This is a genomic window from Streptomyces sp. cf386, assembly GCF_900103585.1.
Classification (GTDB): Bacteria; Actinomycetota; Actinomycetes; order Streptomycetales; family Streptomycetaceae; genus Streptomyces.
This window is the reverse complement of the sequence record NZ_FNHV01000007.1, coordinates 279091-336761: the sequence shown is the minus strand read 5'-3', so window position 1 is coordinate 336761 and position 57671 is coordinate 279091. Positions and strand designations below refer to the sequence as shown.

Sequence of the window (57671 nt, the reverse complement as noted above, 5' to 3'; positions counted from 1 at the left end):
GAAGCCGTCCAAGTCGCCGTCCCACGAGGGCAGTTCACCGACGGCCGCTCCGAAGCCCCCGGCCACCACCTGGCGATCCGTCCGTTCGGTCAACTACCCGGACCGTTACTGGCATGTGAGCGACGGCTACGTGAAGCTGGACCCGGTCCGCGGCTCGGAGTCCCGCGAGGACTCGACCTTCAAGCAGGTCAAGGGCCTGGCGAACAGCTCCTGTTCCTCCTTCGCCACGCACGACGGCACGTACCTGCGCCACCGCAACTTCGTCCTGCGCGCCGAACGCAACGACGGCTCGGCCCTCTTCGCCCAAGACGCCACCTTCTGTTCCCGCGGCTCCTCGTTCCACTCCGGCGCCGCCATGCTGGAGTCGGTGAACTACCCGGGCTACTTCCTGCGCCACCGCAACTTCGTGATCCGCCTCGAACGCTTCGAGTACGGCTCCCAGTACCAGGCCGACTCGGCGTTCCGGCTGGTCGGCGGACTGGCCTGAGCACACGAAAGCGGCGGCCCCTGCCGGGTGCCGCCGCTTTTCGTGTGCTCAGGTGATCTCAGACGTTGAACCCGAGCGCCCGAAGCTGCTCGCGGCCGTCGTCCGTGATCTTGTCCGGGCCCCACGGCGGCATCCAGACCCAGTTGATGCGCAGCTCGCTGACGAGGCCGTCCGTGGCGGACTTGGCCTGGTCCTCGATGACGTCCGTCAGGGGGCAGGCCGCCGAGGTCAGGGTCATGTCGAGCGTCGCGATGTTCGCGTCGTCGATGTGGATCCCGTAGATCAGACCGAGGTTGACGACGTCGATACCCAGCTCGGGGTCGACGACGTCGTACAGCGCCTCACGGACCTCTTCCTCCGAGGCCGGCTTCATCTCAACGGTCTCGCTCATGCCGTCTTCCTTTCGGCGTCGGCTCCGCCCAGGGCCTGGGCCGTCGCGTCCTTCCACGCCATCCAGCTGAGGAGGGCGCACTTGACCCGGGCCGGGTACTTGGAGACGCCGGCGAACGCGACCGCGTCCTCCAGCACCTCCTCCATCGCGTCGTCGGGCTCGATCTTCCCCTTGGACTGCATCAGCTCCAGGAAGGTCTCCTGGATCTTCTGCGCGTCGGAGAGGTCCTTGCCGACGAGGAGGTCGTTCAGTACGGACGCGCTCGCCTGGCTGATGGAACAGCCCTGGCCCTCGTACGAGACGTCCTCGATCGTCGTGCCGTCGTACTTCACACGGAGGGTGATCTCGTCGCCGCACGTCGGGTTCACGTGGTGCACCTCGGCGTCGCCATCCCGCAAGCCCCGCCCGTGCGGGTGCTTGTAGTGGTCCAGGATGACTTCCTGGTACATCGAATCCAGCTTCATGCGATCGCTCGTCCCGTCAGCCGAAGAAGTTCCGGACGTGCTCCAGGCCGTCCACCAGAGCATCGATCTCGGCCGGCGTGGAGTACAGATAGAACGACGCTCGCGTGGTCGCAGGAATTCCGTACCGCAGGCACACGGGGCGGGCGCAGTGGTGGCCCACCCGGACCGCGATGCCCTGCTCGTCGAGGACCTGGCCCACATCGTGCGGGTGGATGTCGCCGAGCGTGAAGGAGATCGCGGCGCCGCGGTCCTCGGCCGTGGTCGGGCCGATGATCCGCAGGTCGGGGACCTCCGCCAGGCGCTTCACCGCGTACTCGGTGAGCGCGTGCTCATGGGCGAGGATCTTGTCCATGCCGATCGAGTTGAGGTAGTCGATCGCCGCGCCCAGACCGATCGCCTGGGAGATCGGGGGCGTGCCCGCCTCGAACTTGTGCGGGGCGGGAGCGTACGTCGACGAGTGCATCGACACCGTCTCGATCATCTCGCCGCCGCCGAGGAACGGAGGCAGGTCCTCCAGCAGCTCCTGGCGGCCCCAGAGGACGCCGATGCCGGTCGGGCCGCACATCTTGTGGCCGGTGAAGGCCACGAAGTCGGCCTGGAGGGACTGCACGTCCATCGGCATGTGCGGCGCGGCCTGCGAGGCGTCGATGCAGACCAGCGCGCCGACTTCCTGCGCGCGGCGCACTATCGCCTCGACCGGGTTGATCGTGCCCAGGATGTTCGACACCAGCACGAAGGAGACGATCTTCGTCTTCTCGGTGATGATCTCGTCGATGTTGGACAGGTCGAGGCGGCCGTCGTCGGTGAGACCGAACCACTTCAGCTTCGCGCCCGTGCGCTGCGCGAGCAGCTGCCACGGCACGATGTTGGAGTGGTGCTCCATCTCCGTGATGACGATCTCGGTCTCGTGGTCCACCCGGTAGGGCTCGTCGGCCCAGCCGAGCATGTTCGCCACGAGGTTGAGCGACTCGGAGGCGTTCTTCGTGAAGATCACCTCGTCACGCGAAGGCGCGTTGATGAACTCCGCGACCTTGTCGCGCGCGCCCTCGTACAGCGCCGTGGCCTCCTCGGCGAGGACGTGCACGCCACGGTGGACGTTGGCGTTGTGCTGCTCGTAGTACTCGGAGAGCACGTCGAGCACCTGGCGCGGCGTCTGCGAGGTCGCCGCGTTGTCCAGGTACACGAGCTTCTTGCCGTCGTGGACGACGCGGTCCAGGATCGGGAAGTCCTTGCGGAGCGCCTCGGTGTCGAGGAGGCCCGGCAGCTGTGTCACGCGGATGCGCCACCCTTCGTGTATGCCTCGTAGCCCTCGTTCTCCAGCTTGTCGGCGAGCTCGGCGCCGCCGGACTCGACGATGCGGCCGGCGGAGAAGACGTGGACGTAGTCGGGCTTGATGTAGCGCAGGATGCGCGTGTAGTGGGTGATCAGCAGCGTGCCGACCTCGCCGGTCTCGCGGACCCGGTTCACGCCCTCGGAGACGACGCGCAGGGCGTCGACGTCCAGGCCGGAGTCGGTCTCGTCGAGGATGGCGACCTTCGGCTTGAGCAGCTCCAGCTGAAGGATCTCGTGGCGCTTCTTCTCACCGCCGGAGAAGCCCTCGTTGACGTTGCGCTCGGCGAAGGACGGGTCCATGTTGAGGCGCTCCATGGCCTCCTTGACCTCCTTCACCCAGGTGCGCAGCTTGGGGGCCTCGCCGCGGATCGCGGTGGCGGAGGTGCGCAGGAAGTTGGAGACCGAGACGCCGGGGACCTCGACCGGGTACTGCATCGCCAGGAACAGGCCGGCGCGGGCGCGCTCGTCGACGGACATCTCCAGGACGTCCTCGCCGTCGAGGGTGACGGTGCCGCCGGTGATCGTGTACTTCGGGTGACCCGCGAGGGAGTAGGCGAGGGTCGACTTGCCCGAGCCGTTGGGGCCCATGATGGCGTGCGTCTCGCCCTGCTTCACGGTGAGGTCGACGCCCTTGAGGATCTCCTTCGTGGCGTTGTCGGCCTCGACGGTGACGTGCAGGTCTCGGATTTCAAGCGTTGCCATGGGTGCCTCAGGACTCCTGGGTGAGGGAGACGAGAACGTCGTCCCCTTCGATCTTTACGGGGTAAACGGGGACGGGGCGCGTCGCGGGTAGGCCGGACGGCTTGCCGGTGCGGAGGTCGAACGCGGAGCCGTGCAGCCAGCACTCGATCTGGCAGTCCTCCACCTCGCCCTCGGAGAGCGAGACGTTCGCGTGCGAGCAGATGTCGTGGATGGCGAACACCTCCCCCTCGGTCTGCACGACCGAGACCGGCGTGCCGTCGAGTTCCACCCGCTTCGGGGTGTCCTCCTCCAGCTCGCTCAGCCCACAGGCGCGTACGAAAGCCATCAGACCGTGGCCTCCAGCTCCTCGTCGATCTTCACGAGGAGGCGCTCTTCGATGTCGTCGACGCCGATCTGCTGGACCAGCTCGGCGAAGAAGCCGCGCACGACCAGGCGACGGGCCTCGTCGGCCGGGATGCCGCGGGCCATCAGGTAGAAGAGCTGCTCGTCGTCGAAGCGGCCGGTCGCCGAGGCGTGGCCGGCGCCGACGATCTCGCCGGTCTCGATCTCCAGGTTCGGCACGGAGTCGACACGGGCGCCGTCGGTCAGAACCAGGTTGCGGTTCATCTCGTAGGTGTCCGTGCCCTCGGCCTTGGCCTCGATGAGGACGTCGCCGATCCACACCGCGTGGGCGTTGTCGCCCTGGAGCGCGCCCTTGTAGGCCACGTTGGACTTGCAGTGCGGGGTGTTGTGGTCGACCAGGAGGCGGTGCTCCTGGTGCTGGCCCGCGTCGGTGAAGTAGAGGCCGAACAGCTCGGCCTCGCCACCGGTGCCGGCGTAGGCGACGCGCGGGTGGAGGCGTACGAGGTCGCCGCCGAACGTGACCACGAACGACTTGAAGGTGGCGTCCCGGCCGATCAGCGCGTTGTGCTGGCCCACGTGCACGGCCTTGTCGTCCCAGTCCTGGACGGAGACGACGGTGAGCTTGGCGCCGTCGCCCAGGATGTAGTCGACGTTGGCGGCGAGCACCGCGTCACCGGTGTGGTCGATGACGACGACGGCCTCGGCGAAGGCTCCGAGCTCCACGACCTGGTGGCCGTAGGCGACCCCGCCCTCGCCGTGCACGGCGATCCGGATCGGCTCGGTGAGGACCGTCTCCTTGGGGACGGTGACGACACCGGCCTTCTCGAACGCCGAGTAGGCCTGGGCGGCGACGCGGTCCACGGGCGTGCCCGCCTTGCCGAGGCGCGCGTCGTCGCGGCCGACGGTCTCGACGGTGACGCCCTCGGGGGCCTCGACGGTGACCTGGAGGCCGTCGCCGGTCGCCACGGCGGTGCCGTCGTGCAGCCCGCGCAGGCGCTCCAGCGGGGTGAACCGCCACTCCTCCTCGCGGCCGTGCGGCACCGGGAAGTCCGCCACGTCGAAGGACGGGGGCGCGCTCATGCGCGTGGCGACGGTCGACTCGGCGGCCACCGCGATCTGGCCCGCGGTGGTGGAGCCCACGGGGATGTTCTGAGCCTCAGCCATGGCTGTCGGTCTGCTCTCTTTCCTACGTCAGATTTCGCTAGCTGCTTACCGAAGGACCGGTCTTAACCGACCGCGCCTTCCATCTGCAGCTCGATCAGCCGGTTGAGCTCAAGGGCGTACTCCATGGGCAGCTCCTTGGCGATCGGCTCGACGAAGCCGCGCACGATCATCGCCATCGCCTCGAACTCGCTCAGACCACGGCTCATCAGGTAGAAGAGCTGGTCCTCGGAGACCTTGGAGACGGTCGCCTCGTGGCCCATGGACACGTCGTCCTCGCGGACGTCCACGTAGGGGTACGTGTCGGAGCGGGAGATGGTGTCGACGAGCAGCGCGTCGCACAGCACGTTGGACTTCGAGCCGTGGGCGCCCTCGCCGATCTCGACCAGACCGCGGTACGAGGTACGGCCGCCACCACGCGCCACGGACTTCGACACGATGTTGGAGGAGGTGTTCGGCGCCATGTGGACCATCTTGGAGCCGGCGTCCTGGTGCTGCCCCTCGCCCGCGAAGGCGATGGACAGGGTCTCGCCCTTGGCGTGCTCGCCCATCAGGTAGACGGCCGGGTACTTCATCGTCACCTTGGAGCCGATGTTGCCGTCGATCCACTCCATGGTCGCGCCCTCGTAGGCGACGGCGCGCTTGGTGACCAGGTTGTAGACGTTGTTCGACCAGTTCTGGATGGTCGTGTAGCGGCAGCGGGCGTTCTTCTTGACGATGATCTCGACGACCGCGGAGTGCAGCGAGTCCGACTTGTAGATCGGGGCCGTACAACCCTCGACGTAGTGCACGTAGGCACCCTCGTCGACGATGATCAGGGTCCGCTCGAACTGGCCCATGTTCTCCGTGTTGATGCGGAAGTAGGCCTGGAGCGGGATCTCGACGTGCACGCCCTTCGGCACGTAGATGAAGGAGCCGCCCGACCACACGGCGGTGTTCAGCGACGCGAACTTGTTGTCACCGACCGGGATGACGGTGCCGAAGTACTCCTTGAAGAGCTCCGGGTGCTCCTTCAGAGCCGTGTCGGTGTCCAGGAAGATGACGCCCTGCTCCTCCAGGTCCTCGCGGATCTGGTGGTAGACGACCTCGGACTCGTACTGGGCGGCGACACCGGCGACGAGGCGCTGCTTCTCCGCCTCCGGGATGCCCAGCTTGTCGTAGGTGTTCTTGATGTCCTCGGGCAGGTCCTCCCAGGACTCCGCCTGCTTCTCCGTGGAACGCACGAAGTACTTGATGTTGTCGAAGTCGATGCCCGAGAGGTCCGAGCCCCAGTTCGGCATGGGCTTCTTGTCGAACAGCCGCAGACCCTTGAGGCGGAGCTTGGTCATCCAGTCCGGCTCGCTCTTCTTCGCGGAGATGTCACGGACGACGTCCTCGCTCAGACCGCGCTTGGCAGAGGCGCCGGCCTCGTCGGAGTCCGCCCAGCCGTATTCGTACTTGCCCAGACCCTCGAGCTCAGGGTGGGCAGTCTCCTCGATGGGGAGAGTCATGCGGGGTTCCTCCCGGCCGTGCTTGCAGGTGCGTTATGGGTGGTGTGGGAAATCTTCGGGATGAACGTCGTGCAGACGCCGTCGCCGTGCGCGATCGTCGCCAGTCGCTGGACGTGCGTTCCGAGCAGCTCGGCGAAGATCTCCGTCTCCGCCTCGCACAGCTGCGGGAACTGCTCCGCGACATGGGCGACCGGGCAGTGGTGCTGGCAGAGCTGCTCGCCTTTTTGGGGGAGGGGTGCGCTGCGCGCCGTTGCAGCGTACCCGTCTGCGCTCAGGGCCTTGGCCAGGGCTTCGGTGCGCTCATCCGGGCTGACGGCCTCGATCGCCTTGCGGTAGGCGCTCGCCTGGGCGGCGATCCGGGCTCGGGCGAAGGCGGCGACCGCCTCGCTCCCGCCCCCGCGCTCGGCGATCCACTTCAGGGCGTCCACGGCGAGCATGTCGTACGACTGATCGAAGGCGTCGCGGCCGCAGTCGGTGAGCGCGAAGACCTTGGCGGGACGGCCACGCGTGCGCGTGCCGTACACGCGCTGCTCGCGAGCCTCCACGACATCGTCCGCGGCCAGCGCGTCCAGATGCCTGCGTACGGCGGCCTGGGTCAGTCCCAGCCGGCCGGCCAGCTCGGCGACGGTCGACGGCCCGTGGTCCAGGATGGACCGCGCGACCCGGTTGCGCGTCGAGCGCTCTCCGGTCGCGAGCTCCTCCTGAGGGGTTCCCATGCGGGTCTCCCTGGCCTCGCCGACGTTTTTCACAACGCCATTGTTGCGTAATTCCTCAAGGCCAGGCAAGCCACGTCCGGGCCCCTCGACGGTGCCCTGCGTCACTTAGGTATACCTAATCTGACCTGCGGAAACGATCTTTGATCGATCAATTCGGTGGCATCGCCCGGCCCCCTCCGGGACACTCCCGAACCATGCCCACACCCCCTCCGACCGGCCCTCTTGTCACTTGGGACACCCTCGCCGCACAACTGCGCGAGCTAGGCGTCCAAACCGGTGAAACCCTCCTCGTGCACTCCTCGCTCAGCGCCCTCGGCTGGGTCTGCGGAGGAGCCGTCGCGGTCGTCCAGGGACTGCTCGACGCCCTCGGCCCCGACGGGACGCTCGTGGTTCCCACCCAGACCGGCGACCTCTCGGATCCGGCGGTCTGGAGCAATCCACCGGTGCCCGAGGAGTGGTGGGACACGATCCGGGCGACCATGCCCGCGTACGACCCCCTCGTCACGCCCACGCGCGGGGTCGGCGTGATCCCGGAGACCGTACGGACCTGGCCGGATGCCCGGCGCAGTGCGCATCCGCAGACCTCCTTCGCCGCCCTCGGTCCGCGCGCGGCGCACATAACCGAGGGGCACGCCCCCGACTGCCGCCTCGGCGAGCGCAGCCCGCTCGCCCGGCTGGAGGCACTCCACGCGCGCGTGCTGCTGCTCGGCGCCGGCTACGACACGTGCACCAGCTTCCACCTCGCCGAGTACCGGATCCCGTCGCCGCTGGTGAAGGTGGGGCGGCCGGGGCCCACGGGCTGGGAGGTGGTCACCGAGGTGTCGATCACCTCGGACCGGTTCGACGAGCTCGGCCACGACTTCGAGCGGGACCGTCCCGTCGTCCGCGGCAAGGTGGGCGCGGCCGACGCACGGCTGTTTGCGCTGGCCGACGCGGTGGCGTACGCGCAGCGGTGGCTGGCCGTGCACCGGTCCCGCGAGGAGGAGATCTGAACCCTCACCCATGAACAGATGCGAACCCGGCCGTTCGGGGGACCGAGGGCCTACCTAGACTCTGGAGCCATGCGAACTGAGCCCGTGGTCCAGGTCCAGGCCCTGGTGAAGCGGTACGGCACGAAGACCGCGGTGAACGGCCTCGACCTGGTGGCCCGGGCAGGTGTGACCGCCGTGCTCGGACCCAACGGCGCGGGCAAGACGACGACGGTCGAGACCTGCGAGGGATACCGGAAGCCGGACTCCGGCACGGTGCGCGTCCTGGGCCTCGACCCGATACGGCAGTCCGGCGAGCTGCGGCCGCGCATCGGCGTGATGCTGCAGTCCGGCGGCGTCTACTCGGGCGCGCGGGCCGACGAGATGCTGCGCCATGTCGCCAAGCTGCACGCGCATCCCCTGGACGTCGACGGCCTCATCGAGCGGCTCGGGCTGGGCAGCTGCGGCCGGACCACCTACCGCCGCCTCTCCGGCGGCCAGCAGCAGCGGCTCGCGCTCGCCATGGCCGTGGTCGGCCGCCCTGAGCTGGTGTTCCTGGACGAGCCGACGGCCGGGCTCGACCCGCAGGCCCGCCGGGCCACCTGGGACCTGATCCGGGACCTGCGCACCGACGGCGTCTCCGTGATCCTCACGACCCACTACATGGACGAGGCCGAGCAGCTCGCCGACGATGTCGCCATCATCGACGCGGGCCGGGTCATCGCCCAGGGCTCCCCCGAGGAGCTGTGCCGCGGCGGCGCCGAGAACACCCTGCGCTTCACCGGCCGCCCCGGCCTCGACGTCGGGTCCCTGCTGAAGGCCCTGCCCGCCGACTGCACGGCCGCGGAGCTGACGCCGGGCTCGTACCGGGTCGGCGGCAAGGTCGACCCACAGCTGCTCGCGACGGTGACGTCGTGGTGTGCGCAGCACGGGGTGATGCCGGAGAAGATCTCGGTGGAGCGGCACACCCTGGAGGACGTTTTCTTGGAGCTGACCGGCAAGGAGCTGCGCTCGTGACGACCGTCGATACGGGTGTGTACACCCCCAAGCCGGGCGCCGCCCCTCTCCTCCGCATGATCGCGGCCCAGGCGGCTCTCGAGACGAAGATGCTGCTCCGGAACGGCGAGCAGTTGCTCCTGACCGTCGTGATCCCCACCCTGCTGCTGGTCCTGTTCGGCTCGGTGGACATCGTCGACACGGGCGCCGGCAAGGCCGTCGACTTCCTCGCCCCCGGCATCCTCGCGCTCGCCGTGATGTCGACGGCGTTCACGGGGCAGGCCATCGCCACGGGCTTCGAGCGCCGCTACGGCGTGCTGAAGCGGCTGGCCTCCTCACCGCTGCCCCGCTGGGGCCTGATGACGGCGAAGACGGCGTCGGTGCTGGTCACCGAGATCCTGCAGATCGCCTTGCTGACGGTGATCGCCTTCGCGCTGGGCTGGTCGCCGCAGGGCAGCCCCCTGGCCGTGCTGCTCCTCCTCGTCCTCGGCACGGCGGCCTTCTCCGGGCTCGGCCTGCTGATGGCGGGCACGCTCAAGGCCGAGGCCACCCTGGCCGCGGCCAACCTGGTCTTCCTGCTGCTGCTCGTGGGCGGCGGGGTGATCGTGCCGCTGGACAAGTTCCCGGACGCCGCCCAGGACGTCCTCGGCCTGCTGCCCATCTCGGCGCTCTCCGACGGACTGCGGGACGTGCTCCAGCACGGGGCCGGGATGCCGTGGGGCGACCTGGGAATTCTGGCCGTGTGGGCGGTCGTGGGGCTGGCGGCGGCGGGGAAGTTCTTCCGCTGGGAGTAGGGCAGCCGGAGCCCCGGTGCGGACCCTCGTGAAAGCGTGCACAAGCGGCCGCCTACGATAGGGCGCGTGCCAAAGCTGACCCGCGCCGACGCCGTAGCGGCCGTGCGCAACCCCCTCGCCTTCATCGCCGCACGCTGGACCCCCACCCCGAGGACGGTCCAACGGGCGGCCCTCGCCGCGCTCGTGATGTCGGTGCTCATCGTGGTCACCGGCGGTGCGGTCCGCCTCACCGGTTCCGGGCTCGGCTGCCCGACCTGGCCCAAGTGCACCGACGACTCGCTCACCGCCACCAGCGAGATGGGCCTGCACGGCGCCATCGAGTTCGGCAACCGCATGCTCACCTACGTGCTGTGCGCCGCCGTCGGCTGGGCGATCATCGCGGCCCGCTCCACGAAGCCGTACCGGCGCGGTCTGACCCGCCTGGGCTGGGCGCAGTTCTGGATCGTCATGAGCAACGCGGTGCTCGGCGGCATCGTCGTCCTGGTCGGTCTCAACCCGTACACGGTCGCGGCCCACTTCGTGGCGACGTCCGCGCTCATCGCGGTCGCGACGGTGATGTGGCAGCGCACCCGGGAGGGTGACGGGGTGCCGCGTCCCCTGATCGGCAAGGCGGTGCAGCAGCTGGTGTGGGTCCTGGTCGGGGCCTCGGTGCTGCTGATCCTGGTCGGCACGGTGGTCACCGGCGCGGGCCCGCACGCGGGCGACTCCAGCGAGGTCGAGCGGATGCCGGTCGACTGGGAGACCGTCACCAAGCTGCACGCCGTGCTGGCCTGGATCGTGGTCACGCTGACATTCGCCCTGTGGTTCGTCCTCAAGGCGGTCGACGCCCCGAAGAACCCCCTGAACCGCACCCGCGACCTGTTCCTGATCCTCCTCGCCCAGGGTGTCATCGGCTACGTCCAGTACTTCACGGACCTGCCGGAGATCCTGGTCGGCCTGCACATGTTCGGCTCGGCCGTGACCTGGATCGCGGTACTGCGGGTGCTGCTGTCCCTGCGGGAACGGCCGCTCGACGAGATCGGCATCCCGGCTCCGGCGACCGAGGCGACGGTCGGCACGCGCGCGTGAGTCAGCCGTACGCCGTCACCAGCTCGTCGATCGCCGACCTCAGGTAGGCCCGCGTCAGCCCGGCCCTGCGCGCCGCCCACTCCTCGCCCGGCGGCGCGTCGGCGTCGCCGTAGCGGCGTCGGCGGATGTCCTCGACCACCTCTGCGGACACCCCGAGACCGGGCAGCAGGTCCAGGGCCTCGCGCTTGGAGATCAGGCGGCCGTCGCGCAGGGTGATGCCTGCCCGGGCGAAGGTGATCAGCCCCAGGTCGACCCAGACGTCCCGCGTCCACAGGTGCGCGTTGTCGACGGCCGGCCGCCAGAAGTCCCGCTGGTCGCGCACGACGAAGTCGCCGAGCTCCCGGTCCGAAACCGGCGGCAGCAGGCCGCCGGGCGCCTTCCCGTGCAGCACCCGTCCGAAGGAGTGCAACTCGCGTCGGGTCACCGGGGTCACCGGCCGTTTGAACAACTCCTCGTGCGCCCAGGTGAGATGGCGCCGGCCGGGGTCGTCCGCCGTGTCGGGCGTCAGGTAGGTGCAGTGCAGCTGCACGGCGAGCGGCTCGGCCCGCAGCCGGGCGTGGAGCTTCGCCAGCCGCCAGACGGTACGGGGCGTGAGCGGGCCGTCCAGTACGGCGATCAGGTCGAGGTCGCTGCGCCCCTCCTGGTAGTCGCCCCCGGCGAGCGAGCCGTGCGCCCACACGGCGACGGGAGCGAGAGGGGCGAGCTCCGTGAGAAACCGGTCGAGTAAGGCGGCGGTCGGCATCCGCCCAGTCTGTACGGCTCACCCCAGCCCGTACACCCGTTTCGCGTTCCCCGCCGCCACCATCGCCGCCACCCGCTGCGCGTCCGCCAGCGACCACGCCCCCTCGGCGACCCAGCCGCCGAGCACCCTGCCGAGGGCCTCGCGGAAGAGTCCCGCGCCCACCACGTGCAGTTCGGGCAGGCCCTGTGCCCCGCTGGAGAAGAGGATCTTGCCGAAGGGGGCCAACTCCAGGATCTCGGCGAGGATCGTGGCCGCGCGGGCGCCCGTGCGGATGAGGGCGGCTCCGGAGTCGGCGTAGACATGGGGGAAGACACCGGCCAGGTGGGCGGCGTGCCGGTGGTACGGGTAGCCGTGCAACAGGACCAGATCGGTGCCGAGGCCCGCCGTGGCGCGGACGAAGTCGGTGAGCAGCGCCGGGTCCGTGCGGTCGATGCGTACGCCGGGCTCCCCCAGCCCCGCGTGCAGTTGGAGCGGCAGTCCCGACGCCACCGCGATCCACAGCAGGTGCCGTAGCAGCACCGGGTCGGTCAGCTCCCCGCCCACCCTGCGACCCGCCAGCCAGCGGCCCGCCGCGCCCCGTACCTCTCCCGGCCCCGGCGGCTCGGGCGCGAGCGCGAGTCCGTGCCGTACTCCGGCGACGGAGGTGAAGGCCACGGCGCTCGCCGCCGCGCCGTGCACCGATTCGGCGAGGTTGGCGAGGAAGGACTCGACGGTGCCGGAGGTGTCGGCGACCTGTTCCGCGAGCAGTTCGAGGCGCACGATCTCATGGGTCTCGGCGGAGGCGGCGGAGGCCAGCTCGGTGGGGCCGGTGAGGTCGCCGGGCAAGCCGGTGTCGATCAGATACGTCGTGATGCCACTGCCGCGCAGAAGACGCCGGCCCGCCTCCATGACGCCGAGTTCACGGCGCCTGGCCAGGTAGCGGGCGGGTGGGCAGTGCGGTTCGAGGCCGAGCAGTGGGGGGCACCAGCGGCGTACGGCGAAGCCGGTCTGGGTGTCGAAGAGCGTGGTGCCGGGGGCCGGTGGACCTTCTGTGCGGGCCAACTGGGCCTCGAAGGTGCCGAGGCCCAGTTCCGTGCGCAGTACGCCGTGGCAGTACTGGTCCACGAGGGATGGCGTGTCGAACATCCGGGCTCCCCGTCGGTGGACTGCGCTTGCTACACGTCCTAACGGGTGAACCGGTGACTTGGTGTTGCGAAAGGGGTGGGCTGTTCAGCCGCCGATCTGGATGCCGGCCATCCGCTTCCACTCGTACGGGCCCGTCGTGACCTTTGCCGCGAACTCGCCGTCGAACGCCTCGTGGCGCGTGACCCCGGCCTTCTCCACCGCCTGCTCGGCGATCTCGTACGACGGTGCCACCAGGTCGCCCCAGCCGCCGTCGTCCCCGACGAGCACGATTCGGGCGCCGCGCTGTCCGATGTATGCGACCTGGGCCTCGGCGCCGCCATGGGACTTCGCGAAGGTGTTGATCTGCTTGGCCAGCTTGGCCACCTTGTCTGCCATGACCAGGATGCTACCGACGAGTAGATCGAATGGCGACGGGCGGGGTGCGTGACCCGTGCCTCAGCACCCCTGCCTCAGGAAGGGGTCCCCTACCTCAGGAAGGGGTCCACCGCCACCGCCACGAACAGCAGCGACACATAGGTGATCGACCAGTGGAACAGGCGCATCTCCTTCAGCTTCACGCCCGTCACCTCCGCCTTCGCGCGGTTCTGCAGCGCGTGCGCCTCCCACAGCCACCAGCCGCCCGCGCCGAGGGCGACCGTGGTGTAGAACCAGCCCGTGTAGCCGAGCGGCGTGAGCAGGAGCGAGACCGCGACCATCACCCAGCTGTAGATGACGATCTGCTTGGCGACGACCTTGTTGGAGGCCATGACCGGGAGCATCGGCACGCCCACGCGCGCGTAGTCCTCCTTCACCTTCATGGACAGCGGCCAATAGTGCGGCGGCGTCCAGAAGAAGATCACCATGAAGAGGATGAGCGGCGCCCAGGCGAGGGAGTTCGTGACGGCCGTCCAGCCGATCAGCACCGGCATACAGCCCGCGATGCCGCCCCACACGATGTTCTGCGAGGTACGCCGCTTGAGGATCATCGTGTAGACGACGACGTAGAAGAGGAGCGCTCCGAGGGAGAGCCAGGCGCTCAGCCAATTGACGGTGAGGCCGAACAGCAGCGTCGAGACGACCGCCAGCGTGATGCCGAAGGCCAGGCACTCGCGCGGGCTGACCATCCCGGTGACCAGCGGGCGCTGCGACGTGCGGTCCATGAGCGCGTCGATGTCGCGGTCGATGTACATGTTCAGCGCGTTGGCGCCACCGGCGGAGAGGTAGCCGCCGACGCAGGTGAGCAGCACCAGACCGAGGTCCGGCACACCCTGCTCGGCCAGGAACATCACCGGAACGGTGGTGATCAGCAGCAGCTCGATGATCCGCGGCTTGGTCAACGCCACGAACGCCTTGACCCGGGCCCCGATCGGCCGCCGGCTCGGGCTCTGGCTCGTCCCGATAATCCCCGCTGGACGGGATTCAACGGCCGTCACGCACACCCCTGACAGAGACATCCCAGCAAGCCTCCCCGTGTGAAGTACCGGTAAAGGCTCGCGCGTACCACGCCACTGTAGACGTTGCCCAGACCCGGACATTCGCGGGGGTGGGGTCGTGTTGAAGGGGGCCTTCCGACGGGCGCGCCACGGCTCGATTGAGCACCCGGATGAGCGCCTGCGTATTCACTTGCCGAACGCGGAACTACCTAGTCGGGAGGCACATCCCGGCGACTCCCGGCAGTCTGGAATGACTCGAAAAAACGCACGTACTTCCGGGGGTAGGCTCGACAACGGCCGGCCGACGCCGAGTACGCCGGCAGCCGGTGGGCGTGTGTGCCCGTGACACCGGCAACCGACATGTGGAGAGGAGCCCTGACCCAGGGTGAGCACCAAGCCGACCACCACAGACCTCGAGTGGACCGAATTGGACCAGCGGGCCGTAGACACCGCCCGTGTCCTGGCCGCGGACGCCGTACAGAAGGTCGGTAACGGCCATCCGGGTACGGCGATGAGCCTGGCGCCTGCCGCCTACACCCTCTTCCAGAAGGTGATGCGGCACGACCCGGCGGACGCCGACTGGGTCGGGCGCGACCGCTTCGTGCTGTCCGCCGGCCATTCGTCCCTGACCCTCTACACCCAGCTGTACCTGGCCGGCTTCGGCCTGGAGCTGGACGACCTGAAGGCGTTCCGGACGTGGGGTTCGAAGACCCCCGGTCACCCGGAGTACGGCCACACCACGGGCGTCGAGACGACGACCGGCCCGCTGGGCCAGGGTGTCGCCAACGCCGTCGGCATGGCGATGGCCGCCCGTTACGAGCGCGGTCTGTTCGACCCGGAGGCCGCCGAGGGCACCTCCCCCTTCGACCACTTCGTCTACGCCATCGCCGGTGACGGCTGCCTCCAGGAGGGCATCTCGGCCGAGGCGTCGTCGCTGGCCGGCCACCAGAAGCTCGGCAACCTCGTGCTGCTGTGGGACGACAACCACATCTCGATCGAGGGCGACACCGAGACGGCGGTCTCCGAGGACGTCGTCAAGCGGTACGAGGCGTACGGCTGGCACGTGCAGCGCATCGCCCCGAAGCCGGACGGCGACCTCGACCCGCACGCCATCTACAACGCGATCGAGGCCGCGAAGCAGGTGACGGACAAGCCGTCCTTCATCGCCATGCGCTCGATCATCGCCTGGCCGGCACCGAACGCGCAGAACACCGAGGCGGCCCACGGCTCGGCGCTCGGCGACGACGAGGTCGCGGCCACCAAGCGCGTCCTCGGCTTCGACCCGGAGCAGTCCTTCGAGGTCACCGACGCGGTCATCACCCACACCCGCAAGGCACTGGAGCGGGGCGCCGACGCGAAGGCGGAGTGGGAGAAGTCCTTCCAGCTCTGGCGTGACAAGAACCCCGAGCGCGCCGCGGAGTTCGACCGGATCAGCCAGGGCGAGCTGCCCACCGGCTGGGAGGAGAAGCTCCCGGTCTTCGAGCCCGGCAAGGGTGTCGCCACCCGTGCCGCGTCCGGCAAGGTGCTGCAGGCGCTCGGTGCGGTCGTCCCGGAGCTGTGGGGCGGCTCGGCCGACCTGGCCGGCTCCAACAACACGACGATCGACAAGACGTCGTCGTTCCTCCCGGCGGACAACCCGCTGCCGGAGGCGAACCCGTACGGCCGCACGATCCACTTCGGCATCCGCGAGCACTCCATGGCCGCGGAGATGAACGGCATCGCGCTGCACGGCAACACCCGTATCTACGGGGGTACGTTCCTCGTCTTCTCCGACTACATGCGCAACGCCGTCCGTCTGTCGGCGCTGATGCACCTGCCGGTGACGTACGTATGGACCCACGACTCCATCGGTCTGGGTGAGGACGGCCCCACCCACCAGCCGATCGAGCACCTCGCGTCCCTGCGCGCCATCCCCGGCCTCAACGTCGTCCGCCCGGCGGACGCCAACGAGACCGCGATCGCCTGGCGTGAGATTCTCAAGCGCTACACGAAGGAGTTCGGCAAGGGTGCCCCGCACGGGCTCGCGCTGACCCGTCAGGGTGTGCCGACGTACGAGGCCAACGACGACGCCGCGCGCGGCGGTTACGTGCTGTTCGAGGCCGAGGGTGGCGAGCCCGAGGTCGTCCTCATCGCGACCGGTTCCGAGGTGCACGTCGCCGTCGAGGCACGCGAGCAGCTCCAGGCCGGCGGAGTGCCGACGCGGGTCGTGTCCATGCCGTCCGTGGAGTGGTTCGAGGAGCAGGACCAGGGGTACCGGGACAGCGTCCTTCCGCCGGCCGTCAAGGCGCGGGTCGCTGTCGAGGCCGGTATCGGTCTGACCTGGCACAAGTACGTCGGGGACGCGGGTCGCATCGTTTCCCTGGAGCACTTCGGTGCTTCGGCCGACGGCAAGGTCCTTTTCCGCGAGTACGGCTTCACTGCCGAGAACGTGGCCGCCGTAGCGCGGGAATCCCTCGCCGCAGCCCAGCGCTGACGCTGATATACGAGACGTAGGAGTTTGATTTTCCATGACAGACGCACTGAAGCGCCTCTCCGAGGAGGGCGTCGCGATCTGGCTGGACGACCTGTCGCGCCAGCGCATCACGTCCGGCAACCTCGCCGAGCTGATCGACCAGCAGCACGTCGTGGGTGTCACGACCAACCCGTCGATCTTCCAGAAGGCGATCAGCGGCGGTGACGGCTACGAGCAGCAGGTCGCCGACCTCGCCGCCCGCAAGGTGACGGTCGAAGAGGCGATCCGCATGATCACCACGGCGGACGTCCGGGACGCCGCCGACATCCTGCGCCCGGTCTTCGACGCCACCGGCGGCCAGGACGGCCGGGTCTCCATCGAGGTCGACCCGCGGCTCGCGCACAACACGCGTGCGACCGTCGCCGAGGCCAAGCAGCTGGCCTGGCTGGTCGACCGTCCGAACACCCTGATCAAGATCCCGGCCACCAAGGCGGGTCTCCCGGCGATCACCGAGGTCGTCGGCCTCGGCATCAGCGTCAACGTCACGCTGATCTTCTCGCTGGAGCGCTACCGCGAGGTCATGAACGCCTACCTCGCGGGCCTGGAGAAGGCGAAGGAGCGCGGGCTCGACCTGTCGCTCATCCGCTCGGTGGCGTCCTTCTTCGTGTCCCGCGTGGACACCGAGATCGACAAGCGCATCGACGCCCTCGGCACCGACGAGGCCAAGGCCGCGCGCGGCAAGGCGGGCGTGGCCAACGCGCGCCTCGCCTACCAGGCGTACGAGGAGGTCTTCTCCTCGGACCGCTGGAGCGTGCTGGAGAACGCGGGCGCCAACAAGCAGCGTCCGCTGTGGGCGTCGACCGGCGTGAAGGACCCGGCCTACAAGCCGACCCTCTACGTCGACGACCTGGTGGCGCCGAACACGGTCAACACCATGCCCGAGGCCACCCTCCAGGCCACGGAGGAGAAGGGCGAGATCACCGGCAACACCATCGCCGGCACCTACGCCCAGGCCCGTGCCGACCTGGACGCCGTCGAGAAGCTCGGTATCTCGTACGACGACGTGGTGCAGCTGCTGGAGGACGAGGGCGTCGAGAAGTTCGAGGCGTCCTGGAACGACCTGCTCAAGTCGACCGAGGCGGTACTCGAGCGCCTCGCCCCCTCGGAGGGCTGATCCCTTGCCACCCTTCAACGTCACTGAAGCGAACCCGCTTCGTGACGCCGCCGACCGACGGCTCCCGCGTATCGCGGGGCCGTCGGGCCTGGTGATCTTCGGCGTTACGGGCGATTTGTCACGTAAAAAGCTGATGCCCGCCGTGTACGACCTCGCCAACCGGGGTCTGCTGCCGCCGGGCTTCTCGCTGGTCGGCTTCGCCCGCCGCGAGTGGGCCCACGAGGACTTCGCACAGGAGGTCCACGACGCGGTCAAGGAGCACGCCCGCACCCCCTTCCGCGAGGAGGTCTGGCAGCAGCTCATCCAGGGCATGCGCTTCGTGCAGGGCACCTTCGACGACGACGATGCCTTCGAGCGGCTGCGCGGCACCATCGAGGAGCTGGACAAGGCACAGGGCACGGGCGGCAACTTCGCCTTCTACCTGTCGGTGCCGCCGCGTTCCTTCCCGGTGGTCATCCAGCAGCTGAAGAAGCACGGCCTCGCCGATCAGACGAGCGGCTCCTGGCGCCGTGCGGTCATCGAGAAGCCCTTCGGCCACGACCTGAAGTCGGCCGAGGAGCTCAACAAGGTCGTCCACGAGGTCTTCGCCCCGGACCAGGTCTTCCGTATCGACCACTACCTGGGCAAGGAGACCGTCCAGAACATCCTGGCGCTGCGGTTCGCCAACACGATGTTCGAGCCGATCTGGAACCGGTCCTTCGTCGACCATGTGCAGATCACCATGGCCGAGGACATCGGCATCGGCGGCCGGGCCGGCTACTACGACGGCATCGGCGCCGCCCGTGACGTCATCCAGAACCACCTGCTCCAGCTCATGGCCCTGACGGCCATGGAGGAGCCTGCGTCCTTCGACGCGGACGCGCTGGCGGCGGAGAAGACCAAGGTCCTGGGCGCCGTACGGCTGCCGAAGGAGCTGGGCCGGGACACCGTGTTCGCGCAGTACGCGGCCGGCTGGCAGGGCGGCGAGAAGGCGGTCGGGTACCTCCAGGAGGAGGGCACCGACGCCAGGTCGAAGACCGACACCTACGCCGCGATCAAGCTGGGGATCGACAACCGCCGCTGGGCGGGCGTCCCCTTCTATCTGCGCACCGGCAAGCGGCTGGGCCGCCGGGTCACCGAGATCGCGGTGGTCTTCCAGCGCGCCCCGCACTCCCCCTTCGACACGACGGCCACCGAGGAACTGGGCCAGAACGCGATCGTCATCCGCGTCCAGCCCGACGAGGGCGTCACGGTCCGCTTCGGCTCCAAGGTGCCGGGCACGTCGATGGAGATCCGGGACGTGTCGATGGACTTCGCCTACGGCGAGTCCTTCACGGAGTCCTCGCCCGAGGCGTACGAGCGACTGATCCTCGACGTCCTGCTCGGCGACTCCAACCTCTTCCCGCGCACCGAGGAGGTCGAGCTGTCCTGGAAGATCCTCGACCCGATCGAGGAGTACTGGGACACGCACGGCAGGCCCGCCCAGTACCCGTCCGGTACCTGGGGCCCCGTCGAGGCGGACGAAATGCTCGAGCGAGACGGACGGAGCTGGCGCCGGCCATGAAGATAGACCTCACGGACACCACTGCCAGCAAGATCAACAAGGCGCTGGTGCAGGGGCGGCGGGCCATCGGCACACCGGCCGTCGGCATGGTGCTCACGCTGGTCATCGTCACGGACGAGGAGAACGCGTACGACGCCCTCAAGGCGGCGAACGACGCCTCGCACGAGCACCCCTCGCGCACGCTCGTCGTCATCAAGCGCGTCTCCCGCTCGCCCCGCGACCGTACGCAGTCCCGGCTGGACGCCGAGGTGCGGGTGGGCGCGGACGCGGGCTCCGGCGAGACGGTGATCCTGCGGCTGTACGGCGAGGTGTCCGACCACGCGCAGTCGGTGGTCCTGCCGCTGCTGCTGCCGGACGCCCCCGTCGTCGTCTGGTGGCCGGTGAACGCGCCGCTCGACCCGGCGAAGGACCCGCTGGGCGCGCTGGCCCAGCGCCGGGTGACGGACACGTACGCCTCGGAGCAGCCGGTGCGGGAGCTGTCGTCCCGCGCCGACGCCTACACGCCGGGCGACACCGACCTGTCCTGGACCCGGATCACGCCGTGGCGTTCGATGCTGGCGGCGGCCCTGGACCAGGTGGTCTGCGAGGTGCAGGCCGTCGAGGTGGAGGGCGAGGAGTTCAACCCGAGCTGTGAGCTGCTGGCGATGTGGCTCGCGGACCGGCTGGACGTCCCCGTGAAGCGGTCGCTGTCGTCGGGCCCCGGTCTGACGGCGGTCCGTATGAACACCGACTGCGGCCCGATAGTGCTCGACCGGGCGGACGGCTCCCTGGCGACCCTCTCCATCCAGGGCCAGCCGGACCGCGCGGTGGCGCTGAAGCGGCGCGAGACGGCCGAGCTGATCGCGGAGGAGCTGCGGCGGCTCGACCCGGACGACACCTACGCGTCGGCGCTGCGGTTCGGGGTGGAGCGGCTGAACTCGGTGCCGGCTGCGGCGGTTCGGGGCGGGGGCGCCGCCGAGGCCGCCGAGGCCGCCGTGGCCAAGGCCGTGCAGGCCGTGGCCTTGGCCGAGGCTGCCGTGGCCAAGGCCGAGGAGTCGCCCGCGGAGGCGGAAGGGCCGGCCAAAGGAGAACCGGCCGGAGGGCCCGCCCAGATCGCTGCGAAAGCACCCGGGAAGGAAACGGCGGCGCAGGAAGTGACAGCGCCGGAACCGGTGAAGAAGGCGGCGGCGAAGTGAGCACTCCGCAGCTGGTCGTGCACCACGACAAGGATCTGATGGCGCAGGCCGCGGCGGCCCGGCTGATCACGAAGATCGTGGATGCCCAGGCGTCCCGGGGCTCGGCATCGGTGGTCCTCACGGGCGGTCGCAACGGCAACGGCCTGCTGGCCGCGCTGGCGGCCGCCCCCGCGCGGGACGCCATCGACTGGGGCCGCCTCGACCTGTGGTGGGGCGACGAGCGTTTCCTCCCCGAGGGCGACCCCGAGCGCAACGTCACGCAGGCCCGCGAGGCCCTGCTGGACGCGGTGCCGCTGGATCCGAAGCGGGTGCACGCCATGCCCGCCTCGGACGGCCCGTTCGGCGCGGACGTGGAGGCCGTGGCCGCCTCCTACGCGGACGAACTGGCCAGGGCGGCCGGCCCGGAGAACCACGGTGCGGTCCCCACGTTCGACGTCCTGATGCTGGGCGTGGGCCCCGACACCCACGTCGCCTCCCTGTTCCCGGAACACCCCGCGGTACGGGAGACCCAGCGCACGGTCGTCGGAGTCCACGGCGCCCCGAAGCCCCCACCGACCCGCGTCACCCTCACGCTCCCCGCGATCCGGGCGGCACGTGAGGTGTGGCTGCTGGCGGCGGGCGAGGACAAGGCCCAGGCGGCGGCGATCGCCCTGTCGGGTGCGGGCGAGATCCAGGCGCCGGCAGCGGGGGCGTATGGGCGTTCCAGGACATTGTGGCTGCTGGACTCGGCGGCGGCGTCTCAGTTGCCGCGGTCCATGTATCCGCCTGCTTCGCCGTGAGTGAGGGGGCGGCGGGGGCATTTTCTCGCCCCCGCCGCCCCTACCCGTCCCATCCCCAGGGGCTCCGCCCCCTGGAGCCCCGCTCCTCAAACGCCGGAGGGGCTGGATTTTGGACGGGCTGGATTTCGAGACCGCCACCTTTCAACGCCGGTCCGGGCATTTCAGCCCGTCCGGCGTTTGAGGACAAGGCCCCTTAAGGGCCGATAGCGGGGGTCTGGGGGCGGCAGCCCCCAGGACCGGGGTCGAAGGGGCGGCACCCCCTGGAGGATGGGACGGGTAGGGGCGGCGGGGGCGAAAACCCCTACTTCACCGACCCCGCCATCACCCCCTGCACAAAGTGCCGCTGAAACGCGAAGAACACGACCACCGGCACCACCAGCGACACGAACGCCCCCGGCGCCAGCACATCGATGTTGCTCCCGAACTGCCGTATCTGCGACTGGAGTTCAACGGTCAGCGGCTGCGACGCACTGTCGGCGAACAGCAGCGCCACCAGCATGTCGTTCCACACCCACAGGAACTGGAAGATGGCGAGCGAGGCGATCGCCGGCCGCCCCACCGGAAGCACCAGCCGCGTGAAGATCCGCCACTCACTGCCCCCGTCCATCCGTGCCGCCTCCAGCATCTCCTTCGGCATCTCGGCGAAGTAGTTGCGCAGCAGGAACACCGCGAACGGCAGCCCGTACGCCACATGGAACAGGACGACACCCGGAATCGTGCCGAACAGTCCCAGCTGGCCGAAGAGTTTGGCGACCGGGAGAAGTCCGATCTGCACGGGCACCACGAGCAGCGCCACCACGACCAGGAAGATCGCCTCACGCCCGGGGAAGTCCAGCCACGCGAAGGCGTACCCGGCGAGCGCGGCGATGACCACGACCAGCACGGTCGCCGGCACCGAGATCAGCACGGTGTTCCAGAAGGCCTGGCTGATCCCGGCGTTCGCCAGCAGCGCCGAGTAGTTGTCGAAGGACAGCTGGCCGGGACTGCTGAACACGGTCCACCAGCCGCCCGTCGCCGTGTCCTCGGCGGACCGCAGGGACGACAGGAACAGACCGGCGAGCGGCGTCAGCCACACCAGCCCGATCACCACCAGAATCGCCTGGACGACCCCGTTACCCAGGCCGCGCCTGACCGCGTTCATCGCTGACTCCCTCGGAAACGACGGACGTTGAAGACCATGGCCGGGATGACGAGCAGCAGCAGGAGCACACCCAACGCGCTGCCCAGCCCTTGGTTGTTGCCGCCGCCGAACGACACCAGCCACATCTGCGTCGCGAGCACGGTCGCGTCCTCCTGCACCGGCCCGGGCGCGATGATGTAGACGAGGTCGAAGACCTTCATCACGTTGATCACCAGGGTCACGAAGACCACCGTCAGCACCGGCGCCAGCAGCGGCACCGTGATCCGCCGGAAGATCTGCCACTCGTTCGCGCCGTCCATCCGGGCCGCCTCCAGCGCGTCCCGGGGAAGGGCCGAGAGGCCGGCGCCGATCAGGACCATCGCGAAGCCCGTCCAGATCCACAGGTACGCCCCGATGATCGCGGGCGTGACGAGCGTGGGCCCGAGCCACGAGATGCCCTCGTAGGGGGCGGCGAAGTTCGACGCCGGCAGTTTCACCGTGTAGGAGCCGTCGTCCAACCCCTCGAAGCGGAACGAACCGTCGGCCGCCGTGGTCGTCGAGGCGACCGCCTCCCCGGCCCGCACCGCCTCGACCGTCATCTCCGGCAGCCCGCTCTCCCGCCGGTCGACCTTGCCCTGCTCCCCTCCCCCACCGGGCGTGAAGTCGAGGTACACGACGCCGCTCAGTTCGCCCGGTGCCGCCTTCCGCTCCGCCGCGGCATACGCCGGCCGAGCGTCCTCCGGGAGATCCGCGGGCAGCACCCCGACCAGGCCCAGCGTCACCGCCTCGCCCGGCGACGCGCTCGCACTCGTGCGGTACGAGCCGTCCGCGGCCTTCGTCAGCCCCTGCCCGTCGCGCGACCGGGCGGTCGGGTACGTCGACGTGCCCTGGAAGGCGTCGTGCACGGAGACCACGGCGGCGTTCAGTACGCCCTTGTCGGGGTCCTCGTCGTACGCGAGCCGGAAGATGATGCCGGCCGCGAGGAAGGACACGGCCATCGGCATGAACAGCAGCAGCTTGAAGGCGGTGGCCCAGCGGACCTTCTCCACCAGTACGGCCAGGATCAGGCCGAGGCCGGTGAGCAGGGCCGGGGCCACGACGACCCAGATCGTGGTGTTTCGGATGGCTTTGAGCGTGGCCGGGTCGCGGAACATCTCGGCGTAGTTCTCGCCGCCCACGAAGCGGGTGCCGGAGGCGTCGAAGAAGCTGCGTCCGACGGAGAAGAGGACGGGGTAGACGACCAGGGCGCCCAGCAGGAGCAGCGCGGGGAAGACGAAGAGCAGGGCGATGATCCGGCCGCGCCGCCGCGAGCGCCGGGCGCGTTCCTTTCCGGCGCCCGCGGCGGCCCCCCGGCTCGCCTCTTTCACGAGAGTGGCGGTCATGTCAGGTCAGCCCTGGCTCTCGTACGCCTTGGCCGCCGCGGCCTCCAGCTTCGCCGCGGTCCCCTTCGGGTCCGACGGGTCGCGCAGGAAGTCCTGCAGGAGCTTCCACTCGCCCGCGCCCTTGGTGCCACCGAATGCCGCGGGGGCCTGGTCGGACATGTCGAAGCGGACCGAATCACCCGCCGCGACAAGGGACTTGGCGGTCGCACGGGTGACGTCGTCGCCGTACGACGCGAGGTCGACGTTCTTGTTCGGGGACAGGAAGCCGCCCGCCTCGGCCCACACCGCCGCTGCCTCCGGCGTCGCCAGGTACTCGAGGAGCGCCATGCCGGCCTTCTGGTTCTTGCCGTCCTTCAGGACGACGGCCGCGTCACCACCGCTGACCACCGGCGCCTTGCCACCGCCGACCGCGGGGAACGGGAAGAAGTTCGCGTCCTCGCCGATCGCCTTGCCGAACTGGTCCTTGGCGACGCCCGCGACGAAGTCGCCCTCGTAGACCATGCCCGCCTCGGGCTTCGGCCCGAACACCTTCTCCACCGAGCCCGGGAAGTCGGTGTTGAGGGCCCCCTTCTGGCCGCCCGCTATCAGCTGCTTGTCCTTGAACAGCTTGCCGAGGGTGGTGAGCGCCTCGACCACGGACGCGTCGGTCCACTTCAGCTTGTGCGCGGCGAGGGCGTCGTACTTCTCGGGTCCCGCCTGGGAGAGGTAGACGTTCTCGAACCAGTCGGTGAGCGTCCAGCCGTCCTGTCCGGCGACCGAGAAGGCGGCGAGGCCCGAGTCGGAGACGGTCTGTCCTGCCTTCAGCATGTCGTCGTACGACTTCGGCGGCTCGACGCCGGCCTGGGCGAGGGCGTCGGGGCTGTACCAGACGGTCGACTTGTGGGCGGCCTTGAAGTAGAGCCCGTAGAGGTTGCCGTCGACGCTGCCGTAGTCCTTCCACACGGGTGCGAAGCCCGCGTCCACGGACTTCTGGGCCGTGCCGGACAGCGGCTTCAGCCAGTCGTTCTGCGCGAACTGCTTCAGGACACCGACCTGCGGGACCATCACCACGTCGGGGGCGTTGCCGCCCTCGATCTTGCTGCCGACGACGGTGGAGACGTTGTCCCCGGTGGACACGAACTGGGTCTTGGCGCCGGTCTTCTCGGTGAAGGCGTCCAGCACCTTCTGGAAGTTCTTCTGTTCGGTGCCGGTCCAGACACCGGCCACGGTGATCGTCTGACCGCTGAGCGCCTTGTCGCCGCCGCCCGCGGAGACCGGCCCGCCGCCACAGGCGGTCGCGCCGAGTGCCAGGACGAGAGCGGTACAGCCGGTGAGCAGGGTGGTACGTCGTCGCATCATCGTTGATGTCCCTTCGAGAATGGGGAAACTGACGGGGGTTCAGAGGGCCGGGATCACTGGCGGAGGCTCAGCGGACCGGGTCGCCCGCGGAGGGTTCAGAGGGCCGAGGACTCGGTCCCGTCGCTCATCCACCAGGCCGCAGTGGAGCCGGGCAGCACCCCGGCCGGGCAGGGGCCGCTCGACAGCAGCGGCGTACCGGAGACCGGCGCGGGCGTGGGCGCCGTACCGAAGTTGACGGCGCAGACGAGGCCGTCCCCGCGCACGAAGGCCAGGACGCCGGGCGGGCTGTCCAGCCAGCGCAGGGTGCCCTCGCCCAACTGGGGCAGTGCGGCGCGCAGTTGGAGACCGTCGCGGTACAGGTGCCAGAAGGAGCGGGTGTCGGCGAGGGCGCGGTCGGTGGCGTACTCGGCGAAGTACTCCGGCTGCGGCAGCCACGGCTTGGCGCTCTCCGCGCCGGAGGTGAAGCCGAACGGCGACGCCTGACCCGACCACGGCAGCGGCACCCGGCAGCCGTCGCGGATGCGGGCCCGGCTGCCGGTACGGCGGAAGATCGGGTCCGTGAGCACGTCGTCGGGCAGATCGACGACCTCGGGCAGACCCAGCTCCTCGCCCTGGTAGATGTACGCGGCTCCGGGCAGCGCCAGCATCAGCAGTGCGGCGGCGCGGGCACGGGCGGCGCCGAGGCCGCTGCCCTCGGTGGCGGGTTCGCCGTAGCGGGTGACGGTGCGGACCTGGTCGTGGTTGTTGAGGACCCAGGTGACCGTCGAGCCGGTGCCGGCGATGTCCTGCATGGCCTCGGAGATGACCTTGCGGAAGGCGTCGGCCTCCCAGGGGGCGCTGAGCAGGTCGAAGAAGAAGGCCTGGTGGAGTTCGTCGGAGCGGACGTAGAGGGCGTGCTCGCGGGCGGTCGGGACGGACACCTCGCCGACGAGGAGGCGCTCGCGGCCGTCGCGGGCGGTGTACTCCTCGCATATGGAACGCCACTGGCGCCACACCCGGTGCACCTCGGGCTGGTTCCAGGCGAGCGGGTTGACCGAGTCGCGGGTGCGGGCGTCGGCCTCCGGGTCGTCCGAGTCCGGGAGCTCAGGGTGCTTGTAGAGGCCGGCGGCCACGTCGATACGGAAGCCGTCGATGCCCCGGTCCAGCCAGAAGCGCAGGATGCGGTCGAACTCGGCGCCGATCTCGGGGTTGCGCCAGTTCCAGTCGGGCTGCTCGGGCGCGAACATGTGCAGGTACCACTGGCCGGCCCGCCCGTCCTCCTCGGTCACCCTGCTCCAGGCCGGGCCTCCGAACATGGAGTGCCAGTTGTTGGGCGGCTCGTCGCCGTCGACGCCACGGCCGTCGGCGAAGTGGAAGCGGGCGCGGGCGGCGCTGCCGGGTTCGGCGTTCAGCGCCTCCTCGAACCACGCGTGCTCGCTGGAGCAGTGGTTGGGGACGATGTCGAGCAGCACCTTGATGCCGAGCCGCCGGGCCGCCGCGACCAGCAGGTCGAACTCGGCGAGGTCGCCGAAGAGGCGGTCCACGTCGCAGTAGTCGGCGACGTCGTAGCCGTGGTCGTGCTGCGGCGAGGGATAGAACGGGCTCAGCCAGATGCCGTCGACACCGAGCTTCTTCAGGTACGGCAGTCCGGCGCGGACTCCGGCCAGATCGCCGATGCCGTCTCCGGTGCTGTCCAGGAAGCTGCGGACATACACCTGGTAGATCACCGCGTCGCGCCACCAGTGGTACTTACTCAACATGTATGCATGTTAGGTAGGCGTGTCGCGGAGATGTCAATGAAAGGAACACAGGCTACTGCCGAGTCACAGCGCCAAATACGGACTTATAGGGGCACTGGCCTGCCAGATGAGACGTCCCCGTTACTTAACAAGTAACTAGCGAACGGGCCGAACTATCGACTGGAGACGGCCGCCAGCTCCCGCGCCAGCCGCCGCACCGCCGCCTCCGGCGTCTCCCGCCCGGTCATCGCGTCGCGCACGACCGCCTGCACCACCAGGCTCACCTGGTCGTAGCGCGGACTCTTGGGGCGCGGCGCAGCCGTGAGCACGCTCTCGCGCAGGGTCGGCAGATACGGGAACTCCCGCACCAGCTCGGGATCTTCGTAGAGGTCGGCCCGTACGGGCGGCAGCGCCCCGCGCGCGAGAACCTGGCGCTGGACGCGCTCGGTGGTCAGGTACGCGATCAGGCGGGCGGCCGAGTCGGGGTGCCGGGCGTGGGTGCTGACGGCGAGGTTGGAGCCGCCCAGGACACTCGTCCCGGGCCCGTCCGGCCCCGGCAGCGGTACGGCGCCGATCTTCCCGGCGACCGGCGAGCCCTTGGCCGACGCGACGACATAGGCGTACGGCCAATTGCGGAGGAACAGCAGGCGCCCGTCCTGGAAGGCCTGCTTGGACTCCTCCTCCTTGTAGGTGAGTGCCCGCTTCGGGATCCAGCCCTCGCGTACGCCGCGGGAGAGGAAGTCGATGCCCGCGCGGGCACCCGTCGAGTCGACGGTGACGCGCTCGCCCTCGTCGCCCAGGATCGAGCCGCCCGCCGAGTAGACCGCCTCGGCGGCGTTGACGGTGAGGCCCTCATACGGCAGGAACTGACCCGCATAGCCGTCGAGCCCGTACTTGGGCGCGATGGTTTTCGCGGCGCGTTCGAGTTCGGCCCAGGTTCTGGGTGGGTCGACGCCCTCCTTGGCGAGGATGTCCTTGCGATAGAGGAGGAGGCCGGCGTTGGTGACGTACGGGACCGCGTACAGCCGGTCGTCGTAGGTCGCCGTGTCCACGACCGGTGGCAGGAAGGTGTCCAGCGGGAAGCGCTCGCGCGCCAGCGGGCGGATCCAGCCGTGCGCCGCGAACTCCGAGGTCCAGCTGACGTCGATATTGAGCATGTCGAAGCGTCCGCCGCCGTCGCCACCGTCGCGCAGGTCGGTGATCATCTGCGCGCGGGTCTCGTCGGCGGAGTCCGGCAGCTCGACGAGGGTGACCTTCTCGTCGGGGTGGGTGCGGTTCCAGCCCTCCAGGAGGGGGCCGAGATAGCCGGTGAGGTCACCGGCGGTGGCGAGGGTCAGGGGCCCTCGGCCGCTTCCGGCGCCCTCGTCGGCGTGGCCGCCGGCGGTGACGTAGCCGGTCATGACCACGACCAGAACGAGAAGGCCCCTACCGGCGGCATGGATCCACCGCATAGGTTCCTCCTTGCACACCGGCCCCGGTCGTCTTCGCCCTGGGTCAGAGGCCATGTATACCTGTTAGGTATGCGCGATACTAGGCCTCGCGGCACATTACCCAGATGCTAGGAGGAGAGCACGAGTGCGGCTGCCCCTCCTGGCCCTGCTGGCGCGCGGCCCGGCACACGGCTACGAGCTGAAGCAGGACCTTGAGCAGACGCTGGGCTCCGCGTACCCTCAGCCGAACGTCGGCCAGATCTATGTGACCCTCGGCCGTCTCGAGAAGCAAGGGCTGATCGAGGGCGAGGATGTCGAGCAGTCCAGCCGGCCCAACAAAAAGGTCTACCACCTCACCGACGCCGGGCGGGAGGCGCTGCGCGCCTGGTTCGAGGAGCCCGAGGACGAGCCGCGGGTGCGGGACGAGTTCTTCATGAAGCTGGCGCTCGCCCCGCAGAGCGGCCTCGCCGACCAGGTCGCCCTCATCAACAGACAGCGGCGCCAGTACCTGAACACCATGCGTCAACTGTCGAAACTGGCCGCCGCCGAAGACCGGGACAACCGCATCGCCCACCTGCTGATAGAGGGCGCGATGCTGCATCTGCAGGCCGACCTCGACTGGCTTGAGCGGTGCCAGGAAGAGCTGGAGGAGTTGGAGTGAGCGACGATTCCACTCCCGTGCTGCCCGCCGAGAGCCCTGTGCCCGGCGCCGAGAACCCGGGGCAGCGGGCCGAAAGCCCTGTGCTGCGGGCCGAGAGCCTGGTCAAGACGCATTACGGCGAGGGCGCCCCGGCGCATGCCGTGCGGGGGGTCGATCTTTCCGTCCGGCAGGGCGAGTTCGTGGCCGTCACCGGTCCGTCCGGTGCCGGAAAGTCGACCTTGCTGCATCTGCTCGGCGGGTTGCAGCGGCCCGACAGCGGCAGCATCTGGCTGGACGGCGAGTGCGCCGACGCGTGGCGTGAGGCCCGCTGGGCGGTGGAGCGCAGGAAGCGCATCGGGATCGTCTTCCAGTTCTTCAACCTGGTCTCCGACCTCTCCGTCGCCGACAACGTCGAGCTGCCCGCGCTGCTGGCCGGCGTCCCGCCGAAGCGGGCCCGCGCCGAGCGGACGGAACTGCTGGCCGAGCTGGGTCTCGCGGGCAAGGAGCGGAGCATGCCGGGCGAACTGTCCGGCGGCGAGCAGCAGCGGGTCGCGCTGGCCCGGGCCCTGGTCAACCGTCCCCCGCTGCTGCTGGCCGACGAGCCCGCGGGGAGCCTGGACAGCAAGGGCACGCGTGAGGTGATGCGGCTGCTGTCCCGCTTCCACCAGCGCGGCCAGACGATCGTGCTCGTCACCCATGACGCCCGCCTGGCGAGCGCCGCGGACCGGGTGATCAGCTTCTTCGACGGCCGGATAGCCGACGACGCCGAACTGGACGGCGGCACACCTCCGCGCCGGGCCGGGATCTCGGGTGTGCTGGAGCTCAGGGACTGACATGCGGATGTACGACCACTGTCCGGTGTCCGGGCCGAGGGGCTGAGGCCCATGCGAGCCATTCTGCGCTGGGCGCACTCCGATCTGCGGACGCACCGCGGCGAGGCGCTGTTCCTCGTGCTGGCCACGGCCGGGATCGTCGTGTCGCTGTTGCTGGCCACGGCGCTCTTCGGTTACGCCACCAACCCCTGGCAGCGCGTCTTCACCCAGGCGCACGGTGCACACGTCTGGCTGCACACCGGCTCCTCCGCCGACACCGGGAAGCTGGCCGAGCTCGACGGTGTCGAGTCCGTCGCCGGCCCCTACCCCACCGCCGACACCACCCTCGCCGCCCGCGGCACCCGCGCCTCCGTCGAACTGCGCGGCACGCCCGAACGCCCCTCCGTCGACCGCCCGCTCCTCGCCTCCGGCCGCTGGCTGGACCCCGCGAACCCCGACGGCGTCGTCCTGGAGAGCCGCCTGGCCCGAGCCCTCCTGGCGACACCCGGCGACACCCTCACGCTGCCCGGCAGCGGGTCCGGTACCGGCACCGACAGCGGGGCAGGCACCAGCGCCGACAGCCGTGCCGGCACCAGCGCCGACAGCCGTGCCGGCACCGGCTCGCCTCGGACCTTGACCGTCCTCGGCATCGCCGACAGCGCCGAGCCGCGCTACCGGGCGGGCGAGCAGCCGGGGCTCGTCTGGGCGCAGCCGTCCGCCGTGCCCGACCCGGGCGGCCAGGTGATCGGGCTGCGCCTGACGGACCCCGACGACACGGACTACGCCGTCCAGCGCGCCGTGACCGTGCTGGGCGCGGGCGCGGTCGGCGAGGTCTCCACCTGGCAGCAGGCGCGCTCCGAGGCGCAGGGCGACAACCGGCTGCTCGGGCAGGTGCTGGGGCTGTTCGGGCTGGGCGCGCTGGTCGCGGCCGGACTCGCCGTGCACGGCGCGATCGGCACCCGTATCCGCGGCCATCTGCGGGACATCTCGGTGCTGAAGGCGATCGGCTTCACCCCGGGTCAGGTGGTGCGCGTCTTCCTGCTCCAGCACCTGGCCTACGCGCTGCTCGGTGCAGTGGCCGCGGCATCGCTCATCCAGGCCCTCGGCAGCCGGATCCCGGGGCGGCTCGGGGACGCGGTCGGGGTGTGGCAGGGGCTGCCCGGGCACACCGTGGCGCTGTTCGTGGTGCCGGTGGTCGCGGTGCTGTTCATCTCCGCGACCACCGGGCTCGCGGCATGGCGCGCGGGGCGGGTGCCCCCGGTTCCGGTGCCACGGCCCGCGGCTCCGCTCGGCGGGCGGCTCTCCGGTGCGGCCCGGCAGGCGCTCGGACTGCGGCTGCCGCCCGCGCTGGTGCTGGGCTGGCACCGGGCCTTCACGCGCCGCCTGCGGTCGCTGGCCACGGTCGCCCGGCTGGCGCTGCCCCTGCTGCTGATCGTGGTGGCGATGAGCGCGTGGACCACCATCGAGCGCTTCGACAGCAGGCCCGACCAGATCGGCCTGCCGACCGCCCTCACCGCCCGCGCCGACTCCGGCCTGGCCGACCCGGACGCCCGCGCGCTGCTGGAACGCGATCCACAGGTCGCCGCCGCCTACCCGGGCGTCGAGGTGGCCGCCCTGGTCCCGGGGCAGACGGCCACCATCGCCCTGCGCGGCCTCGGCACCCACCAGGACCCCTACCCGTACGCCCTGGCCGAGGGCCGCGCACCGCAGAGCCGCGACGAGGCGGTGGCCGGGCAGGGGCTGCTCGACCTGCTGGACGTGCAGGTCGGCGACTGGGTTCGGATGACCGTCGGCGACCAGCCGCAGATCCTGCACATCGTCGGCCGCGGCATCGAGCCGGAGAACGCCGGCCGGGTCATCTCCACCTCCCTCGACACCCTCCGCGAGAACGATTCCGCTCTCGGCCCCACCCTCTACGAGCTCCGGCTCAGCCCCGGCGCGGACCCTCAGCAGGTCGCCGACCGCCTGGCCACCACCGGTCAAGGACGCCTGGACGTCCACGCCGTCCCGAACCCCGCCGACGGCCTCTCCCCCCTGCGCGGCGTGGTCGTGGGCCTGATCGCCATCCTGGCCCTCATCGGCCTCATCGAACTGCTGACGGCGATCGGCGGCACCGTCCGCGAGAGCGAACGCGACCTGCTGGCCCTCAAGGCCATCGGCCTCTCCCCACGCCAGATCACCGCGATCACCGTCACCTCCACGACTTGCACCGCCCTGGCCGCCGTCGTCATCGGCACCGCCCTGGGCACACCCCTCGCCCACTGGCTGATCGACGCCCAGGGCAGATCGAGCGGCATCGGCGCCGGAATCGCCCAGGGCCCGTCCCTCGCTCTCCTCCTGCTCTTCGGCACCGCAGCGGTCACCGGCGCAGCCGCCCTCGCCACCGTCCCCGCCTCCCGCGCGGCCCGCCACCGACTCGCGGACACGCTGAGCGCGGTTGCCTGACCGGCGGGCTCGGCGCGTTTCGGACGGTCAGCCGCCGTAAGGGCCTGCGCCGTGGGGCGGCTGCGGTGGGCTGTACGGCGGCTGCGCGGCGTACGGGTTCCGGGGCCCGGCGCGTAGGGGTTGCCCTGCGGCGGTACGAAGCCGTTCGGGGCGTACGACGGTGGCTGCGGTGTTAGTGACGGGGACGGTGCCGGTGATGGTGACGGCAGGGTGGCCGGGTGTGCCGCCAGCCGGATGCCGTACCGCTGCTCCAGCCGCCTCATCTCCAGCAGCGCGATCCCGGTGACCGTCACCGGGGCGCCCAGGATGAAGAAGACGCCCAGGGCGAGGCCGAGTCCGTGCAGGTCACCCGTGATGAGATCCGGGATGGCCATGAGCCATGTCGTCACCGTGGCGAGCAGCGGCGGCAGACAACGGTGCGTCGCAGCGGTGCCGAAGAAGTTCCCCGAGATCCGGTAGGCACCGGCGATCACGAAGAAGCCCATCCACAGCCCCACAAGGCTGAACAGCATCTTCCCGAGGATCCCGAACACATCCCCGACCCGGAAGAGCATCACCGTCAGGAACGCCGAACCGATGAACAGCAGCAGCAACTTCAGCGACCTGACCAGCGGCTCCCGCAACTGCCCCACCGTACCGGCGCCGGAGCGCCGCCACAGGTAGAGCATCACGCCGACCGCGAGCGGTGTGATGAACAGCAGGACGACACAGGCGGTGGCCGCGTTGTCCAGCATCTCGTCGAAGGCGAAGCCGCCCTCGACGAAGGTGTAGACACCGAATGCCGCGACCGCGCCCGCGATGACGCGGGCCTTCTTCAACGCGTCCACCGAAGGGTCCAGCGACTCCGGGATCCAGACCGGATGGAACATCGCCCGCGCCACATGATGGGGCTTCAGGAACGACCGGGCGTTCAGCGCGCCCCCCGGTCCAACTCCCTTGTGGATTCGTCACTTCACACTCCCCCGAGTGATCGTGTTCATGATCGACGAGGGAGTCTACGGGAAGCGGACGACCGGATGCCGCCCGCTCTCCGCGTCCCCGGTCACTGCCGTCCGCGCAGCTCCCGGTACTTGGCGACGAGCGCCTGAGTCGACGCGTCCAGCCCCGGCACCTGGGCGCCCTCGGTCAGCGCGGGCTCGACCCGCTTGGCGAGGACCTTGCCGAGTTCGACGCCCCACTGGTCGAAGGAGTCGATGTTCCACACCGCGCCCTGCACGAACACCTTGTGCTCGTACAGCGCGATCAGCTGCCCGAGCACCGACGGGGTCAGCTCGCGGGCGAGGATCGTGGTCGTCGGGTGATTGCCCTTGAACGTCTTGTGGCTCACCAGCTCCTCCGGCACCCCTTCAGCACGCACCTCCTGAGGCGTCTTGCCGAACGCCAGCGCCTGCGTCTGGGCGAAGAAGTTCGCCATCAACAGGTCGTGCTGTGCCTTGAGTTCGTCGCTCATCTCGGCGACCGGCTCGGCGAAGCCGATGAAGTCCGCCGGGATCAGCTTGGTGCCCTGGTGGATCAGCTGGTAGTACGCGTGCTGTCCATTGGTGCCCGGAGTGCCCCACACGATCGGCCCGGTCTGCCAGTCGACCTCCCGCCCGTCGCGGCCGACGTACTTGCCGTTGGACTCCATGTCCAGCTGCTGGAGATACGCCGTGAACTTCGACAGGTAGTGGCTGTACGGCAGCACCGCGTGCGACTGGGCGTCCTGGAAGTTGCCGTACCAGATGCCCAACAGGCCAAGCAGCAGCGGCACGTTGGCCTCGGCGGGCGCGGTGCGGAAGTGCTCGTCGACGATCCGGAAGCCGTCGAGCATCTCGCGGAACCGGTCGGTCCCGATGGCGATCATCAACGACAGCCCGATGGCCGAGTCGTACGAGTAGCGCCCACCGACCCAGTCCCAGAACTCGAACATGTTCGCCGTGTCGATCCCGAAGTCAGCGACCTTCTCGGCGTTCGTCGACAGGGCCACGAAGTGCTTCGCGACGGCCTCCGGCCCTGCCTTCAGCTCACCCAGCAGCCAGTTGCGCGCGGACTTGGCGTTGCTGATCGTCTCGATCGTGGTGAAGGTCTTGGACGCGATGACGAACAGTGTCTCGGCGGCGTCCAGGTCACGGGTCGCCTCGTGCAGGTCGGCGCCGTCGACGTTCGACACGAAGCGGACGGTGAGGTCGCGGTCCGTGTAGCTGCGCAGCACCTCGTACGCCATCGCCGGGCCGAGGTCGGAGCCGCCGATGCCGACGTTGACGATGTTCCTGATGCGCTTGCCGGTGTGGCCGGTCCAGGCGCCGGAGCGGACCCGCTCGGCGAAGTCGGCCATCTTGTCGAGTACGGCGTGCACTCCCGGGACGACGTTCTCCCCGTCGACCTCGATCACCGCGTCACGCGACGCCCGCAGCGCGGTGTGCAGCACGGCGCGGTCCTCGGTGGTGTTGATCTTCTCGCCGCGGAACATGGCGTCCCGCAACCCGAACACGTCGGTGGCGGCGGCCAGCTCGCGCAGCAGCCGCAGCGTCTCATCGGTGACCAGGTGCTTGGAGTAGTCGATGTGCAGGTCGCCGACCTGCAGCGTGTACCCCGCACCGCGGCCCGGGTCGGCGGCGAACAGCTCCCGCAGCCCCACCTCGCCCAGCTCCTCACGGTGCTTGGCCAGCGCGGTCCACTCGGGCGTCCGGTTGAGCCTGGTACGGCCGTCTGCGTTCATGTCCGACTTCAGCCTTCTTTCGTGCCTGTCCCAGCTGTTCCAACCTAATTGATCAGCGCGAGGCGTGACCCGTCATGGCGTCGTCGTCCGGCGCAACAACAGGTACGTCCGCCTTGCGCGCCGGTATCAACGAGGTGACGGCGAGGGCGAAGAGCACGGCCGCCAGCAGGGCGGGCCCGTTGAGCCCGAACGCCCCGGCCACGGCACCGCCGAGCAGGGCACCGATCGGGGCACCGGATGTCGAGGCCGTACGGAAGGCCGAGGCGATGCGGCCCACCATGGACTCGGGGCTGCGCTGCTGCATGAGCGTGACCTGATTGACGTTCCACACCATGCCCATGGCGCCCAGCAGCGCCATCCCCACCAGGAGGCCGGCCAGGTGGCGCACGGCCCCCGTGAGCAGCAGCGACAACGTCTGGACGGTTCCCGCCAGCAGCAGCGCCCCCAGCCGACCGGTCCTGCGCGCGATCCGCTGGGCCACGAAACCGCCGGCCAGGCTGCCGGCCGCGTACGCCGTCATCGCCGCCGCGTACGCGGCGTGGCCCCCGTGCAGCCAGTGCGTCACATGCAGCACCAGCGTGGCGATCAGGGCACCCATGCCGATGTTGCACAGCACTGTGGCCACACAGGCCGCCCGCAGCGCCCGGTCTCCCCAGAGGGTGCGCAGCCCGTCCCGGATCTCGGCCCGCAGTGTGCTGCCCGCCGGGCGTGGCCCCCGCTCGGACGGCCGTATCCGCAGGGACGCCACCAGAGCAGCGGCCAGCAGATAGGTGCCCGCGTCGGCCAGGAACGGCATGGCTGCCCCGGTCGCGAGCAGCAGCGGCACGACCGGGCCGGCCAGCAGGCTGCCCGCGAGTTGCTGGCCCGTCATCAGCCGGGCGTTGGCGCTGCCCAGGGCTTCGCGCTGCACCAGGGACGGGAGCAGCGCGGTGGACGCGTTGTCGAACAGTGTCTGGAGTGTCGTCAGTGAGAAGGCGAGGACCAGCAGCAGAGGGATCGACGCGTGTCCGAGTCCGACGGCGAGCGCGAATCCGGCGACGAGCAGCCCTCGTACCAGATCGACCGACCACATCGCGCGCCGCTGGTCCACCCGGTCCACCACGGCCCCGCCGAGCAGTCCGAAGAGCAGCCAGGGCAGATAGCCGCAGGCGGTGACCGAGGCGATGATCAGGGGATCGTCCGTGAGCTGCACGGCGAGCAGCGGCAGCGCGGTCGTACGCAGCGCGTCTCCGAAGCGCGAGACCACGGCAGCGGTCCACAACCGCCCGAATCCCCCACGCCACGCGGGCGCGCCCACCCCCGCCGCCTCAGCCGTCGCCACAACTCCCCCTCGCGGTCCATCGATGCAGAAGATCGATACACAAACCGTAGAGGGCACCACTGACAATCGGTCCGCGAGCGGCTCGGCGCCGGTGCGTCAAACAGGTCCGGCCAGGTGCCCGCAGGCACCCGGCCGGTCCTCAATTCCTAGATCTCGCCCCGCAGTTTGGCGAGTGCCTCGGCGAGGATCGCCTCGCCGTCGGCGTCGCTGCGCCGTTCCCGTACATACGCCAGATGCGTCTTGTAGGGCTCGGTGCGCGGCGGGTCCGGCGGGTTGTCCCGGTCCTGCCCGGCGGGAAAGCCGCAGCGCGGGCAGTCCCAGGTTTCGGGGACCTGCGCGTCGCTGGCGAAGCTGGGCTGGGTCTCATGCCCGTTGGAGCACCAGAAGGAGATGCGCAGCCGGGGCGCGGACTCGCCCCGCTCGGCCTCGCCCATCGGCCCCGCCCCGACCCGGCTTCCTCGGATCGCGTTGCCACTTGCCACGGTCGTAACTCCCTGCGTGATGGTGCCGCAAAGCGAGTCGGCGTTTCGCTTCGCTGCGAGCGCCTCAGTCTACGTAAGGCCCAACGCGCGTCCAGTGATTGGAGTTACATAGCCCCTACACCAAGACGCAAGCCCCATGATAGGCCGCGCTCAGCTGCGCGTACCGAACATGGGGCCATACGTGCGGATTGTGCGTGCCGGTCAGTTGTTGACCTTCATCATGATGCCGAGCACGACAATGCACGCGAACCAGAGCAGACCGACCACCACGGTGATCCGGTCGAGGTTGCGCTCGGCGACCGAGGAGCCGCCGACGGACGACTGCATGCCGCCACCGAACATGTCGGAGAGACCGCCGCCCTTCCCCTTGTGCATCAGCACCAGCAGCATCAGCAGCAGGCTGAAGACGATCAGGGCGATGGAGAACCCCAGAACCACGGCTGGACCAACTTCCTCGGATTCGGATAACGACGGGGGTCGAAGCTCATTCTGTGAGCCTCATGCTCACATTCCAAGCCCCGACCCCCGCAAGGGTACGACGAATCGCCGTTACCGCATACTCACTGGTCGCGGAACCGCACGATCTTGACGAACTCGTCGGCGTCCAGGGACGCGCCCCCGACCAGGGCGCCGTCGATGTCGGCCTGCGCCATGATCTCGGCGACATTGCCGGACTTCACGGAGCCGCCGTACTGGATGCGGACCTTGTCGGCCAGGTCCTGCGAGTACAGCTCGGCGATCTTGCCGCGGATGGCGGCGCAGACCTCCTGGGCGTCCTCGGCGCCGCAGACCTTGCCGGTGCCGATGGCCCAGACGGGCTCGTAGGCGACGACGATGGTCTCGGCCTGCTCCGCCGAGAGGTCCTTCAGACCGCCCTCGACCTGGGCGAGGGTGTGGGAGACGTGGTTGCCCGCCTCGCGGACCTCCAGCTCCTCACCGACGCACAGGATCGGGGTGAGGCCGTGCTTGTAGGCGGCCTTGACCTTGGCGTTGACGATCTCGTCGGTCTCGGCGTGGTACTGGCGGCGCTCGGAGTGGCCGATCGCCACGTACGTGCACTTCAGCTTGGCCAGCATCGGGCCGGAGATCTCGCCGGTGTAGGCGCCGGAGTCCTGTGCCGAGATGTCCTGGGCGCCGTACTTGATCTTCAGCTTGTCGCCGTCGACCAGGGTCTGCACGGAGCGCAGGTCGGTGAAGGGCGGCAGGACGGCGACCTCGACGGCCTCGTAGTCCTTGTCGGCCAGGGCGAAGGCGAGCTTCTGGACGTGGGCGATGGCCTCGAGGTGGTTGAGGTTCATCTTCCAGTTGCCCGCCATCAGCGGCGTGCGCGTGCTCATAAAGAGTCAGTCCTCCAGTGCGGCGAGGCCGGGGAGCGTCTTGCCCTCGAGGTATTCGAGGGAGGCGCCGCCACCGGTCGAGATGTGGCCGAATGCAGTCTCGTCGAAGCCCAGGGTGCGGACGGCCGCGGCGGAGTCGCCGCCGCCGACCACGGTGAAGCCCGGGGATTCGATGAGGGCCTGGGCGACCGCCTTGGTGCCCTCGGCGTAGTCGGGGTGCTCGAAGACGCCCATGGGGCCGTTCCAGAAGACGGTGCCGGCGTCGGCGAGCTTCGAGGCGTACAGCTTGCGGGTCTCCGGACCGATGTCCAGGCCCTCCTGGTCGGCCGGGATGGCGTCCGCGGCGACGGTCGTGGGGTTGGCCGGGGCCTTGGTCTTCAGGTCCGGGAACTCGGTGGAGACCAGGACGTCGACCGGCAGGACGAGCTCGACGCCGGTCTTCTCCGCGCGCTCGATGTACTCCTGCACGGCCGGGATCTGGTCCTCCTGGAGGAGGGAGATGCCGACCTCGTGGCCCTTGGCCTTGAGGAAGGTGTACGCCATGCCGCCGCCGATGAGGAGGCGGTCGGCCTTGCCGAGCAGCTGGTCGATCACGGCGAGCTTGTCGGAGACCTTGGCGCCACCGAGCGCGACCACGTACGGCCGCTTCACGTCCTCGGTGAGCTTCTTCAGGACGCCGACCTCGTTGGCGATGAGGTGACCGGCGTAGTGCGGCAGGCGCGCCGGGAGGTCGTACACCGAGGCGTGCTTGCGGTGCACCGCGCCGAAGCCGTCACCGACGTAGACATCGACGAGGGCGGCGAGCCGGTCGGCGAAGGCGCCGCGCTCGGCGTCGTCCTTGCTCGTCTCACCGGCGTTGAAGCGCAGGTTCTCGACCACCGCGACCTGGCCGTCGGAGAGGCCCGCGACCGTGGACGTGGCGGACTCGCCGACCGTGTCGGTCGCGAACGCGACATCGGCGCCGAGGAGTTCACCCAGGCGCGCGGCGGCGGGCGCGAGGGAGAACACCGGGTCCGGAGCGCCCTTGGGGCGGCCCAGGTGCGAGGCGACGACGACGCGCGCGCCCGCCTCGGCCAGCGCCTTGACGGTGGGCAGCACGGCGCGGATACGGCCGTCGTCGGTGATGGTGGTGCCGTCCAGCGGCACGTTCAGGTCGGCGCGGACGAAGACCCGCTTGCCGGCGACGCCTTCGGAGAGAAGTTCGTCGATCGTCTTCATGAAGGGGACTCCTGAGAAGGGCTCGTGATCGCTCGGAAACGCTCGTGATCCAACAGGTCTGATCTGCACGTGAGTCAGGGCTCGGGCGACGCGTCCCTGCGCCGCCCGAGCCCTGCACTCACATCAAGGTGCCTGCTCTGGATATCAGAGCTGGTTGCCGACGAAGACCGTGAGGTCGACGAGGCGGTTGGAGTAGCCCCACTCGTTGTCGTACCAGCCGAGGATCTTCACCGAGTTGCCCTCCTGGACCATGGTCAGGGAGGAGTCGAAGGTGCAGGAGGCCGGGTCGCTGACGATGTCCGAGGAGACGATCGCGTCCTCGGTGTAGGCCAGGTAGCCCGCCAGGTCGCCGTCCTCGGAGGCCTTCTTGAACGCGGCGTTGACCTCGTCCTTGGTGACCTCGCGCTGCAGCGTGACGACCAGGTCGGTGGCCGAACCGGTCGGGACCGGGACGCGCATGGCGATGCCGTCCAGCTTGCCCTTGAGCTGCGGGAGGACCAGGGCGGTGGCCTTGGCGGCGCCGGTCGTGGTCGGGATGATGTTCTCGGCGGCGGCGCGGGCGCGACGCAGGTCCGAGTGCGGGAAGTCCAGGATGCGCTGGTCGTTGGTGTACGCGTGGACCGTCGTCATCAGACCCTTGACGATGCCGAAGTTCTCGTCGAGGACCTTGGCCATCGGCGCCACACAGTTGGTGGTGCAGGAGGCGTTGGAGATGACGTGGTGGTTCGCCGGGTCGTACTTGTCCTGGTTGACGCCCATCACGATGGTGATGTCCTCGTCCTTGGCCGGAGCCGAGATGAGGACCTTCTTGGCGCCGCCGGCGAGGTGCTTCGCGGCGTCGGCCTTCTTCGTGAAGATGCCCGTCGACTCGATGACGATGTCGACGCCCAGCTCGCCCCACGGGATGTCGGCGGGGTTGCGCTCGGACAGGACTTTGATGGTGTGCCCGTCGACGGTGATCGTGTCGGCGGTGTGCGACACCTCGGCCTTGAGGCGGCCGAGGATGGTGTCGTACTTCAGCAGGTGAGCCGTGGTCGCGGTGTCACCCAGGTCGTTGACAGCCACGATCTCGATGTCAGCGCCCTGCTCCAGCAGCGCGCGGAAGTAGTTGCGACCGATACGACCGAAGCCGTTGATGCCTACGCGGATCGTCACGAACCGATCTCCTCGTTGGTACGCCGGCCATGCGGTGCCGGCGAGCTCTATTTGGGATGTCCCCGACCGCCTACGACCCTACCTCTCTGAAGCCGCCGTGGTGACATCCAGATGTCCCATACACGGCACGGCGGCCCGTACCCGCCAGTAGGGGTACGGACCGCCCTGCTTTGAAGCCTGGATCACTCGTTTTGGTCACGGCGCGTCGTGCACTGTTGACCTCGGCGTGTCACTGATCAAGTGAGGCGAGGGCCTTTCCGATGAGCGCCTTACGGTCGGCCGCCGCGGTGACGTGTTCCAGGCCGAAGCCCAGGAGCACGGTGTCGTCCGTGGTGACCGCTCCATAGGTCTGGAACAGCGCTCCGGTGCGCGCCCAGTCCTTGAGCACGGCCGGGCTGCCCGCGGGCGGTCCGGTCACGCTCCAGGCGCCGAGCGACGTCTCGAAGCCCTCGGTCTCGGTCGCCGTACCTCCGACGACGAGCGAGGTCTCGTCGGCGAGCACACCGCGACCGGCGAAGGCCGGGTCGCTGACATAACTGATCGAGACCTCGACCGACTTGCCGGCGTATGCGCTCAGGTCGAAGGCAACCTGCTGCCAGCCGTCGGAGGCGCCGGTGAGGGCGTTCCACGCACCGCTGCTGCCGGTGGCGGTGCAGCCGCCGGCGGCCACGGTGAGGTAGTGGGCCAGCCAGGGGTGCTCACCCACGTAGAACCCCGCCTCGCAGTCCGCAGGCACGGTGGCGCTGGTGGCGCCGCCCGCCTCGGGGAGCGTCGTCCAGTCGTCGGCACCCGTGGTGTGGGCCTCGATGAGGACGTTGTCGTAGCCGGGCTCGACGTCCCACAGCAGTTGGGTGCGCAGCGTCGGCTTGTCCGCCGCGCTCACTCCCGAGAGATCGACGGTCCTGGTCAGCCGCTTGTAGGCGTCGTCGGTGTGCACGGCGGCCGCCATGTAGGAACCCGCGTACGGCCCGTACGGGTTGACGGTCCCGGCGAACTGGCCCGCGCCCGCACTGGCGAACTGCGGGTACTTGTCTGCGGCCAGCTCGTCCGACGTGACGCTGTAGGTCCCGGCCTTGTCGAGCGGGTTGCCGGTGGCCTCGCCGAGCGCTCCGGTGAAGCCGTCGAGGCTGCCGGAGCCGGTGAATCCGGTGGCCCCGGGGGTCGACGTACGGGTGTAGGCGCCCAGGTAGTACTGGCTGAAGTCGTTGGAGAGGGTGCCGCCGCCGAGGTCGACGTTGCCGCCGGCCTCCTCGCCCGCCTCCATCAGCTTGCCGCCCTCGTTGAGGTAGGCGCGCAACTGGAGTTGGGTGGCGTTGCCCGGGACCTTCGCGCCGGTGTAGTGGACGACGGTGTCGAAGTGGCCCAGCACGCCGAGCGCGTCGGGCGCTCCCTGCGTGGCGACGTCCCAGACGATCGCCTTGCGGCCGTTGGCCTTGAGCGCGTCGACGTACTTCTGCGCGTGCGTGGCGGTGGCGCCTTCCTCGGCGACCACGAGGACGTCCGCGCGCGGCCGCTCGGCCACGGTGTACGTGAAGTGCTCGCTGGAGACCTTCTTTCCGCTCCTCGTCTCGCCGGTGAACCACACCTCGACCTTGTCGCCCGGATCGCCGTCGGCGACCTTGGCGCGGTACTCGTCGAAGTGGAGGTTGTCCTCACCGCCGTATGTCTCGCCGCCCTTCCAGGCCTTGAGCGCCATGTCCTCCGTACGGCCGCCGTTGACGCGGTACTTGAGCTCCTTGTCGCGCACGGACTTCCGTGCGACGGCCGAGACCTCCTGGTCCGCGCCGCGCGAGTACGACGTGGTGAAGGGCGCCGGGGTGAAGTCGGCGGCGCTCAGGCCGACCGAGGACTTCGGCTGGTCGGGCTTGGCGGCGGACTCGGCGACGGAGAGCGCGAACGGGACGTTCTTGGCGAACTCCTGCTGGATCAGCTTCTCGTCGTCCGGGAAGTTGAAGCCCGACTGGCAGTCGGCCGCGTTCCACTGGTCGTTCGGGTCGATGTTCGACGCGGTCTGGCAGGTCGACATCTCGGGCGTGAACATCGCTATGCCGTTGACGTTCGACGCGTGGCCGTCCGCCTCACCGTTGGTGGTGTACAGCTCCGAGGAGACCTGCGGGTGGTAGCCGGGGATCGCGGGATTGTCCGGCGTGCCGGCGAGGGCCTTGTAGAGGACGTCGTCCGGAGTGTTCGTGGCCACCTGCCAGCCGACGCCGTAGAGGATGAGTTCGGCGGCGGAGTGGTAGTTGATGCCGTAGTCGAAGCCGATACGGCGCTCGAAGGCGTCCAGCGCCTTGGTCTCGGGCTCGGAGGCCGGGGACGCGCCGCGGTAGGTCTCGCTGGTGGGGTTGGGGGACGAACCCTCGTCGTCGTAGCCCCACTTGTAGGTGAAGTTGCGGTTGAGGTCGACGCCGTCGCCGGTGCTGATGGCACCGTCGCCGTTGATGTCCCGCAGGTTCTTGCGCCACAGGCGGGTGCTGGTGTCCTGGAACGTGTAGTCGTAGCCGTCGGGGTTGGCCGAGAGGACGAACCACAGCTCGGTCGAGTCGACGATCTTCTTGACCCGCCGGTCCGTCTTGTAGTTGTCCAGGTAGTAGTGCATCAGCCGCCGGGTCATCTCCGGCGTGATCCACTCACGCGCGTGCTGGTTGGAGACGTAGAGGGTGGAGGGCTTGGCCCCGTCCTTCGTCTTCTTGGCGTTCTTGGTGAGCTTGAGCGCCAGGATGTCCTGGCCGTTGATCGTCTTGCCGATGGAGACGACCTTGGTGAGGCCGGGGTTCTCCTGCCCGGTCCGGACGATCTCCTCCTTGAGCCCCCCACTCCCGCTGTACGGGCGGTACACGCCCTCCGCGGCCTTCTCCGTACGGGCCTCGGCCTTGGCCGAGAGCTCGTGCTCGGTGAGTTCGACGCCCTGCTTCTGAAGCTTCTTGGCCTGGTCGTCGGTGAGGTAGACCTCGACCGTGGCCGTGCCCTTCGCGGGCGCCTGCTCACTGAGTTCGTGGCCGTCCTGACCGGCCGCCAGCAGCAGGGGTACCTGCTTCTTGGTGACCTCGGCGCGGAAGACCTTGACTTCGTTCGGGTCGGTTTCCGGCGAACTTCCCGGTTGTGCCTGGGCGATGGGTGCGATGCTCGCTCCGCCTATCAGGAGCGCACCGGCAGCGAGGATCGATCTCGCTCTGGGTCTCATGAACCCCCCTAGCAGTCTTTCGCCACAGTGACGAATGGCTGCCAGGCTCATGCCATTTCACGGTCCAGTCAAGAGTGCCGCAAAGACAGACAAATACCGGTGCCGACGTCCCAAGTGAACGTCGGCACCGGCATGTTGACGATCTTTCAGGTCAACCCGCGAGGTTGTCCGCCAGTTCCTCGGAGAGGTTGGCCTCCGTGCCCGGGATACCGAGGTCCTGGGCCCGCTTGTCGGCCATGGCCAGCAGACGGCGGATACGGCCGGCCACGGCGTCCTTCGTCAGCGGCGGGTCGGCGAGCGCGCCCAACTCCTCCAGGGAGGCCTGCTTGTGCTCCATGCGCAGGCGCCCGGCGGCAGCGAGGTGCTCGGGGACCTCCTCGGCGAGGATCTCCAGGGCACGCTGGACTCTCGCCCCGGCGGCGACGGCCGCACGCGCGGAACGGCGGAGGTTGGCGTCGTCGAAGTTGGCGAGCCGGTTCGCGGTGGCGCGGACCTCGCGGCGCATCCGGCGCTCTTCCCAGGCGAGCACGGACTCATGGGCTCCGAGCCGGGTCAGCAGGGCACCGATCGCGTCGCCGTCCCGGACGACCACGCGGTCCACGCCGCGCACCTCGCGCGCCTTGGCGGCGATCGACAGCCGACGGGCGGCGCCGACCAGGGCGAGCGCGGCCTCGGGGCCCGGGCAGGTTACCTCCAGGGAGGACGAGCGGCCGGGCTCGGTGAGCGAGCCGTGCGCCAGGAAGGCACCGCGCCAGGCGGCCTCGGCGTCGCAGGTGGCCCCGGAGACCACCTGCGGGGGCAGACCGCGGATCGGACGGCCCCGCCCGTCGACGAGGCCGGTCTGGCGGGCCAGCTGGTCACCGCCCGCGACCACCCGCACGACGTAGCGCGAACCGCGGCGCAGCCCGCCCGGCGCCATCACGATCAGTTCGGAGCTGTGGCCGAAGATCTCCAGAATGTCCCGCTTGAGCCGGCGCGCCGCCATCGCGGTGTCCAGCTCCGCCTCGATCACAATGCGCCCGCTCACCAGGTGGAGGCCGCCGGCGAACCGCAGAATGGCGGAGACCTCCGCCTTCCTGCAGCAGGTCCGGGTGACGGGGAGCCGGGAGATCTCATCCTTCACCGCTGCCGTCATCGCCATGGGCCGATCCTTCCATGCATCCGAAAAATACGGTCGTACGCGGCGGCGAGGAGCTCCGGGTCGTGCCGGGGCGTCCCGTCCGTCCAGGCCACCGGGGCCAGCTCGACCGCGGCACCGAGCCGCTTGGCGGCCTCGGTGAGCACATCGCGGTCGGGCACGGCGGCCTCGTCGGCCAACACCACGTCCAGGGCGAGTTTAGGGGCGTGTCGTCCCAAAACCTCCAAATGACGCTGCGGGGAGAAGCCCTCGGTTTCTCCGGGCTGCGGCGCGAGGTTCAGCGAGAGTACCCGGCGCGCCTTCGTCTCGGTGAGGGCGTCCAGGAGCTCGGGCACGAGCAGGTGCGGGATGACCGAGGAGAACCAGGAGCCCGGGCCGAGCACCACCCAGTCCGCGTCCCGAACGGCGGCGACGGCCTCCGGGACGGCGGGCGGGTCGTGCGGCACGACGTGCACCGACTGCACTTCGCCCGGGGTGAGGGCCACGTTGGCCTGGCCTCGGACGGTGTCGACGTCCTCCGGCCGGTCCGGGTCGTGTCCCTTGACCAGGGCCTGCAGCTCCAGCGGTACGGCGGACATGGGCAGCACCCGCCCGTGCGCGCCGAGCAGCTTGCCGACCAGGTCGAGCGCCTGGACGTGGTCGCCGAGCTGCTCCCACAGGGCGACGATCAGCAGGTTGCCGACCGCGTGGTCGTGCAGGTCGCCCTTGGAGTGGAAGCGGTGCTGGATGACGCGGGCCCAGGTCTGACCCCAGTCGTCGTCGCCGCACAGCGCAGCCAGCGCCTTGCGCAGGTCACCGGGCGGCAGCACACCCAGCTCGTCGCGCAGGCGCCCGCTGGAGCCGCCGTCGTCGGCCACCGTGACCACGGCGGTGAGGTCGCCGGTGATCCGGCGCAGTGCGGCGAGCGAGGCGGACAGGCCCATGCCGCCGCCGAGAGCGACGACCTTGGGCTGGGTGCCCCGGCGGCGCGGCTTGGCGCCGCGGGCCTCGACGGGCCGCCCGGCGCGCGACTCTGGCACCGCGCGACGCAGCCTGCTCAGCCGCGGTGTACGTCCCGTCATTCCCGTCCCATGTCCCGGTGTACGACCACCGTCTCCACGCCCTGGGAGGCAAGGCGTGCCGCGAGCTTCTCGGACGTGGCGACCGAGCGGTGCTTGCCACCGGTGCAGCCGACCGCGATCGTCACGTACCGCTTGCCCTCACGACGGTAACCGGCCGCGATCAGCTGCAGCAGCTCGGAGTAGCGGTCGATGAACTCCTTCGCGCCGGGCTGGTTGAAGACATACGCCGAGACCTCCTCGTTCAGGCCGGTGAAGGGGCGCAGCTCCGGGACCCAGTGCGGGTTGGGCAGGAAGCGCATGTCCACGACCAGGTCGGCATCGACCGGAAGGCCGTACTTGAAGCCGAAGGACATGACGGTGGCCCGCAGCTCGGGCTCCTCCTCGCCGGCGAACTGGGCGTCCATCTTGGCCCGCAGCTCGTGCACGTTCAGGCTGGAGGTGTCGATCACCAGGTCGGCGTCACCGCGCAGCTCGCGCAGCAGCTGGCGCTCGGCGGCGATGCCGTCGACGATACGGCCGTCGCCCTGGAGGGGATGCGGGCGGCGCACCGACTCGAAGCGGCGCACCAGGGCGTCGTCGGAGGACTCCAGGAAGACGACTCTGCGCGTCACGCCTCGGGTGTCGAGGTCGGAGAGGGACTCGCGGAGGTTGTCGAAGAATCGCCGGCCGCGGACGTCGACGACCACCGCGATCCGCGCCACGTTGCCCTGGGACCGGGCACCGAGCTCCACCATGGTGGGGATCAGCGCGGGCGGCAGGTTGTCGACGACGAACCAGCCGAGGTCCTCCAGACACTTGGCGGCCGTCGAGCGGCCCGCCCCGGACATACCGGAGATGATCACCAGCTCGGGGATGGCCGCCTCGGGGACCCCGGCTGAGTCGTTACCTGTGCTCACCTGTGCTCCGTCTTTCTGGAGTGCGTCCTGCTGGGTGAGATCCTCGCCGGTTTTCTTGTGTGTTTCCTGGGCTTGCTGATCTCGCTCGCCCGTGGGCTGTGTGTGGTGCTCGCTCATCTCTCCTGCCCCCGTCGTTCGTCCGGGGCGCCCGCGGACACGGGCTCCCCCGAGGTCTCCGCCGTCGTTTCGGATTCCTCGTCTTCCATGATCTCTCCAGTCGCCGTGTTCACGGCGGGTGCGGCCGGGGCCGCCTGGGCTAGGGCCGCGGCGATCGTCTCGGCCGTTTTGCGACCTATGCCCGGAACCTCGCAGATCTGATCAATTGTCGCGGATCGTAGCTTCTTCACCGAACCGAAGTGCTTGATCAGCGCCTGCTTGCGGGTTTCGCCGAGGCCGGGGACGTCGTCCAGCGGGCTCGACCGGAAACGCTTGGCGCGCTTGGTGCGCTGGTAGGTGATCGCGAAGCGGTGGGCCTCGTCCCGGACGCGCTGGAGCAGATAGAGGCCCTCGCTGGTGCGGGGCAGGACGACCGGGTCGTCGTCGCCGGGCAGCCAGACCTCCTCCAGGCGCTTGGCGAGGCCGCAGACGGCGATGTCGTCGATGCCCAGCTCGTCCAGGGCCCGCTGGGCGGCCGCGACCTGCGGCTGGCCGCCGTCGACGACGACGAGCTGCGGAGGGTAGGCGAAGCGCTTGGGACGGCCGTCGTCGTCCTTGAGGCCGTTGGCGAGGGGGGCGGAGGTGGTGTCGACGAGGGGGTCCGAGGCGGCGCCCGTCAGGGAGTCGGAGGAGGTCGGGAAGCTGTCGTCGGCGGAGGAGGCGAGGGTGTTCTCGCCGTCGGCCCACTCGCCCGTCTTCTCCTTCTCGGCGAGGTAGCGCCTGAAGCGGCGGGTGATCACCTCGTGCATGGAGCGGACGTCGTCCTGGCCCTCGAAGCCCTTGATCTGGAAGCGGCGGTACTCGCTCTTGCGCTGCAGCCCGTCCTCGAAGACGACCATGGACGCCACGACGTCGTCGCCCTGGAGGTGCGAGATGTCGTAGCACTCGATCCGGAGCGGGGCGCTGTCCAGGTCAAGGGCGTCGGCGATCTCCTCCAGGGCGCGCGAGCGCGTGGTCAGGTCGGAGGCGCGCTTGGTCTTGTGCAGGACGAGCGCCTGCTGCGCGTTGCGCTCGACGGTCTCCATGAGGGCACGCTTGTCGCCACGCTGGGGGATGCGCAACGAGACGTTCAAGCCGCGCCGCCCGGTCAGCCACTCCTGCACCGGCTCCACCGGGTCGGGCAGGGCGGGGACGAGGACCTCCTTGGGGACGGCGTCCCCGGTCTCCTCGCCGTAGAGCTGCTGGAGGGCGTGCTCGACGAGGGCGCCGGTGGTGATCTCCTCGACCTTGTCGGTGACCCAGCCGCGCTGGCCTCGCACCCGGCCGCCGCGCACATGGAAGATCTGCACGGCCGCCTCGAGCTCGTCCTCGGCGACCGCGATGAGGTCGGCGTCGGTCGCGTCGGCGAGCACGACCGCGTTCTTCTCCATGGCCTTCTTCAGAGCCTCGATGTCGTCGCGCAGGCGGGCGGCCCGCTCGTACTCCATCTCCTCGGCCGCCTCCATCATCTGCTTCTCCAGGCGGCGCAGATAGGTGGCCGTGCGGCCGGTCATGAAGTCGCAGAACTCCTCGGCCAGTTCACGGTGCTCCTCGGCGGAGACACGATCCACGCAGGGGGCGGAGCACTTGCCGATGTAGCCGAGCAGACAGGGGCGGCCGGTGCGGTGGGCGTTCTTGAAGACGCCGGCCGAGCAGGTCCGCACGGGGAAGACGCGCAGGAGGAGGTCCACGGTGTCGCGGATCGCCCACGCGTGCGCGTACGGCCCGAAATACCTGACGCTCTTCTTCTTGTGACCGCGCATCACCTGCACGCGCGGGAACTCCTCGTTCATCGTCACCGCGAGATACGGGTAGCTCTTGTCGTCGCGGTACTTGACGTTGAAGCGGGGGTCGTACTCCTTGATCCAGGAGTACTCCAGCTGCAGGGCCTCGACCTCCGTGGACACCACGGTCCACTCCACGGACGCGGCCGTGGTGACCATCGTGCGGGTGCGCGGGTGCAGGCCCGCCAGGTCCTGGAAGTAGTTCGCCAGGCGCTGGCGCAGGCTTTTCGCCTTTCCGACGTAGATCACCCGGCGGTGCTCGTCACGGAACCTGTACACCCCGGGAGAGTCCGGGATCTGTCCCGGCTTGGGGCGGTAGCTGGAGGGATCGGCCATGTCTCACACCCTACTGGCGAGCGGTGACAGTCCGGTGAGGCTGTGGACAACCCCCTGCCGCGGTCAGCGGGACTCCAGGAACGTCAGAACGGCCAGGACACGGCAGTGATCGTCGCTGTCCTCCGGGAGGCGGAGTTTGCCACCTCGCGCTCGCGGGCGTTCAGGTGGGCGAGCGGATCGTCGCTGCGCTGGGCGGAGAACAGCTCCTGCACCAGCGAGGGGTCCACGACCGAGCCGCCCCTGAGGATCCGGTCCAGCGCCTCGATGAACTCGTCCACGACGGTGACCCGGCTCTTGAGCAGATGGCCGACCTTGCGGCCGCCCGCCAGCAGCTCCAGGGCGTCCTCGACCTCGACGAACGCCGACAGGACGAGGATGCCGACGGAGGGATGGCGCTCACGGATCGTGCGGGCCGCCTCGATGCCTTCGACGGAGTGGTCGGGCGGCATCCTGATGTCGACGATCGCGAGGTCGGGGCGCTCGCCCGCGACCAGTTCCAGCAGCCCGGCGGCGTCACCCGCCTGTCCCACCACGGCGCAGAAGACGGCACGGTACGGCGGAGTCCACCGCCTCTGGAACCCGACGGTTGCCTCTCCGTCCGGCAGGACCGCCCGGAGCGTACGCAACGTCACCGCGTCCAGGTCTGCCCTACCTGGACAACTCCCCGGCGTACGCCTCGGGCGGTCGTTCGCCGGCCTGCCCGGTCGGCGGCAGGCACCGCGTTCGTGGCCGTGGACTCCCCCGGTCGTCATCCCTCCGCCGTGGGCCCGCTGAGCGGCAGCCGAACGTCCATCGTCGTGCCCTCACCCGGACGGCTGGTGATATCCAGCTTGCCCCCGATCGCCTCGATCCGGTCGACGAGGCCGATCAGCCCGGACCCGCGGCCCGGCTCGGCGCCGCCGGTGCCGTCGTCGCGGACCACCAGCTCCAGGCACTCGCCGTGAATCACGGCCTCTAGGTGCACCACGTGCGCGGACGTCGATCTCGACGGCGAGAGCGGTTTCGACCTGGTGGTGGAGCTGGCCCGCAGGGTCTCCTGCGTGATCATCCTGATCTCCACGCATTCCCTGGAGGACTTCGAGGAACTCGTCGCCATCAGTCCGGCCCACGGTTTCCTGCACAAATCGGCTCTCTCGGCACGAGCCATCCGGGAGGTGCTGGGCGACGGGGGCACCACCGGGACGGACACGTCGACTTGAGTCAGTGCCGTGCGGGGCGGCATCGCGACTCGGTCAGACAGCGCCACGGTTGGGCATCAGGTGTTGTCGGGACTTGGTCAACACGCTTCAATGCGGGGGAACTCGGGGCCGTGGACGACGGCGTACGGATGTGAAGACCCCTGCCGTGCCGACGGGGTGGCCCCGACGAGCCGCGCGAACGGTCCGACCAACCGTTGTGAACAACCACAGAAAGGCCCCTGCATGCCGCACGCCACTCAGCACGCGGACATCCCTGCCGTCGCCACCGCGGAACTGGACACGGCCCTGCGAGGCGGCCCCTTCCATGTCGCCCTGCGTGCCGCGATAGCCGCCCGGGGACTGCCGCTGCAGCGCGTGCAGCACCATCTCTCCCGTCGTGGCGTGAAGGTCGGCGTCACCAGCCTGAGCTACTGGCAGCAGGGCGCGCGCCGACCCCAGCGCCCGGAGTCACTGCGTGCGGTGCGGGCCTTGGAGGAGATACTCCAGCTGCCGGAGGAGTCCCTGATCCGGCTGCTCGCCGAGGCCGACGACCACTCCGCCCTCCAGCGCCCCGCGGCACGCTCCTACCGCTCCCTGGTGGAGGCCTCGGGCGTCCTGGAACAGCTGCTGACCGAGCTGGACTGTCCGGTCGACTGCGGCGTGCACACCCTCGCGCACCACGAGCGGGTACGGATCGGGGCGCGCCGTGAGCTGGCGGGCCGCGAGTCGCACCACATCGTGCGCGCCCACAAGGACGGGGTGGACCGCTTCGTGGCCGTCCACCACGGCGACCCGGGGTGCATGCCGGAGCACATGAGGGTGCAGGCCATGGAGAACTGCCGCACGGGAAGGGTTCGTTGGCACCACGACACGGGAATCCTCGTGGCCGAGCTGCTCTTCGGGACGCGTCTACGGGCCGGCGACACCTACCTCTTCCGCTACGGCGTCGAGGACAGCACCGCCGATGTGTCCCGGGAGTACGCCCGCGGCTTCCCTCTCTCGGGCGGCCAGTACGCCCTACAGGTCCAGTTCGCGGAGAACGCCCTCCCCGTCCGCTGCCACCGCTTCGCCCAGCACTCGGCTGCAGCGCCCCGCAGCGGCCGCCAAGGACTGGCCCTCAGCGGCCTGCACCGTTCCGTCCACCTTGTCGAGCCACGGGTGCGGACGGGGATCGTGGGCATCGGGTGGGACTGGGAGTGAGGCGCCGCTCCCCGCTGCCGTCGGCCCGGCCGGCCGCCATCTTCTGATTCCGGTACGGCCTGAATTTCGGTCGGCCTGATTCCGGTTCCGTCTGCTGCCGGTACGGCCTGATTCCGGTACAGGCCGATTCGGCACGGCTTGACGCTCCCTTGGCAGCCCAGGACGGTACGTAAACGATTGCGCAAGCGTTTACGTCTGGCTCCGAATGGGATACGTTCCCGGCCAGAAGACCCGCGGCGGCCCGGGGAGGGGCGCGGCACAGGCGGAACCGGGAGGGGATCAGATGGCAACCATGGCCGACGTCGCGCGGAGCGCCGGCGTGTCCGTGGCGACCGTCTCGCATGTGCTGAACGGCACCCGGCCGGTGCTGCCCCACACCCGCCAGGCGGTGCTGGACGCCATGGACGAACTCGGCTACACGCCCAACACCCTCGCCCGTTCCCTGGTGACTTCCCGCACCCGGTCCATAGGGCTCGCGGTGTCGGCGATCAGCAACCCGTACTTCACGGAGATACTCCAGGGTGTCGAGGCGGCAGCCCTGCAACACGGCTACAGCCTGCTGATCGCCGACCCGCACGACGATCCGGTGCATGAACGCAAGGTCGTCCAGCTTTTGCACGAACGCCGGGTGGACGGCATGATCGTCGCGCCTTCCGCCGACCCGCGCGAACTGATCGCCTACCTCGGGCGCCACAAGGTGCCGACCGTCCTCCTGGACCGGGTGGTCGACAACCCGGCGGGCGGCTCGCCGCGCTTCGACCAGGTCTGCGCCGACAGCGCCGAACCCGTGGCCCGGCTGGTCACGCATCTCGCCGGACTCGGCCACCGGCGGATCGCCCTGATCGCGGGCCTGCCCGGACTCAGCACCACCGACGAGCGACTCACCGGATACCGGGACGGACTCGCAACCGCCGGGCTCGCCTACGACGAACGCCTCGTGGTGCACGGCAACTCCGAGTCGGCCGGCGCCGAACAGGCCACCGGCGCACTGCTGTCGCTGGGCGCACCGCCCACCGCGCTCGTCACCGCCAACAACGCGATGACGATCGGCGCCCTGCGTGCCCTGCGCGACCGGAGTCTGTCCGTGCCCGACGACATCGCGCTGTGTTGCGTCGACGATTTCGCCTGGGCCGACCTGTTCTCGCCCCGGCTCACCGCGATAGCCCAGCCCAGCAAGGACATCGGCGCCGAGGCGGTCCGTGTGCTGCTGGACCGTCTCGCCTCGCCGGACCGACCCGCCCGGACGCTGCGTCTCCCCTGCACCTTCGTACACCGCACCTCATGCGGTTGCCCCGAGCAGCCACAGGGGTCCGGGAAACCCGAGGGCACCGCCAGGCCCCTGACATCCGACAGTCCCGAACAGCCCCTGACGTCCGTGAAAGGAACCGTCTCGTGATCGTCGTCGCCGGTGAGGCCCTGATCGACCTGGTACCGCAGGGCACGGGCGCCCTCGCGAGCCTGAAGCCGGCGCTCGGCGGCGGCCCCTACAACACCGCCGTGGCCCTGGGCCGGCTCGGCTCCCCCACGGCCTTCTGCTCCCGCACCTCCTACGACGCGTTCGGGGAGGCCCTGCTCGGCGGGTTGCGGGAGACCGGGGTGGACGTGTCGGCCGTGCAGCGCGGGACCGAGCCGACCACACTCGCGGTCGCCACCATCGACGCGAACGGCTCGGCCGCCTATTCCTTCTATGTCGATGGCACGGCCGACCGGCTCTTCACAGCACCGGCGGAGCTACCCGCGCGGACCCGCGCGGTCTCCTTCGGCACCTGCTCGCTCGTCCTGGAACCGGGGGCGAGCGCCTATGAGGAGCTGATGCGAAGCGCGGCCGAGCAAGGGGTGTTCACCGCGCTCGACCCGAACATCCGGGCCGGGCTCATCCCCGACCCGGACGGCTACCGGGCGCGGTTCAAGAGCTGGCTGCCGTCGGTGTCGTTGCTCAAGCTCTCCGAGGAGGACGCGCTGTGGCTGGGTGGCACGCCGCGCGAGTGGCTGGCCGCGGGGCCTGCGGCCGTCGTGATCACTCAGGGCGGTGACGGGCTGACAGCGTTCACGCGGGACGGCGGGGTGCACTCCGTACCGGGTGAGGGGGTCGACGTCGTGGACACGATCGGTGCGGGCGACACCGTGAACGCGGCCCTGTTGCACGGCCTGGCCGCCCAGGATGCCCTGTCCGCCGAGGCGCTCGTGGGACTGGGCGCCGACGGCTGGACACGGCTGTTGCGGTTCGCGGCGCGGGCTGCCGCGATCACCTGCTCCCGGGCGGGCGCTGAGCCGCCGTACGCCTCCGAACTGAGGGACTTCTAGGAGGCGTTCCCTTTCCATTCCACTGTTGAGGAGTCAAGGTCCGTCACGACCACCTGGATCGGGCGGCTGACCGTGCAACGGACGGCGCCCCGCGGGGAGTTCCCGCGGGGCGCCGCACTTCTCAGGATTTGTTCGGGCCCGTTGCCCGCACGCTTCAGGCCTTGCGGGCCCGGGTGGTCTTCTTGGCGGGCGCCGCCTTCTTCGTGGCCCCGGCCGCCTTGTCGGTGGCCTTGTTGTTGGCCGCCTTCGTGGTCCCGGTCGTCTTCGTGGTCGCGGCCGCCTTCGTGGTCTTGGCTGTCGCGGTCTTCCTCGCCGTCGCTCCTGCCGCCACCGTCTTCTTGGCCGCGGTCTTGCGTGGGGCCTTCACCGAGGACGCGTCGCTGATCCGGTCGGCACCGAGGATCTCGCGCAGGAACTTGCCGGTGTGGCTGGCCGGGACCGCGGCGATCTCCTCGGGCGTGCCCTCGGCGATGACGAGGCCACCGCCGGCGCCGCCCTCGGGACCCATGTCCACGACCCAGTCCGCGGTCTTGATCACGTCGAGGTTGTGCTCGATGACGATGACCGTGTTGCCCTTGTCGACCAGACCGGCGAGGACCTTCAGCAACTTGCTGATGTCCTCGAAGTGCAGACCGGTGGTCGGCTCGTCGAGGACGTAGACCGTGCGGCCGGTGGAGCGCTTCTGCAGCTCGCTGGCGAGCTTCACCCGCTGGGCCTCGCCGCCGGACAGGGTGGTGGCGGACTGGCCGAGGCGGACGTAGCCGAGGCCGACGTCGTTCAGCGTCTTGAGGTGGCGGTTGATCGCCGGAACGGCCTCGAAGAAGTCCATGGCCTCTTCGATCGGCATGTTCAGGACCTCGGAGATGGACTTGCCCTTGTAGTGGACCTCCAGGGTCTCCCGGTTGTACCGGGCGCCGTGGCAGACCTCGCACGGGACGTACACGTCCGGGAGGAAGTTCATCTCGATCTTGATGGTGCCGTCGCCCGCGCAGTTCTCGCAGCGGCCGCCCTTGACGTTGAAGGAGAACCGGCCCGGCATGTAGCCGCGGACCTTCGCCTCGGTGGTCTCGGCGAACAGCTTGCGGATGTGGTCGAAGACGCCGGTGTACGTCGCCGGGTTCGAGCGCGGGGTGCGGCCGATGGGCGACTGGTCGACATGCACGACCTTGTCGACGAGGTCGTCGCCGTCCACGCGCGTGTGCCGCCCGGGGACGTTGCGCGCGCCGTTGAGCTCGCGCGCCAGGTGCGTGTAAAGGATGTCGTTGACCAGCGTCGACTTGCCGGAGCCGGACACACCGGTGACCGCGGTGAACACGCCCAGCGGGAAGGACACGTCGATGTCCTGGAGGTTGTTCTCGCGGGCGCCGTGCACTGTGAGCCGACGGGACGGGTCCTGCGGGCGGCGGATGTCGGGCAGCGGGATCGCCTTCTTGCCGGACAGGTACTGCCCGGTCTGCGACTCGGCGTTGGCGAGCAGCTCCTTCAGGGAGCCGCTGTGCACGACCTTGCCGCCGTGCTCACCGGCGCCGGGGCCGATGTCGACGACCCAGTCGGCGGTCTTGATGGTGTCCTCGTCGTGCTCGACGACGATGAGCGTGTTGCCCATGTCGCGCAGCCGGACCAGGGTCTCGATCAGCCGGTGGTTGTCACGCTGGTGCAGGCCGATGGACGGCTCGTCGAGGACGTAGAGCACGCCGACCAGGCCGGAGCCGATCTGGGTGGCCAGGCGGATGCGCTGGGCCTCGCCGCCGGAGAGTGTGCCCGCCGCGCGGTTGAGCGAGAGGTAGTCGAGGCCGACGTCGACCAGGAACCGCAGCCGCTCGTTGACCTCCTTCAGCACGCGCTCGGCGATCTTCTTGTCGCGGGCGTTGAGCTTCAGCTCGCCCAGGAACTCCGCGCAGTCGCTGATGGACATCGCGGAGACCTCGGCGATCGACTTCTCCATGATCGTGACCGCGAGGACGATCGGCTTCAGTCGCGTGCCCTCACAGGTGGGGCAGGGCACCTCGCGCATGTACCCCTCGAAGCGCTCGCGGCTGGCGTCGCTCTCGGCCTCGCTGTGCCGGCGCTTGACGAAGGGGACGGCGCCTTCGAAGGGCGTCGTGTACACACGCTCACGGCCGTACCGGTTGCGGTACCGGACCTCGATCTGCGTCTTGTGACCGTGGAGCAGGGCCTTCCTGGCGCGCTGCGGCAGACCCGCGAAGGGAATGTCCGTACGGAATCCCAGCGCCTCCGCGAGGGCTCCGATCAGGCGGCCGAAGTAGTCCTTGGTGTGGCCGTGCGACCAGGGGTGGATGGCGCCCTCGTCGAGGGACTTGTCCTCGTCCGGGACGATCAGCTCGGGGTCGACCTCCATGCGCGTGCCGATACCGGTGCACTCGGGGCAGGCGCCGAAGGGCGAGTTGAAGGAGAAGGAGCGCGGCTCCAGCTCCTCGAAGGAGAGGTCGTCGTACGGGCAGTACAGGTGCTCCGAGTACATGCGCTCGCGCTCCGGGTCGCCCTGGGGGAGGTCGACGAAGTCGAGCACGACCATGCCGCCGGACAGGCCGAGGGCGGTCTCCACGGAGTCGGTGAGGCGACGCTTGGCCGAGTCCTTGACCGTGAGGCGGTCGACGACCACCTCGATGGTGTGCTTCTCCTGCTTCTTCAGCGTGGGCGGGTTGGACAGCTGGATCGTCTCGCCGTCCACCCGCGCGCGGGAGTAGCCCTTGGTCTGGAGATCGGCGAAGAGGTCGACGAACTCGCCCTTGCGCTCGCGCACGAGCGGCGACAGCACCTGGAAGCGGCTCCCCTCCGGCAGCTCCAGGACCTTGTCGACGATGGCCTGCGGCGACTGGCGCGAGATGGGGCGGCCGCACTCGGGGCAGTGCGGCTTGCCGATGCGCGCGAAGAGCAGACGCAGGTAGTCGTAGACCTCGGTGATGGTGCCGACCGTCGAGCGCGGGTTGCGCGACGTCGACTTCTGGTCGATGGAGACCGCCGGGGACAGACCCTCGATGAAGTCGACATCCGGCTTGTCCATCTGGCCGAGGAACTGCCGGGCGTACGATGACAGCGACTCCACGTAGCGGCGCTGCCCCTCGGCGAAGATGGTGTCGAAGGCCAGCGAGGACTTGCCCGACCCCGACAGGCCCGTGAAGACGATGAGCGAGTCGCGCGGCAGGTCGAGCGAGACATTCTTCAGGTTGTGCTCGCGCGCGCCACGGACGATGAGACGGTCGGCCACGCCGGTCCGCACCTTTCTTGAGAGAAGTGACAGGGGGGCGAGGCCCCCGTGCTTTCTCGGACTAGGCCCCCGTGATTTCTCAGACTAGGGGGAGCCACTGACAACGCCGGTCGGATTCCCGTATGCGAGAACAATCCCGGGCCATCCAGCATGCCCGACGCCACGACCGACCCTATAGCACGCGCATTCGATTTACGGCACTCGTTCACCACCTTCACCCAAAGGTGTGGCGGGGCTAGTGTCAGCACCATGATTGATCACGCTCGTGACCTGGTGTCTGTACGTGAAGCGACCGATCGGCTGCTCACCGCAGCGGCCAAGCTGGACAACGCATCGGTGGCCGAGCCGTCACGGCTCCCCGGCTGGAGCCGCGGCCACGTCCTCGCCCATCTCGCCCGCAACGCGGACGCCCTCGTGAACGTCCTCGAAGGGCGCCCCATGTACGTCTCCGCCACCGCCCGGGACGCCGACATCGACCGCGACGCCCCGCGCCTCCTCGAGGTCCAGCTCACAGACGTGCGCGAGAGCGCGGCCCGCTTCCAGGACACGGGAGTGGCTCCCGCGGACTGGTCGCGCACGGTGGAGCTGCGCAACGGCGTCACCGACGCGGCGGCCCGGGTGCCGTTCCGGCGGTGGGTGGAGGTGGAACTGCACCATGTGGATCTCGGGATCGGGTACGAGCTGGAGGACCTGCCGACTGAGTTCGTGGAGCGGGAGATCGACTTCCTCGCGGAGCGGTTCACCGGGCACCCCGATGTGCCGCCGACTCGCCTCTCGGACGGCACGCGCGCGTGGAACACGGGCCGGGAGGCGGGCG

The 57671-nt window shown here is 69.7% G+C and carries 49 protein-coding genes and 1 pseudogene (2 of these 50 only partly in view); 18 read left to right on the top strand and 32 right to left on the bottom strand.

Annotation, left to right across the window (positions count from 1 at the left end; translation table 11 throughout):
* Positions 1-487, top strand: partial view of an AbfB domain-containing protein gene (locus tag BLU79_RS20230; RefSeq protein ID WP_093907215.1) — the 3' portion only. Its footprint begins 344 nt before the window's first position; 487 of the gene's 831 nt are visible here — the last part of the coding sequence; the start codon falls outside the window, past its left edge; its stop codon occupies positions 485-487.
* 58 nt (positions 488-545) lie between these two features.
* On the opposite strand, the gene BLU79_RS20225 is transcribed toward BLU79_RS20230, so the two are convergent.
* The 8 genes from BLU79_RS20225 to BLU79_RS20190 form a co-directional block, all read right to left on the bottom strand.
* Complete coding sequence (locus BLU79_RS20225; protein WP_028809645.1) at positions 546-878, bottom strand: metal-sulfur cluster assembly factor; 333 nt, start codon at positions 876-878, stop codon at positions 546-548.
* Complete coding sequence (sufU, locus tag BLU79_RS20220; RefSeq protein WP_093907214.1) at positions 875-1342, bottom strand: Fe-S cluster assembly sulfur transfer protein SufU; 468 nt, start codon at positions 1340-1342, stop codon at positions 875-877. The genes BLU79_RS20225 and sufU overlap by 4 nt, the downstream gene beginning before the upstream one ends.
* A gap of 16 nt (positions 1343-1358) precedes the next feature.
* Positions 1359-2615 carry a cysteine desulfurase gene (locus BLU79_RS20215; protein ID WP_093907213.1) on the bottom strand — a complete coding sequence of 419 codons (1257 nt, stop codon included), beginning with the start codon at positions 2613-2615 and terminating at the stop codon, positions 1359-1361.
* A complete protein-coding gene (gene sufC, locus BLU79_RS20210) occupies positions 2612-3376 on the bottom strand; it encodes a Fe-S cluster assembly ATPase SufC (RefSeq protein WP_093907212.1) in 765 nt (254 codons plus the stop codon). Before sufC ends, BLU79_RS20215 begins: the two co-directional genes overlap by 4 nt.
* Before the next feature lie 7 nt (positions 3377-3383).
* Positions 3384-3701, bottom strand: a complete 318-nt coding sequence (locus BLU79_RS20205; RefSeq protein WP_030948995.1) for a non-heme iron oxygenase ferredoxin subunit — start codon at positions 3699-3701, stop codon at positions 3384-3386.
* Positions 3701-4882: a Fe-S cluster assembly protein SufD gene (gene sufD / locus BLU79_RS20200; RefSeq protein ID WP_093907211.1), complete on the bottom strand. Its 1182-nt coding sequence runs from the start codon at positions 4880-4882 to the stop codon at positions 3701-3703. The genes BLU79_RS20205 and sufD overlap by 1 nt, the downstream gene beginning before the upstream one ends.
* A 62-nt stretch (positions 4883-4944) precedes the next feature.
* On the bottom strand, positions 4945-6369 hold the full coding sequence (gene sufB, locus BLU79_RS20195; protein ID WP_093907210.1) for a Fe-S cluster assembly protein SufB: 1425 nt from the start codon (positions 6367-6369) through the stop codon (positions 4945-4947).
* Positions 6366-7118, bottom strand: a complete 753-nt coding sequence (locus BLU79_RS20190; protein WP_093907209.1) for a helix-turn-helix transcriptional regulator — start codon at positions 7116-7118, stop codon at positions 6366-6368. Before BLU79_RS20190 ends, sufB begins: the two co-directional genes overlap by 4 nt.
* Before the next feature lie 161 nt (positions 7119-7279).
* Here BLU79_RS20190 and BLU79_RS20185 point away from each other — a divergent pair, with 161 nt between their 5' ends.
* The 4 genes from BLU79_RS20185 to BLU79_RS20170 all read left to right on the top strand — a co-directional run bounded on the left by BLU79_RS20185 (position 7280) and on the right by BLU79_RS20170 (position 10911).
* The gene (locus BLU79_RS20185; RefSeq protein ID WP_093907208.1) at positions 7280-8077 is read left to right on the top strand and encodes an AAC(3) family N-acetyltransferase; all 798 of its coding nucleotides are present in this window, start codon (positions 7280-7282) and stop codon (positions 8075-8077) included.
* Between the two features lie 69 nt (positions 8078-8146).
* A complete protein-coding gene (locus BLU79_RS20180; RefSeq protein ID WP_093907207.1) occupies positions 8147-9070 on the top strand; it encodes an ABC transporter ATP-binding protein in 924 nt (307 codons plus the stop codon).
* Between the two features lie 56 nt (positions 9071-9126).
* Complete coding sequence (locus BLU79_RS20175) at positions 9127-9843, top strand: ABC transporter permease (protein WP_256333402.1); 717 nt, start codon at positions 9127-9129, stop codon at positions 9841-9843.
* 66 nt (positions 9844-9909) lie between these two features.
* Complete coding sequence (locus BLU79_RS20170; protein WP_371131897.1) at positions 9910-10911, top strand: COX15/CtaA family protein; 1002 nt, start codon at positions 9910-9912, stop codon at positions 10909-10911.
* Between the two features lies 1 nt (position 10912).
* Here the strand turns inward: BLU79_RS20170 and BLU79_RS20165 are convergent, their stop codons facing one another.
* The 4 genes from BLU79_RS20165 to BLU79_RS20150 all read right to left on the bottom strand — a co-directional run bounded on the left by BLU79_RS20165 (position 10913) and on the right by BLU79_RS20150 (position 14211).
* Positions 10913-11653, bottom strand: coding sequence for a nucleotidyltransferase domain-containing protein (locus BLU79_RS20165; protein ID WP_093907204.1), 741 nt, complete (start codon positions 11651-11653; stop codon positions 10913-10915).
* 18 nt (positions 11654-11671) lie between these two features.
* Positions 11672-12778, bottom strand: a complete 1107-nt coding sequence (locus tag BLU79_RS20160; RefSeq protein WP_093907203.1) for an amidohydrolase family protein — start codon at positions 12776-12778, stop codon at positions 11672-11674.
* Between the two features lie 84 nt (positions 12779-12862).
* A complete protein-coding gene (locus BLU79_RS20155; RefSeq protein WP_093907202.1) occupies positions 12863-13153 on the bottom strand; it encodes a hypothetical protein in 291 nt (96 codons plus the stop codon).
* Positions 13154-13242: 89 nt separating this feature from the next.
* Positions 13243-14211 (bottom strand): heme o synthase, encoded by a 969-nt coding sequence (locus BLU79_RS20150; RefSeq protein WP_371131896.1) that lies wholly within the window; start codon positions 14209-14211, stop codon positions 13243-13245.
* Positions 14212-14575: 364 nt separating this feature from the next.
* Between BLU79_RS20150 and tkt the strand changes: the two genes are divergently transcribed.
* The 5 genes from tkt to pgl are packed head-to-tail and all read left to right on the top strand — an operon-like array spanning position 14576 to position 21313.
* Complete coding sequence (gene tkt / locus BLU79_RS20140) at positions 14576-16663, top strand: transketolase (protein WP_093907200.1); 2088 nt, start codon at positions 14576-14578, stop codon at positions 16661-16663.
* A 34-nt stretch (positions 16664-16697) separates the two neighbouring features.
* The gene (gene tal, locus BLU79_RS20135; protein WP_093907199.1) at positions 16698-17816 is read left to right on the top strand and encodes a transaldolase; all 1119 of its coding nucleotides are present in this window, start codon (positions 16698-16700) and stop codon (positions 17814-17816) included.
* A 4-nt stretch (positions 17817-17820) separates the two neighbouring features.
* Positions 17821-19359: a glucose-6-phosphate dehydrogenase gene (gene zwf, locus BLU79_RS20130; RefSeq protein ID WP_093907198.1), complete on the top strand. Its 1539-nt coding sequence runs from the start codon at positions 17821-17823 to the stop codon at positions 19357-19359.
* The gene (gene opcA / locus BLU79_RS20125; protein WP_093907197.1) at positions 19356-20534 is read left to right on the top strand and encodes a glucose-6-phosphate dehydrogenase assembly protein OpcA; all 1179 of its coding nucleotides are present in this window, start codon (positions 19356-19358) and stop codon (positions 20532-20534) included. Before zwf ends, opcA begins: the two co-directional genes overlap by 4 nt.
* Positions 20531-21313, top strand: coding sequence for a 6-phosphogluconolactonase (gene pgl, locus BLU79_RS20120; protein WP_093907196.1), 783 nt, complete (start codon positions 20531-20533; stop codon positions 21311-21313). Before opcA ends, pgl begins: the two co-directional genes overlap by 4 nt.
* Positions 21314-21614: 301 nt before the next feature.
* On the opposite strand, the gene BLU79_RS20115 is transcribed toward pgl, so the two are convergent.
* The 5 genes from BLU79_RS20115 to BLU79_RS20095 form a co-directional block, all read right to left on the bottom strand.
* Positions 21615-22454, bottom strand: a complete 840-nt coding sequence (locus BLU79_RS20115) for a carbohydrate ABC transporter permease (protein ID WP_093907195.1) — start codon at positions 22452-22454, stop codon at positions 21615-21617.
* Positions 22451-23815 (bottom strand): ABC transporter permease, encoded by a 1365-nt coding sequence (locus tag BLU79_RS20110; RefSeq protein ID WP_093907194.1) that lies wholly within the window; start codon positions 23813-23815, stop codon positions 22451-22453. The genes BLU79_RS20115 and BLU79_RS20110 overlap by 4 nt, the downstream gene beginning before the upstream one ends.
* A 6-nt stretch (positions 23816-23821) precedes the next feature.
* Entirely contained in the window at positions 23822-25153 is a 1332-nt protein-coding gene (locus BLU79_RS20105) for an ABC transporter substrate-binding protein (protein ID WP_093907193.1), read from the bottom strand.
* A gap of 95 nt (positions 25154-25248) precedes the next feature.
* Positions 25249-26892, bottom strand: coding sequence for a glycoside hydrolase family 13 protein (locus tag BLU79_RS20100; RefSeq protein ID WP_177001093.1), 1644 nt, complete (start codon positions 26890-26892; stop codon positions 25249-25251).
* A gap of 152 nt (positions 26893-27044) precedes the next feature.
* Positions 27045-28322, bottom strand: a complete 1278-nt coding sequence (locus BLU79_RS20095; protein ID WP_093907192.1) for an ABC transporter substrate-binding protein — start codon at positions 28320-28322, stop codon at positions 27045-27047.
* Positions 28323-28446: 124 nt separating this feature from the next.
* Between BLU79_RS20095 and BLU79_RS20090 the strand changes: the two genes are divergently transcribed.
* The 3 genes from BLU79_RS20090 to BLU79_RS20080 are packed head-to-tail and all read left to right on the top strand — an operon-like array spanning position 28447 to position 32198.
* The gene (locus BLU79_RS20090) at positions 28447-28962 is read left to right on the top strand and encodes a PadR family transcriptional regulator (RefSeq protein WP_093907191.1); all 516 of its coding nucleotides are present in this window, start codon (positions 28447-28449) and stop codon (positions 28960-28962) included.
* 20 nt (positions 28963-28982) lie between these two features.
* On the top strand, positions 28983-29774 hold the full coding sequence (locus BLU79_RS20085) for an ABC transporter ATP-binding protein (protein WP_371131901.1): 792 nt from the start codon (positions 28983-28985) through the stop codon (positions 29772-29774).
* 51 nt (positions 29775-29825) lie between these two features.
* Positions 29826-32198 carry an ABC transporter permease gene (locus BLU79_RS20080; RefSeq protein WP_093907190.1) on the top strand — a complete coding sequence of 791 codons (2373 nt, stop codon included), beginning with the start codon at positions 29826-29828 and terminating at the stop codon, positions 32196-32198.
* A gap of 1042 nt (positions 32199-33240) precedes the next feature.
* Here the strand turns inward: BLU79_RS20080 and pgi are convergent.
* From pgi to BLU79_RS49130, 14 genes and pseudogenes are all read right to left on the bottom strand, one after another.
* A complete protein-coding gene (pgi, locus tag BLU79_RS20070; protein ID WP_093907189.1) occupies positions 33241-34896 on the bottom strand; it encodes a glucose-6-phosphate isomerase in 1656 nt (551 codons plus the stop codon).
* Positions 34897-34948: 52 nt separating this feature from the next.
* Complete coding sequence (locus tag BLU79_RS20065; RefSeq protein WP_177001092.1) at positions 34949-36217, bottom strand: MFS transporter; 1269 nt, start codon at positions 36215-36217, stop codon at positions 34949-34951.
* A gap of 146 nt (positions 36218-36363) precedes the next feature.
* A complete protein-coding gene (locus tag BLU79_RS20060; RefSeq protein ID WP_003976875.1) occupies positions 36364-36699 on the bottom strand; it encodes an RNA polymerase-binding protein RbpA in 336 nt (111 codons plus the stop codon).
* 201 nt (positions 36700-36900) lie between these two features.
* The gene (gene secG / locus BLU79_RS20055) at positions 36901-37131 is read right to left on the bottom strand and encodes a preprotein translocase subunit SecG (protein ID WP_016826779.1); all 231 of its coding nucleotides are present in this window, start codon (positions 37129-37131) and stop codon (positions 36901-36903) included.
* Positions 37132-37259: 128 nt separating this feature from the next.
* Entirely contained in the window at positions 37260-38036 is a 777-nt protein-coding gene (gene tpiA / locus BLU79_RS20050; protein ID WP_093907187.1) for a triose-phosphate isomerase, read from the bottom strand.
* Positions 38037-38042: 6 nt separating this feature from the next.
* Positions 38043-39254 (bottom strand): phosphoglycerate kinase, encoded by a 1212-nt coding sequence (gene pgk / locus BLU79_RS20045; RefSeq protein ID WP_093907186.1) that lies wholly within the window; start codon positions 39252-39254, stop codon positions 38043-38045.
* A 144-nt stretch (positions 39255-39398) separates the two neighbouring features.
* A complete protein-coding gene (gene gap, locus BLU79_RS20040) occupies positions 39399-40409 on the bottom strand; it encodes a type I glyceraldehyde-3-phosphate dehydrogenase (protein ID WP_093907185.1) in 1011 nt (336 codons plus the stop codon).
* 229 nt (positions 40410-40638) lie between these two features.
* Positions 40639-43593 carry a M14 family metallopeptidase gene (locus BLU79_RS20035; protein ID WP_093907184.1) on the bottom strand — a complete coding sequence of 985 codons (2955 nt, stop codon included), beginning with the start codon at positions 43591-43593 and terminating at the stop codon, positions 40639-40641.
* Between the two features lie 151 nt (positions 43594-43744).
* Positions 43745-44734: a DNA-binding protein WhiA gene (gene whiA / locus BLU79_RS20030; RefSeq protein ID WP_093907183.1), complete on the bottom strand. Its 990-nt coding sequence runs from the start codon at positions 44732-44734 to the stop codon at positions 43745-43747.
* Positions 44725-45792 (bottom strand): gluconeogenesis factor YvcK family protein, encoded by a 1068-nt coding sequence (gene yvcK, locus BLU79_RS20025; protein WP_093907182.1) that lies wholly within the window; start codon positions 45790-45792, stop codon positions 44725-44727. The genes whiA and yvcK overlap by 10 nt, the downstream gene beginning before the upstream one ends.
* Positions 45789-46805 (bottom strand): RNase adapter RapZ, encoded by a 1017-nt coding sequence (rapZ, locus tag BLU79_RS20020; RefSeq protein WP_093907181.1) that lies wholly within the window; start codon positions 46803-46805, stop codon positions 45789-45791. Before rapZ ends, yvcK begins: the two co-directional genes overlap by 4 nt.
* Positions 46802-48943, bottom strand: coding sequence for an excinuclease ABC subunit UvrC (uvrC, locus tag BLU79_RS20015; protein WP_093907180.1), 2142 nt, complete (start codon positions 48941-48943; stop codon positions 46802-46804). Before uvrC ends, rapZ begins: the two co-directional genes overlap by 4 nt.
* A 63-nt stretch (positions 48944-49006) precedes the next feature.
* Positions 49007-49476 (bottom strand): annotated as a pseudogene (locus tag BLU79_RS20010) (response regulator transcription factor); the annotation flags it as partial.
* A 215-nt stretch (positions 49477-49691) separates the two neighbouring features.
* A complete protein-coding gene (locus BLU79_RS49130) occupies positions 49692-49991 on the bottom strand; it encodes a sensor histidine kinase (RefSeq protein WP_256333389.1) in 300 nt (99 codons plus the stop codon).
* Between BLU79_RS49130 and BLU79_RS20000 the strand changes: the two genes are divergently transcribed.
* The 4 genes from BLU79_RS20000 (at position 49984) to BLU79_RS19985 (ending at position 53625) form a co-directional block, all read left to right on the top strand.
* Entirely contained in the window at positions 49984-50142 is a 159-nt protein-coding gene (locus tag BLU79_RS20000) for a hypothetical protein (RefSeq protein ID WP_256333388.1), read from the top strand. The genes BLU79_RS49130 and BLU79_RS20000 overlap by 8 nt on opposite strands.
* 222 nt (positions 50143-50364) lie before the next feature.
* Positions 50365-51321 carry a hypothetical protein gene (locus tag BLU79_RS19995; protein WP_093907179.1) on the top strand — a complete coding sequence of 319 codons (957 nt, stop codon included), beginning with the start codon at positions 50365-50367 and terminating at the stop codon, positions 51319-51321.
* 283 nt (positions 51322-51604) lie between these two features.
* Entirely contained in the window at positions 51605-52717 is a 1113-nt protein-coding gene (locus BLU79_RS19990; RefSeq protein WP_093907178.1) for a LacI family DNA-binding transcriptional regulator, read from the top strand.
* Positions 52714-53625: a carbohydrate kinase family protein gene (locus BLU79_RS19985; RefSeq protein WP_093907177.1), complete on the top strand. Its 912-nt coding sequence runs from the start codon at positions 52714-52716 to the stop codon at positions 53623-53625. The genes BLU79_RS19990 and BLU79_RS19985 overlap by 4 nt, the downstream gene beginning before the upstream one ends.
* Positions 53626-53779: 154 nt before the next feature.
* Here BLU79_RS19985 and uvrA read toward each other — a convergent pair whose 3' ends face one another.
* On the bottom strand, positions 53780-56854 hold the full coding sequence (gene uvrA, locus BLU79_RS19980; RefSeq protein WP_093907176.1) for an excinuclease ABC subunit UvrA: 3075 nt from the start codon (positions 56852-56854) through the stop codon (positions 53780-53782).
* A gap of 249 nt (positions 56855-57103) precedes the next feature.
* Between uvrA and BLU79_RS19975 the strand changes: the two genes are divergently transcribed.
* Positions 57104-57671, top strand: partial view of a maleylpyruvate isomerase family mycothiol-dependent enzyme gene (locus tag BLU79_RS19975; protein WP_093907175.1) — the 5' portion only. The gene runs 119 nt beyond the window's last position; the window shows 568 of its 687 coding nt (coding positions 1-568); it begins with the start codon at positions 57104-57106; the stop codon falls past the right edge of the window.

Excerpts from the sequence above, each read along its gene's own strand:
- whiA (WP_093907183.1), bottom strand. The coding sequence starts at position 44,734 with ATGGCGATGACGGCAGCGGTGAAGGATGAGATCTCCCGGCTCCCCGTC.
- BLU79_RS20105 (WP_093907193.1), bottom strand. The coding sequence starts at position 25,153 with ATGATGCGACGACGTACCACCCTGCTCACCGGCTGTACCGCTCTCGTC.
- rapZ (WP_093907181.1), bottom strand. The coding sequence starts at position 46,805 with ATGAGCGAGCACCACACACAGCCCACGGGCGAGCGAGATCAGCAAGCC.
- BLU79_RS19995 (WP_093907179.1), top strand. The coding sequence starts at position 50,365 with ATGCCGCACGCCACTCAGCACGCGGACATCCCTGCCGTCGCCACCGCG.
- opcA (WP_093907197.1), top strand. The coding sequence starts at position 19,356 with ATGAAGATAGACCTCACGGACACCACTGCCAGCAAGATCAACAAGGCG.
- BLU79_RS20095 (WP_093907192.1), bottom strand. The coding sequence starts at position 28,322 with ATGCGGTGGATCCATGCCGCCGGTAGGGGCCTTCTCGTTCTGGTCGTG.
- sufD (WP_093907211.1), bottom strand. The coding sequence starts at position 4,882 with ATGGCTGAGGCTCAGAACATCCCCGTGGGCTCCACCACCGCGGGCCAG.
- BLU79_RS20175 (WP_256333402.1), top strand. The coding sequence starts at position 9,127 with ATGATCGCGGCCCAGGCGGCTCTCGAGACGAAGATGCTGCTCCGGAAC.
- BLU79_RS49130 (WP_256333389.1), bottom strand. The coding sequence starts at position 49,991 with ATGATCACGCAGGAGACCCTGCGGGCCAGCTCCACCACCAGGTCGAAA.
- uvrC (WP_093907180.1), bottom strand. The coding sequence starts at position 48,943 with ATGGCCGATCCCTCCAGCTACCGCCCCAAGCCGGGACAGATCCCGGAC.
- tal (WP_093907199.1), top strand. The coding sequence starts at position 16,698 with ATGACAGACGCACTGAAGCGCCTCTCCGAGGAGGGCGTCGCGATCTGG.
- pgk (WP_093907186.1), bottom strand. The coding sequence starts at position 39,254 with ATGAAGACGATCGACGAACTTCTCTCCGAAGGCGTCGCCGGCAAGCGG.
- BLU79_RS20150 (WP_371131896.1), bottom strand. The coding sequence starts at position 14,211 with ATGTCTCTGTCAGGGGTGTGCGTGACGGCCGTTGAATCCCGTCCAGCG.
- yvcK (WP_093907182.1), bottom strand. The coding sequence starts at position 45,792 with ATGACGGGACGTACACCGCGGCTGAGCAGGCTGCGTCGCGCGGTGCCA.
- BLU79_RS19990 (WP_093907178.1), top strand. The coding sequence starts at position 51,605 with ATGGCAACCATGGCCGACGTCGCGCGGAGCGCCGGCGTGTCCGTGGCG.
- BLU79_RS20080 (WP_093907190.1), top strand. The coding sequence starts at position 29,826 with ATGCGAGCCATTCTGCGCTGGGCGCACTCCGATCTGCGGACGCACCGC.
- sufU (WP_093907214.1), bottom strand. The coding sequence starts at position 1,342 with ATGAAGCTGGATTCGATGTACCAGGAAGTCATCCTGGACCACTACAAG.
- BLU79_RS20115 (WP_093907195.1), bottom strand. The coding sequence starts at position 22,454 with ATGAACGCGGTCAGGCGCGGCCTGGGTAACGGGGTCGTCCAGGCGATT.
- BLU79_RS20165 (WP_093907204.1), bottom strand. The coding sequence starts at position 11,653 with ATGCCGACCGCCGCCTTACTCGACCGGTTTCTCACGGAGCTCGCCCCT.
- BLU79_RS20225 (WP_028809645.1), bottom strand. The coding sequence starts at position 878 with ATGAGCGAGACCGTTGAGATGAAGCCGGCCTCGGAGGAAGAGGTCCGT.
- BLU79_RS20205 (WP_030948995.1), bottom strand. The coding sequence starts at position 3,701 with ATGGCTTTCGTACGCGCCTGTGGGCTGAGCGAGCTGGAGGAGGACACC.
- BLU79_RS20110 (WP_093907194.1), bottom strand. The coding sequence starts at position 23,815 with ATGACCGCCACTCTCGTGAAAGAGGCGAGCCGGGGGGCCGCCGCGGGC.
- BLU79_RS20180 (WP_093907207.1), top strand. The coding sequence starts at position 8,147 with ATGCGAACTGAGCCCGTGGTCCAGGTCCAGGCCCTGGTGAAGCGGTAC.
- BLU79_RS20035 (WP_093907184.1), bottom strand. The coding sequence starts at position 43,593 with ATGAGACCCAGAGCGAGATCGATCCTCGCTGCCGGTGCGCTCCTGATA.
- pgi (WP_093907189.1), bottom strand. The coding sequence starts at position 34,896 with ATGAACGCAGACGGCCGTACCAGGCTCAACCGGACGCCCGAGTGGACC.
- sufB (WP_093907210.1), bottom strand. The coding sequence starts at position 6,369 with ATGACTCTCCCCATCGAGGAGACTGCCCACCCTGAGCTCGAGGGTCTG.
- sufC (WP_093907212.1), bottom strand. The coding sequence starts at position 3,376 with ATGGCAACGCTTGAAATCCGAGACCTGCACGTCACCGTCGAGGCCGAC.
- BLU79_RS20160 (WP_093907203.1), bottom strand. The coding sequence starts at position 12,778 with ATGTTCGACACGCCATCCCTCGTGGACCAGTACTGCCACGGCGTACTG.
- BLU79_RS20100 (WP_177001093.1), bottom strand. The coding sequence starts at position 26,892 with ATGTTGAGTAAGTACCACTGGTGGCGCGACGCGGTGATCTACCAGGTG.
- BLU79_RS20185 (WP_093907208.1), top strand. The coding sequence starts at position 7,280 with ATGCCCACACCCCCTCCGACCGGCCCTCTTGTCACTTGGGACACCCTC.
- tpiA (WP_093907187.1), bottom strand. The coding sequence starts at position 38,036 with ATGAGCACGCGCACGCCGCTGATGGCGGGCAACTGGAAGATGAACCTC.
- BLU79_RS20155 (WP_093907202.1), bottom strand. The coding sequence starts at position 13,153 with ATGGCAGACAAGGTGGCCAAGCTGGCCAAGCAGATCAACACCTTCGCG.